Source organism: Rhizobium sp. BK176 (assembly GCF_024808055.1).
On sequence record NZ_JANUBV010000009.1, the window covers coordinates 55,447 to 111,573 of the forward strand.

Genomic DNA, 56,127 nt, shown 5'->3' on the forward strand with positions numbered 1-56,127 from the left:
TTAACCGTTGGGTTACTATAGTCATTTACCCTCGCGGCCACGTTTGTTCTTGGAGTACAAGCATGTCCGGCGTATCGGGTAATCAGGATGTGGACATCGATCTCGGGCAATTAGTCCGCGCCGTTTGGGCACGCCGGCTGAAGGTTCTGGCAATCACCGCGTTGGGGGCAGGGGTCGCCTTCACGGGCGCAAAGATGATCTCGCCGAAGTACCGAAGCGAAACGCGCATCCTGATCGAGCCGCGCGCACCGGCCTTCGCCAATGCCCAAGCAGCCGATGCCAACGCCGGTCCATTGCTGGACGAACTCAACATTGCGAGCCAGGTGCAGCTACTCCAGTCGGCGGACCTCATCAAGCAGGTTATCAATAGCCAGAAGCTATATGATCTGCCGGAATTCGATGCGGCCGCGAACGGCTCGGCGCTGACAGATATTCTGGTGGCTCTCCACCTCAAGAAAAATCCCTATGAAAATCCCCCCGAAGAGCGCGTGATCGACGCGTTCACGGAGAGGCTGCAGGTCTATCAGGTTCCGGGGTCGCGTGTAATCGGCATCACCTTCACCTCGAAGGATCCGAAGCTTGCGGCAGTGATCCCGAACGCGATGGCGGCGGTCTATCTTGCTACCCAGAGCGGCGCGAAACTAGCCTCGAACTCCGAGGCGACACGCTGGCTGGAACCAGAGATCCAAAACCTCCGCCAGAAGGTAAATGACGCCGAGCAAAAGGTCGCCGAATATCGTGCCGAGCACGGCCTGTTGCCGACCAACGGTGGGGCGAATTTTCCAACGCAACAATTGAACGATATTTCGGCGGAGCTGACTCGCGTCCGCGGAGATCGTGCCAATGCCGAGGCGCGCGCCCAGTCGGTGCGCAATGCTCTCTCGGCCGGCGAGGCATCCGATACGTTGCAGGACATCATGTCGTCTCAGTCCATGCAGCGGTTGAAGAGCACGGAGTCAGGACTGCAGTCCCAGATCTCAGACCTGCAGACATCGTTGCTCAACAACCACCCGCGTCTGAAGAGCCTTCGCGCCCAGCTTTCGGATATCAAGGCGCAGATCCGGCAGGAGACGCAGAAAATCCTGGCGAGTATTGAGAACGAAGCGAAGGTCTCCGCTGTCCGCCAAAAGGAACTGGAACAGCAGGCCGACAAGCTCAAGGCCAACAGCGCGCAGGCCGGCGAAGACGAAGTCGGTCTGAACGCCTTGACGCGGGAAGCCGCGGCTCAGCGCCAGCTTTTGGAGACCTACCTGTCTCGCTATCGCGAGGCGGCTTCGCGTGCCGACAAGAATTCGAGCCCGGCCGACGCTCGCGTTGTGTCGAAGGCCATCCAACCTGTCGACCCTTATTTCCCCAAACTTGTGCCGATCGTCATTGTCGCTGCCTTGGCAACTCTTATCATGACCTCGATCACGGTCATGCTCGCCGAACTCTTCAGCGGACGGGCACTCCGTCCGGTAGGGTCTCCTGAGGAGGACGCGCGCGAGGAAGCCGACGAACCGACAGCGACGAGTGTTCTCCCGAAGCGGATCGCTACGCCGAGCCTGCTGGCAACGCCCGCAGACGATGAGCCGCCGGCCGAAACGCAAGAGGATGAACCGGTTGTCGAGGCGAGCGAGTTCTCGATCGCATCCGTGTCCGACTACCTTCGCGGCAGCAGGGCGCCTCTGGCAATTGCCATTTCACCGACCGGTGACGACGGATCCGCGGCGACCGTATCACTTGCCCGCAAGTTGGCGGAGGATGGCTCGCGTGTCATTCTGGTCGACATGACAGGCTCTGGCCTGCCGACCGACCTAATGGCCGAAGATCGCAGCATGCTTGGCATAACCGACTTGCTATGCGGGGATGCGGCCTTTGGGGACACAATCCACGGCGATAGTCGCTCGGACGCACACTTCATTCCGCAGGGGATTAGCGATCCGCATCGGGCAATGCGCGGCGCCGCTCGTCTCTCGCTTCTGCTGGACGCTCTGGTCTCGGCCTACGATTTGGTGATCGTGGAATGCGGCGCCGCTGATGTCGCCGGCGTTTCGCGCCTGACGCAAAGCAAGGACGTCGAAATCATCCTGTCGATGCCCGAGATCGTCGAACAGGAGTTCGTCACGGCCATGACCGAGTTCGAAGCGGCAGGCTACGAACGTGTGGTGCTGATGTCCGATGGCAGCGAGCCTATCGAAAGTGCGCTGTCGCAGCGTGCCGCCTGATCAAACACGGATTGCCCGGCGTATGCGTTGCGCAACGCGGTAAATCTTCGCGCGAGACTTGATGAAGGCTTTGCCTCTCGTGATCGCGCGATGCACCACACCACCGACACTACCCCTTAGGGAAAGCGGCAGAACGAGGTCATAGTGCTCGGTCTCCACAGGCGCCCAGGAGCGCTTGTAGCCCTGGTCGCCAAGGCCGAAGTCGAACAGGCTGACACCCTTGCCGTGCTGACCGGCGATCATCTGCCAGAATAGGAACTCGCCGGGGCTTGCCTCTGCCGCCACACTCTCATCGATCGCGCTGAGCTGGCAGATGACGTGGTCTCCCTTGCGCGAAATACCGGCGATCGCGGCGATATGGCCATCATGCTCGCCCTTCAAGCGGATCGCGTGCATCTCCAATCCCACCATGGAGTTCTCGCGTTCGCGGATGTCGATTGCGCCATGCAGGAAGGTTTTCGTTGCCTGATCTGCAAACACGTCCGGCAGGCCGAGTGCCTGAAACCGCTCGCTCTTCTGTGTGAAGAAACGATCGAGCAACTTATGTTGTTCATCCGCCGTGCCGCCGGCGACATAGTCGAATCCGCCGAGCGCCTCCAGGCGTCTCAGTTGGGTTCGGAACTTCTTGCGCCGTCCCTTCGCATTCAACTGTTGGACTGTTGCTTCCATGTTCTCGAAAAGGGGAAGCTGGTAGGCATGGTTCTGGTTTTGCACCATCGGCAACAACGCCAAGGGATTACGGCGGCCCCGCCATTCCAACGGGATGTTCTGCAGCAAGAGAAGGTCGGCACGCCCAATCAGCGCCCGACGCAGCAGCCCTGCGAACTTTTCCGGCTCGAGATCCTTGGCCAGTTCGATGAAGCGCGTTGTGAAGAGACCAGTGTTGATATTGCTGTGATCGGCAGCGATGAATCTCGCGGTGCGGAACCCATGAAACCTGTTGATTTCCACTGGCAGAATGAATGCTGTTTCCGCGCCAAGCCTGCCCCAGACAATTGACAACGGGTTCACATGGGCTTTGGCCCAGGACATGCACCAGTCGATGCCCTGATGCAGCGAATTCAGATTGTCGCGATCAAGCTCCCGCCAACGCACTTCCAGTGGTGCCAGACTGTCCAAGACGGTGATTTCGAGTTCGCAACCGTCGGACTCTGCTGAATGATGCGGTCTATCTGGAACAGGAAGCGTTTGCGCCTGCACGGTCTCTCTCCGGTCTGACTTGCCGGAGCGGAGAATAGGGCGGCGGGGCATCCAATTCGTTTATGAGAGACGTGGCACCGTCCTTTCCATCGATCAGGGTTATCCCGGCGTTAACGGCTCACTGCTGCTTCGGTCCGGCCATCCATTTGATGATGACCATGGCGGGGAGCACCCATAACAGGCCGGTCAGGAAAAAGTAGAGGAGTTGCCCCCACCATGGCGCGTTGCCGAGCGTTGCAACGGCAATCGTGTTTGCGAGCACCGCATAGGCGAGTACGAGCACGACAATCAGGATCGTACCGATGAATTTGCGGAGGCGGACTGGCATCAAATATCTTTCGCAGTGGTGTTCGGATTGCCGCGACGGCATGCCGCAAAGGTTCAGGGCTTGTTTTGCATGAGCTGCTCAGGCAAATCAACTGCCGGAAGTAAGGAGCAGCCATGGCCATCGCGAACTTGAGCACTGAACAGCAGATCCTGCGCGAGATCCGCCGGCAGGACGGCAATCGCCGCGCTGTCCGCATCTGGCTGGGCTTCGTGCTCCTGGCATTGTTCTGTCTGGTAATCGTCGGGGGTGCCACTAGGCTAACGAATTCGGGCCTGTCGATCACCGAGTGGAAGCCCATCCACGGCGTCATTCCGCCTCTGAACGCCGCCGAATGGGAAGAGGAATTCAAGCTCTACCAGCGCATTCCCGAGTATCAGCAGATGAACAGCGGCATGACCGTTGACGAATTCAAGGGCATCTTTTGGTGGGAGTGGGCACACCGGCTGCTCGCGCGCGGCATTGGTGTCATCTTCGCACTGCCGTTATTGTATTTCTGGATCACGGGTAGGGTGGAGAGACGGCTGCGCTGGCCTCTTTTCGGGATCCTGATGCTGGGCGGTCTGCAGGGCGCGATCGGCTGGTGGATGGTATCGTCGGGGCTTTCGGTCCGAACCGACGTCAGCCAATACAGGCTGGCCACGCACCTTGTGATGGCCTGTCTGATCTTCGCCTCCTGCATGTGGATCATGCGGGGTCTCGCACCGCACTCCGACGACCCGGCGCCTACGCGGAGCTCGTATGTCTGGGCGGGCGCAATTGCGGCGTTTGCGCTATTCCAGATCTACCTCGGCGCACTCGTAGCGGGCCTCGATGCCGGCTTTACCTACAATACTTGGCCGTTGATGGATGGTGCCCTCGTGCCCTCCGACCTGTTGATACAGCAACCGGCCTGGATCAATTTCTTCGAGAACCCAAAGACGGTGCAGTTCGTTCATCGACTGGGGGCCTATACCCTTTTCGCGCTGACGCTTGTCAACATGATCATTGCTCTGACCGCTGCGCCGTCCACGACCCATGCTCGGCGCGCCGTCGTCCTGTTTGCACTGGTGACGATACAGGCGGCGATTGGAATCGCTACCTTGTTGCTGGAGGTCCCGCTTCATTGGGGGCTGCTGCATCAAGCAGGAGCGCTTGTGGTTTTTGGTTTCACGATCGCCAACTGGCGGGGTTTCTGCGGAGAGTATCCGCGAGAGACCATGATTTCCGAGCGCGAGTGAAACGCGCTGCCAGGATCTGCGACGACCTCACCCTAACGCTGGAAGCGGGATGGACGTGCCGCCTGCCTCGTGAGGAAGAGACAGGCGGTCGACGTGTCATTTACTAACTTTATTACTAATAGTTGCGGGCAGTAGTTGGCTGGTTGATGCTGGGCGCCGGTCTATCACGAGAGACTGGAGCTATGAATGCCCGAGCGCCGTACGCCGCGACTTGCCGTGCTTATTGATGCTGATAACACTTCTGCAAAAATCGCCGCCGGCTTGTTCGAAGCGATCGCTAAGCTTGGCGAGGCAAGCGTGCGCCGCATCTATGGCGACTTCGCCAGTTCCTGCTCAAAAGCGTGGAACGACGTGCTGGTGCGACACGCGATAATCCCTCAACAGCAATTCGCATACACCACGGGCAAGAACGCTTCCGATATTGCGCTTGTCATTGACGCCATGGATCTCCTGCATACCGGCCGCTTCGATGGGTTTTGTCTTGTTTCCTCGGACAGCGATTTCACCCGATTAGCCTTGCGGATCCGTGAGCAAGGCCTCGATGTTTTCGGGTTTGGTGCGCAGAAGGCCCCTGAGAGTTTCCGTCAGGCTTGCCGTAGATTTATCTATACTGAGAACCTAGTGCCCACGGCATCATCAAACGGCACTGAGGCGACGCAAGCGCCCTCGCTCCGCCAGCCGAGTGCAGCGACGCCCGTTATCAAGAAGGTCATTGCGCAGATGGAGAGTGAAGATGGATGGGTATCGCTCAGTGCAGTCGGAGCGCAACTCGCAAATCTGGCGTCGGACTTCGATCCGCGGACATATGGCTTCCGGAAGCTAAGCGATCTGGTCAAGAAGACGAATTCATTCGACATAGATCATGTGGATGGGAAGCCGCTCCGCATGCGGACGAAAGCAGCAGTTGCCGACAAAAAGAACGGACACTTGGGCGCAACTGTGCCGTCAAAAGGCCATGTCGCATCTCGCGATGCTCCTCGCGATAACGCAAGCAATGCATCGAGCGCGCGGTTGACATAAAAAATCCGGCTGCGTCGCCGCAGCCGGACTGTATTACTTATCACCGAATATCCATCTTAGAAAAAACCGCGGCGCTGCCACCAGCCAGCTTTCTTCGGCTTGTCGCCTTCGCCCTCCGCAGCATCGCCGCGGGTCGACTTAACCGTCGGTTCGGACGAGGAGATGTTCGACTCTCTGTTGGCGCGGACAGGCTTTGCTTCCTCTGCGGCCGGCGTTGCGAGGTCTGCGGCCGCGGCCTCGACTTCAACATCAGCCTCGACAGCCGGTGTCGTCTCCTCTGCAACTTCCACAACAGGCTCTTCGACCGGCGATGCCTTGCGGCTTCGACGTGCGCGCTTCGGCTTCACGTCCTCGGTAACCGACGCGCCCGTCTCGACGGCGGCCATCGCCGGCTGAGCCTCGACGGCTTCTTCGGCGGTAACCTCGATGACTTCGGCAGCGGTCACTTCTGTCTCGCCCTCTCCAGCATCATCACTTGCCAGCTCGGCCTCAGAGCCCGCCTGCTCGCCGCCTTCCTCGCGGTTGCGGCGACCGCCGCGCTTGCCACGACGACGGCGCTTGCGGCGCTGGGTCTCATCACCTTCTTCACGCGCCTCAGAGGTGGCAGCAATGCTCTCGTCGCCTTCATCCTCGTCATCACCGTCGGTCAGGTCGCCTTCTTCCTCAGCGTCGGCCGACGTGTTGTCAGCGGCTACCGCTTCGCCATTGCCGTTGCGGCCCCGACGCCGACGCCGACGCTTGCGCTTGCGGCCTTCGCCATCGCCTTCGGTGCGCTGTGCCGGACGTTCCGCAGCAGCCGGCTTTGCTTCCAGTTCTTCTTCTTCCTCCTCGTCGACTTCGACAACTATATCGTCGTCCTCGTCATCGGGGATGGCGGCAAAGTTGAACAGGCTCTCGATCTTGACCGGGTTCTCGACCGGCTCGCCACGGTCGATTGCAAAGTGCTGCGACCCAACCGAGCCGTCTGCATCGACGATGATCGCGACACCGAAGCGGGCTTCGTAGTCAACGATCGTCTGGCGCTTATGGTTGAGCAAATAGAGCGCGATATCAGGCGTCGTGCGAACCGTGATGTCATGCGTGGTGTTCTTCAGCAGGTATTCCTCGATACCGCGCAGGACATGCAGGGCAACGGAAGACTGCGAACGCACGTGGCCGGTACCGCCGCAATGCGAGCAGACCTGCGTCGTTGATTCGAGAACGGAAGCGCGGATGCGCTGGCGCGACATTTCCAGAAGGCCGAAGTGAGAGATGCGACCGACCTGAATGCGGGCGCGATCGTTCTTCAGGCATTCCTTCAGCTTCTTCTCGACGGCGCGGTTGTTGCGCTTTTCTTCCATGTCGATGAAGTCGATGACGATCAGACCGGCAAGGTCGCGCAGGCGAAGTTGACGGGCGATTTCTTCCGCCGCTTCGAGGTTCGTCTGCAGCGCGGTATCTTCGATCGAGTGCTCGCGCGTCGAACGGCCGGAGTTGACGTCGATCGAAACCAGCGCTTCTGTCTGGTTCATGATCAGATAGCCGCCCGACTTCAGCGTCACCTGTGGCTGCAGCATGCGATCGAGCTGCGCCTCGATGCCGGAGCGCGAGAAGATCGGATGGATGTCGCGGTACGGCTGAACCACCTTGGCGTGGCTCGGCATCAGCATCTTCATGAAGTCTTTCGCTTCACGATAACCTTCTTCGCCGGCAACGATGATCTCGCTGATATCCTTGTTGTAGAGATCGCGGATCGAACGCTTGATGAGCGATCCTTCCTCGTAGACGAGGCAGGGAGCGGTCGACTGCAGCGTCAGCGTGCGGACGTTTTCCCACAGACGCATCAGATATTCGAAGTCGCGCTTGACCTCGACCTTGGTGCGGTTTGCACCTGCGGTGCGCAGGATGACGCCCATGCCCTGCGGCACTTCGAGCATCCGAGCGATTTCCTTCAGGCGCTTGCGATCCTGCGGATTGGTGATCTTGCGGGAGATGCCGCCGCCACGCGCCGTATTCGGCATGAGGACGGAGTAACGGCCGGCCAGCGAAAGATAGGTCGTCAGGGCGGCACCCTTGTTGCCACGCTCTTCCTTTGCCACCTGTACTAGCAGGATTTGGCGGCGCTTGATGACTTCCTGGATGCGATACTGCTTGCGCGGCTTGCGCTGGACGCGATCGGGAACTTCTTCCATCGCGTCTTCGGCGCCGACGGATTCGATCACTTCCTCTTCATGGTCGTGATCGTCGTCATCGTCATCGTCGCTGCGACGGCGGGCGTCGACCTCTTCGGAGATCGAGTCGGTTTCGACCATCGCGGCCATCTGGCTACCAGAGGAGCCTTCGTCGTCGTTGTCGGCGGCCGCTTCGCTGGCAGGCTCGTCGCTTGCAGGCGCTTCAACAGCAGGCGCTGCCTTCTTGCGGCTGCGGCGGGGCTTTGCCTTCTTGGCTGGCGCTTCCTCGGCAACTTCCGCAACGGCCTCGACCGTCTCGGTTGCTGCGGCAGGGTCTACTTCAGGAGCTGCTTCGGCTGCCGGCGCTTCGGCGACCGCCGCTGCGACGCCAACGTCAGGCTGTTCCTGAGTGGAGAGATCGACCGGCGCCGTCTCGACGTGTTCTACGTCGTCGTCGCGGCGATGCTCTTCGGCTTCGGCGCGAAGCAGGGCCTGACGATCGGCAAGCGGGATTTGGTAGTAGTCGGGGTGGATTTCGGCAAAGGCCAGGAAGCCGTGCCGGTTGCCGCCGTAATCAACGAAGGCTGCCTGCAACGAGGGTTCGACCCTCGTTACCTTTGCGAGATAGATGTTGCCGCGGATCTGCTTCTTGTGCTGTGACTCGAAGTCAAATTCTTCTATGCGGTTTCCGCGAACGACAACAACGCGCGTCTCTTCCTCGTGAGACGCGTCGATAAGCATCTTGTCTGCCATGTAAGGTGTGCTCCTCGGCGCGGTCGAACGTCGGCATCCCCTCGGGTCGATGAGACAGGAGGGGTGCGGCTCGTCAATGCGGCGCCGGATAATGAAAGTCGCGATTGGTGCGGTGTGGAAAGCAGCAGCCAGACAGCAGCGGGGGAGACGTTCTCCCGGGGCCTGTAGACTTCAGATAAAACCTGCTGCGACACCATCAAAGACCAAGCGAGATCAACAAAACTAAGACCTTGTTCAGGTCCGATGAGTTTGCTCTCTCTGTAAAGAGCGGTTGGTGGCTATCCCACCGATGAAGTTCCCGCATACGCAGGAAAATTCAGGATCCAATTTCGAGTGGAAACACATAAGACGGCGGACGATTGCCGGTTGTGGCGCCAGTTCCCTTGCGGTTTGGCTGCCGTGCAGGCGACTCTATCCCGTCAGCACTTCTACCCTAAAAATCCTTGTATGTTTTCTCTGTCACAATAGCAAGGGAAAAGCCAAATGTGCCATAATATTGATGGATTTTGGAAGGCATACAAAATCGGGGATTAAGGGCGCCGATTCGGCTCCATGGCCGCGAACGGCGCCGGTACCGGCGAATTCGCGTTTACCGGGAGAACTTGATCGGAATGATATTTAAGGTGTGGCGGTCGATTGTTTAAGAGGGTACGACCCGCGTCGGTGATATCCGGATGGCGGAAAACGAGTTTTGCCGGCGCGGTGGCCGTTGCTGCGGCCGCAATGGCCTTTGCGTTTCCTCCACCGGCACGAGCAAACGAGATGACAAAGGTCGATCCGCTGCTCGCCTATGGCGCCCGCATCATCGGCGATGACGCCCGGACTCGCATCGTTATCGACTTCGATCGCGCCCCGGATTTTTCGATTCATTACATCGCCAATCCCGAACGCGTGGTGATCGATCTTCCGGCGACAGCTTTCGGCTTCCCGGCGGGCGATCTCGAGGCGAGGGGCCTTTTCAAGGACATCCGTTACGGAAAGATGGATGAGGACAGCGCCCGCATCGTGCTGACCGCCAAAAAACCGGTGAAGCTGGAAGTGGCCAAGGTTCAGGCGGATGACGACGGCAAGGGTCATCGCCTAGTCCTCGACGCCGCGATGACCGACAAGGATAAGTTCGCCGACCTCGTCAAGGCTCAATCATGGAGCGATCCTTCACCCCAACCGACCACCGGGGCAATTCCGGCGCCTGAGAAGCCGGTCAACGGCGATTTCATTATCGCTGTCGATGCCGGCCACGGAGGGATCGATACCGGCGCAATTGGCGTCGATACCAAGACGCAAGAGAAGGACGTAACGCTCGCTTTTGCCAAGGCACTGGCCGATAGACTGAATCGGGAGACTGGCATCAAGGCGTTTCTGACCAGAAGTGACGACTCGTTCCTGTCGCTATCCGAGCGCGTGGAGATTGCCCGCCAAAACCACGCAGGGCTATTCATTTCGATGCACGCTGATACCTTGAAGCAGAAGGACATTCGCGGCGCGACGGTCTACACGATTTCCGACAAGGCCTCGGACAAGCTCGCAGCCGATCTCGCCGACCGCGAAAATCTTTCAGACCAGATTGCCGGCAAGGAGACCGTGGCCGAACCTCCTGAGGTCGCGGATATTCTGCTGGATCTGACGCGCCGCGAAACGCAGGCTTTTTCGATTTCCTTGGCGGAGAGTGTACTCACGTCGTTCAAGGATCAGGTGGGGACAATCAACAATCCTCATCGCCATGCCGGTTTCCGCGTTCTGCAGGCGCCGGATGTCCCGTCTATCCTGTTGGAATTGGGCTTCCTTTCGAACAAGGACGACGAAAAGCTCCTGCTTGATGATGCATGGCGGGGAAGGATGGCAGATCTGCTGACGGAGGCAGTCAAACACTACCGCACGGCGATGGTTGCAAATGGTGGCTGATTGCGGCCGTGGCGCAGATGTGACACTTGCTGGGGTAACGCGATTTCAATGTGGGAATAGCGCTTCAAGGCCCTATTTTACTCACATTCACGCCGTTACTCAGCCTTGTGTTTCCATCGATGAAACTGAATTGGCTTGTGGCGAAAACGCTCATGGAGTAAGTCGCCCAACGTGCAAGATGCCCGATCCCTGCGATTGTTACGCTCGCGCCGATCGATGATTGAGATACCGGTAGCTTAAATATGATTAGACTTCTTGGATATTTCTTCGGAGTGGCTTGCGTCCTGTTCCTGGGCGTAGCGGCTATTGTTGCCGTTTATTTGGCAACCGTCACGAAGGATCTTCCGGACTACGCAGTGCTGAGTAGCTACGAGCCACCGGTAACGACCCGCGTCCATGCAGGCAACGGCGCGCTGATGGCGGAGTATGCCAAGGAGCGCAGACTGTTCCTGCCGATCCAGGCAGTCCCGGATCGCGTCAAGGCTGCCTTCCTGTCTGCTGAAGACAAGAATTTCTATCAGCATCCCGGCATCGACGTGACTGGCTTCGCTCGCGCAGTGGTCGCCTATCTGACCGGCGGCCCGACCCAGGGCGGCTCGACCATCACCCAACAGGTCGCCAAGAACTTTCTGCTTTCCAGCGAGCAGACGATGGAGCGCAAGGCGAAGGAAGCGATCCTCTCCTTCCGTATCGAGCAGGCCTACAGCAAGGACAAGATCCTCGAGCTGTACCTGAACGAGATCTTCTTCGGTCTGAACTCCTACGGCATCGCCAGCGCGTCGCTCACCTATTTCAATAAGTCGGTGAACGAACTGACGATCGCTGATGCGGCCTATCTTGCGTCGCTGCCAAAGGGGCCGGCCAATTATCATCCCTTCCGTCATCCCGAAGCAGCGGTCACCCGCCGCAACTGGGTCATCGATCGCATGGTCGAGAATGGCTATGTCAGCCAGTCCGATGGCGCCGAAGCCAAGAAGCAGCCCCTTGGCGTGACCGGTCGCAGCAGCGGTCCCTCGCTCTTCGCATCCGGCTATTTTGCCGAGGCAGTCCGTCGCCAGCTGATCGAGCAGTACGGCGAGAAGATGCTGTACGAAGGCGGTCTGTCAGTCCGCACGTCGTTTGATCCCGAGCTACAGGTCTTCGCCCGCAAAGCCCTTCAGGATGGTCTGACGAATTATGACGAGCGCCGTGGCTTCCATGGTCCGATCAAGCAGATCGACACTGCGGCCGATTGGGGCAAGGCGCTTGCCGATATTCCGGCACTGACGGATGTCCCCGAATGGCAATTGGCTGTTGTGCTGGCTGTCTCGGACGACAGCGTCGACATCGGCCTGCAGCCGCCCAAGGACGGCGCGGGCAAGATTCCGTCCGAGCGCGAGCGCGGGATCATCGAGGCCAAGAACCTGCAGTGGGCATATCGCTCCGCTACTGGCCGGAAGACGGCGAAGTCGCCCGAAGGGGTCCTCTCCGCCGGTGACGTCGTCTATGTAGAGCGGCTGGGTGCTGAGGGCTCCAATTCTTACCGGCTTCGCCAGCCGCCAAAGGTCGAGGGCGGCCTGGTGGCGATGGATCCGAAAACGGGTCGCGTGCTTGCCATGGTCGGCGGCTTCTCCTATGCGCAATCGGAATTCAACCGTGCCACCCAGGCGATGCGCCAGCCGGGATCGTCCTTCAAGCCGTTCGTATACGCGGCGGCCATGGACAACGGCTACACACCGGCCTCGGTCGTTAGCGACGATCCGCTCTCGATCCAGACGGGCAATGGCCAGGTTTGGGCGCCAGATAACTACGAAGGCGAGGGTGGTGGCGCCAACACGCTTCGCTTCGCTATCGAGCACTCGCGCAACCGCATGACCGTTCGCCTCGCCAACGACCTCGGCATGAATGTCGTTGCTGAATATGCCGAGCGCTTTGGCATCTACGATCACATGATGCCGGTTCTCGCCATGTCCTTGGGTTCCGGCGAGACGACGGTGTTGCGCATGGTGTCGGCCTATTCCGTCATCGCCAATGGCGGCAAGCAGATCAAGCCGACACTGGTTGACCGCATCCAGGACCGCTACGGACGCACGATCTTTAAGCACGAAGAGCGCGTTTGCGAGGGCTGCAACGCCAGCGACTGGCAAAACCAGGACGAACCGAACGTCGTCGACAATCGCGAAACCGTTCTCGATCCGATGACCTCGTACCAGATCACCTCGATGCTGCAGGGCGTCATCCAGCGTGGCACTGCAGCCGGCAAGATTGATCTCGGCGGTCGTGATGTCGCGGGCAAGACCGGGACGACCAACGACGAGAAGGATGCGTGGTTCGTCGGGTTCACGCCGGACCTCGTCGCCGGTCTCTACATCGGGTTCGACTCGCCCTCGACCCTTGGCCGTGGCGGCACCGGCGGCTCGCTGTCGGCGCCGATCTTCAATGAATTCATGCAGACGGCCGTCAAGGACATGCCCGAGTCGAAATTCGTTATTCCTGCCGGGATGAACCTCATCCCGATCGACCGCAAGACCGGTATGGCAGCCGCGCAGGGTGATCCGAACACGATTATCGAAGCCTTCAAGCCCGGCACCGGTCCTGCCGACAGTCTGTCGGTCATCGGGATGGACAACGCTATGGCACCTGAGGAGATTCTGCGGACCTCTCCCCAGGCCAATCAGGCAGTTCAGTCCGGCGCCGGCGGCCTTTACTAAGTCTTCCCCGAACTCTTGTGGCGGCTGCGGCTCTTTACATCCGCAGCCGCCACAATTATCTGACGGGCAATCTTCGTAGCAACGCAAAGAAGCAGGAAAATGCGAGCGGAAATCCAGAACGTGGTCGATGAAACCAAGCAGGCTATCACCCTGCTGAGGAGGCATCTTTGACTGGGACCAGGCGGTAAGGCGACTGGACTGGTTGAACAACAAGGCAGAGGATCCGACCCTCTGGAACGATGCGCAGGAAGCACAGAAGCTGATGCGCGAACGCCAGCAGCTGGACGACGGCATCAATGGCGTGAAGCAGCTCGAGCAGGAGCTGACCGACAATATCGAGCTCATCGAAATGGGCGAGGAAGAGGGTGACGAAAGCGTCGTCAAGGACGCCGAAGATGCCCTCAAGGGATTGAAGGCCGAGGCTGCCCGGCGTCAGGTCGAAGCGATGCTTTCGGGCGAAGCCGACAGCAACGACAGCTATCTGGAAGTTCACTCCGGCGCAGGCGGCACGGAAAGCCAGGACTGGGCCAACATGCTTCTGCGCATGTACACGCGCTGGGCCGAGCGTTCGAAGTTCAAGGTCGAGCTTCTCGAAGTCCACGACGGCGAAGAAGCGGGCATCAAGTCCGCGACGCTGCTGGTGAAGGGTCACAACGCTTATGGTTGGCTGAAGACCGAGTCGGGCGTTCACCGCCTCGTGCGCATCTCGCCCTATGACAGCAATGCACGTCGCCACACCTCCTTCTCGTCGATCTGGGTTTATCCCGTGGTCGACGACTCGATCAACATCGAGATCAATGAAAGCGATTGCCGCATCGATACCTACCGTTCATCGGGAGCGGGTGGTCAGCACGTTAACACGACCGACTCGGCCGTGCGTATCACGCACATTCCGACCGGTATCGTCGTCGCCTGCCAGCAGGAGCGCTCGCAGCACAAGAACCGCGCCAAGGCCTGGGATATGCTGCGTGCCCGCATGTACGAGGCGGAGTTGAAGAAGCGCGAAGAAGCGGCAAACGCAGAAGCGGCGTCCAAAACCGACATTGGCTGGGGACACCAGATCCGTTCGTACGTCTTGCAACCATATCAGTTGGTCAAGGACCTGCGGACCGGCGTGGCGAGCACAGCACCAGGCGACGTGTTGGACGGTGAACTCGACGAGTTCATGGAAGCAGCTCTTGCGCACCGCATCAGCGGCAAGCCGGACGCGGTCGTCGACGACGTTGACTGACTACTGTCAACCGGATTTGAGAAGGCCTCGAAAGAGGCCTTTTTCATCGGCAAAGCCAGTTGGCTTAGGGGTGCGCGACGTTCAGCGGCAAAGTGTTAGTTGCTTGCCTTCCCGACAGTGACCTCACCAAATTCGTCGATGACGACCGTCCAGGTCTCCGATTCCGCATCCGGATCGGTCTTCAGATAAACCATAGCGAAAAGGCCGGGCTCCTTGAGCATTCCGGAGGAGTTTTCTGGCCGGATGTCGGTGACATATGGCTTTAGCTCGTTGAGTTCTTGCAATTCAACCGTCGAGGCGATCGCCGGCCCGCCGTCCCCCTGCTCGATCTGTTGTAGGTAGATCTTGGCCGTGCGGTCGGATTGCCGGACCGCAAACAGTTGTAGTAACCATGGCGCGGCTTGGCTGTCGCGGGACTCGATGCCGTCGGCTGAGGTGCCGATGGTGCCCGTTGAACGGCAGGTGCGGTGCCGTCGTCTTCCCAGTAACCCGTGCTGGTCGCAAATATGATCGAAGCCGGCAGGATCGGATCATCCGCCGCCGCGGTTTGAGCGTAGAGCGAGGATGCTGTGAGCAGCATTGCACAAAGCGCCGTTGGTCGCAGCCCCATTTCTCAGTCCTCAAACTGTTCGGCAAGAATACGATCGGACCATGAGCGATCAGGATCGGAAAGAATGCGTGCCGTGGTATGTTCCGACTGAGCGATGCGAATGTGAAGCACCGATTTCACTTCGGTATTGTCGGCAACGGCGTTCACCGGGCGCTTCTCCGCCTCGAGAATATGGATATCGACGGTCACCTTATTCGGCAAAAGCGCACCGCGCCAACGCCGCGGCCGAAACGCGCTGACGGGTGTCATCGCCAGCAGCGGCGCGTCAAGCGGCAGGATTGGGCCATGGGCGGAGAGGTTGTACGCCGTCGAACCCGCTGGCGTTGCCACCATCAGGCCGTCACAGATGAGCTCGTCAAGGCGAACGACGCCATCGACCTCAACCCGAAGCTTGGCGGCCTGGTAAGACTGACGGAACAACGACACTTCGTTGATGGCAAGTGCTGTCGAATTCGAGCCGTCCGAATTCGCGGTCGTCATCTGTAAGGGGTGAAATGCGTTTTCGACGGCCGCACAGATCCGATCCTGAAGTTTCTCCGTTCGGTATTCGTTCATCAGGAAGCCGATCGAACCGCGATTCATGCCGTAGACAAGCTTGCCCGAGTTCATCGTACCGTGCAGCGTCTGCAGCATGAAGCCGTCGCCACCAAGGGCGACGATGACATCGGACTCGTCGGGGGGCACGTCGCCATAAATGCGAATCAGCTCTTCCCGCGCCGCCAGCGCCTCGGTCGCCGAGGAGGCAAGGAAGGAAAGCGTCTGAAATGAACGGCCCATGGAGTTCCCTTTTCTGATCTCGGCCTAGCTAAATGATTGCAAGCCCGACCGACAAGGCGTTTTATGCCAATAACCGTTCGCCGGAGCGCCCGAGCACGTTCGGACGTCAACACCCATGGTGACACCGCGCCGATGAAATGAGGATGGCGCCGATTTCTTCTTTACAGGACCGCAGAATCTGGTACTTGGCAGGCATCGCCCTTGTAGCTCAGTTGGTAGAGCACCTGATTTGTAATCAGGGGGTCGCGGGTTCGAACCCTGCCGGGGGCACCATCCTTCTCCAATTGAGCATAGTTGTTGCCCGTTGACGTAGACGGTGGCGCTTTCGCAGCTTTAGTTTTGAGCTGTCTGTCGCACGCTGGCCTGCAACTTCGCGCCGGGGCGTTCTCCAGCTCGTGAGGGCGTGACGACGATGTTCAGAACGGAGGCAATCATCAAAACAATGACGGCGATCATCACTCGCACGTGTTTCTCCTTGAAAATCGTGCGTGGCAAACGCCTCAGATTGATCTCAGTTCCGCGGGCGATCGATCCAGCCGTTATTCCGCGGGCGGAGGAATAGGGCGTTCGGGCGCCGGTGCAAGCGGAGCGGGTTGGTGGATTGGTTGCGACTTGTCGATCCAAGCAATGCTGAGGATGAGGGCTACGAATGCAGCGACGAAGAGAGTGCCGACAATGAGGGAGCGGACAGCCATATGGGATACGTTCCTCCTGTTCGAGTGCGGGAAGCTATAGAGGATGACAGAGCTAAATCCGAGGCGTGCGGAAGTTTTTTCTGACCACGAGCAACGGTTTACCGGCTCCTTCCCTGCGTTGCCGAGGCTGCCGTCTTCCCGTAAGTCGAATGAAATGGTCGGTCGTTCGTGCTTATCAGTACGAGAAGCGCTCGTCGGGCCGTTGCGCGGTCTCCGGAGGGTGACATGGCGAAAGTCGTTCGCACTTGCAGTCACTCCCGGGGCAAGGTGGGTCGATTGAGGCAGGAGCGGCATACCTTCGCCGCTCCGCCGCTATCGCATCATGCTTTCAGATGCAGCCGCGCCGCATAGAGCGCGATCGCCGCTGCATTCGAGACATTTAAAGATTTGATAGCGCCTGGCATGTCTAGCCGCGCAAGTGCGCTCACGGTTTCGCGCGTCTTTTGCCTTAGCCCCTTGCCTTCGGAGCCCAATACCAACGCCACCTTGTCACCCGAGAATGTACCCTCGAGCGGAGCCGGGCCCTCCGAATCAAGGCCGATCGTGAAGAAGCCGAGCTTGTGTAGTTCGCCGAGCGCGTCTGCAAGGTTGGTGATTTGGATATAGGGGATGAGTTCCAGCGCGCCTGAAGCTGACTTCGCCAATACGCCCGATTCGGTCGGGCTGTGGCGCTGCGTGGTGATGACGGCACCGGCATTGAAGGCCACTGCGGAGCGCATGATGGCGCCGACATTGTGCGGATCGGTCACCTGGTCGAGCACGAGCAGTAGCGGGCTGTCCTTCAGCGCTTCCAGCCGGCGAACGGGCAGAGGCCGGGTTTCCAGCATGACGCCCTGGTGGATCGCGTCCGGGCCAAGGAACTTGTCGATATCATGCGGGGCGACGATCTCAACAGGGATACCGAGTGAATCGGCATCGACCTCAAGACGGGCGAGCGCGTTCTGGGTCACCGAGAGCCTGACGTTTTTGCGCTCCTTGTTGTCGAGCGCGGCACGAACCGTATGAAGACCGTAAAGGTAGACCTGTTCAGGTGCGAGTGCCGGTGGCTTCCAGTCCTCGGCGCCGCGCCGGCGCTTCTGCGGCGGCGGTGTCGGGATCTCGCCGCGTTCACGCTTGCTGTCGCGATGCGCGCGGCGCAGGGTTGCGTAATGTGTGTCCTTGGCGGACTTCTCGTTTGTGGGCTTGCCACCGCTTTTGTTGTCTTTGCTCATGCGGCTTTATATCCGGGGCGCTTCTTTCCGCATAGGATTTCTTTCAGGAGCCCACCTTTCCCCGGGCGATGAAATTTTTCACATTTTTTCCACCGTCATCGTGTTGACATGCGGAAATCGTCCGGTCATATACGCGGCGCAGACCGAGGGGCGGCAACGCTTCGAAAGTCTGACGAGCTTGGTCTCACGATCCGGACGAAAAAAACTGGAGAGATGCCCGAGTGGTTAAAGGGGACGGACTGTAAATCCGTTGGCTCAGCCTACGTTGGTTCAAATCCAACTCTCTCCACCATTCGTCATTGGATCGGATACCACCCCGCGGGTATAGCTCAATGGTAGAGCAGCAGCCTTCCAAGCTGAATACGCGGGTTCGATTCCCGCTACCCGCTCCAAGTTTTTCCGGCCACTCAGCAATACCGCGTGTCGCTCCGTGTCACCTCATTTCACTTGCGCTCTTCGGCGCGCGAGGGCTGCCGAACCTTGCCCTGCTTAAGGCGAAAGCTATTCCGCTATCTCCGACGCATTCCGAGGCGCGAGGATGCCGGCTCAGTCTTGCTTTCGACTGAAGTACCACCAAAGACGAACTTGGCGTGCGGAGCGGAAACCGCGAACAATGAACCTGGATGAAGTGCTTCGCACGCATCGTGGGGATCGCGAGTGGCAGAGATTTTTAATTGGCAACCCAGCATCGGCGACCCCACGATCGGTGGCTGGATTACCGTCGCCTTATACTTGCTTGCTGGCATAAGCTGCTGGAAAACAAAGGGCGTCGTCTTTCGACAAGATCCGAACCAGCAATCCGACGGCTCCATCTGGCGTGCGATCTCCGTGGTATTTTTCCTTCTCGGGATAAATAAGCAACTCGATCTTCAGTCAGCAATGACCGAACTCGGCCGTGTGGTAGCCCATTCCGGCGGGTGGTATGAGATGCGTCGGACTGTGCAGGTTTACTTTATCATCGGCATCGTGGCCGCATGCGCAGCCGCGGTACCTGCTTTACTTTTTTGGGCAAGAAAATCACCACGTGAGACTTGGCTGGCGCTTGTCGGTTCAACGTTCGTGCTGGGCTACGTACTAATTCGCGCTGCATCTTTTCATCATTTCGACCACTTCCTCAGTAGCCGCCTCTTTGGCTTCAAGTGGCTCTGGTTCTTCGAAATGACGGGGATCACGATCGTGTTGCTTGCTAGCGAGTGGCGTCGAGCAAGCCTTGTTTATCGAATGGCACGACCTATTGCCCGTTGACGCCTGCGACCGCATCGGATGATTAGTAATTCACCCAAAGCCTTCCCAGCTGAATACGCGGGTTCGAATCCCGCTACCCACCAAGCTGCGCTGTCGCAAATGCGTACCTCTAGCCCCACAGCAGCACAAACGGCGAAGCCAGCGCGATGATTCCGGCAATCGTCCAGCGCCTCTGTCCGCTGGCGCTCAGGTCTTCCCTTGAAAGCCACATGCGGACGGCAATGAAGCCGATGGCGATGATCGCGCTGTAGATGACCGCGCGCAGCAGGATCGACCAGCCGCCGCCGAAAAGGCCGATGGCGATGCCGAAGCCGGCCAGGGCGCCGAGGATGCCATATCCCACGTCGAACATCAGGGCTGTGGTGGCCGAAAGCGGCGTCAGCATTTTTGGGAAGGCGATCGCGAATGCGGCGGTGAGCAGCCATATGGCAACGATTGCCTGCAGTGTTGATGAGTTGACGATAGAGGTTGCCAGAGCCGGAAGACGCTCAGGCGAGGACAGGCGCAATACCTGTGCGACCCAGTCAATCGAAGCCGCAAGAATCCACAAGATGAATGCACAGCCTGCAAAGATCAGAAAGTTGCCTGCGGATCGTTTTGCAATTTCCTTAGGTTCCATGCCCAATCTCCAGATAGTGCTTCCCCGCCAGGACGGCAAATGAAGTAGTATCATATCCTTGGCTGCACTGCGCCCGCTCTTCGCGAATATCTCCTCACTGCCATCTGCAGTAGATATTGCCGAATGCATGCCCGCTTCCCATATGCGCCGGCATACGGGGAATCGGGCTAGGAATACGGTCCGCAATTAGGTCTTGCGCAATTTCCCCGAAAGCCTTAAACGGCGGCACTAAACCGGTTCGCCGGGGTCATCCATTTCGTTCACAGGAAGCATTCAAATGGCAAAGAGTAAGTTTGAGCGCAACAAGCCGCACGTTAACATCGGCACGATCGGCCACGTTGACCACGGCAAGACGTCTCTGACGGCAGCGATCACGAAGTACTTCGGCGAGTTCAAGGCGTACGACCAGATCGACGCTGCTCCGGAAGAAAAGGCGCGCGGCATCACCATTTCGACGGCACACGTCGAGTACGAGACCCCGAACCGTCACTATGCTCACGTTGACTGCCCCGGCCACGCCGACTACGTCAAGAACATGATCACCGGTGCCGCTCAGATGGACGGCGCGATCCTGGTTTGCTCGGCTGCTGACGGCCCGATGCCGCAGACCCGCGAGCACATCCTGCTCGCTCGTCAGGTTGGCGTTCCGGCGATCGTCGTGTTCCTCAACAAGGTTGACCAGGTTGACGACGCCGAGCTCCTCGAGCTCGTCGAACTGGAAGTTCGCGAACTGCTGTCGTCCTACGACTTCCCGGGCGACGACATTCCGGTCATCAAGGGCTCGGCTCTTGCTGCTCTGGAAGACTCTGACAAGAAGATCGGCGAAGACGCGATCCGCGAGCTGATGGCTGCTGTTGACGCCTACATCCCGACGCCTGAGCGTCCGATCGACCAGCCGTTCCTGATGCCGATCGAAGACGTGTTCTCGATCTCGGGCCGTGGTACGGTTGTGACCGGCCGCGTCGAGCGTGGCATCGTCAAGGTTGGCGAAGAAGTCGAAATCGTCGGCATCCGCCCGACCTCGAAGACGACGGTTACCGGCGTTGAAATGTTCCGCAAGCTGCTCGACCAGGGCCAGGCTGGCGACAACATCGGCGCTCTGGTTCGCGGTGTGAACCGTGACGGCGTTGAGCGTGGTCAGATCCTGTGCAAGCCGGGCTCTGTCAAGCCGCACAAGAAGTTCATGGCAGAAGCCTACATCCTGACGAAGGAAGAAGGCGGCCGTCATACGCCGTTTTTCACGAACTACCGTCCGCAGTTCTACTTCCGTACGACTGACGTGACCGGCATTGTTTCGCTTCCGGAAGGCACGGAAATGGTTATGCCTGGCGACAACGTCACGGTTGCCGTCGAGCTGATCGTTCCGATCGCGATGGAAGAGAAGCTGCGCTTCGCGATCCGCGAAGGCGGCCGTACCGTCGGCGCCGGCATCGTCGCTTCGATCGTCGAGTAAGCTTCGGATTATCCGGATCTAGAAGCTCCGCCGGAAGCAGCGGGGCCTATGCGTTGGGGCTGGGACATTGTCATGATGTTCCAGCCCCCTTGCGTTTGTGGGACGGCTCAAACTAAGTGATGGAAGGCATGGCTGGCTGCTTAGGGCCGCGCCGTGCGCTGACTTGGGGTATTCAGGTAAGTGATTATTGCATGCGCTATTGATCGCCGCTTCGCCGAGTTGGCTGGCGTGATGCTTTATTCCCTGGAGGTAAATGGTGACGTTCCAGATGCAGAGCTATGGGTCATCGGGGATGGCCTGAGGCAATCCGACAAGAACAAGATCCAGGCGTGCGCCTCGCGTCAGATCAATTTCTACGATCTAGACGACAGCACTGTTCAGCATATCGATGGGCTAAAGACAACGTCGAATTGGAGCAGGGTCGTCTATGCGCGCCTCTTCCTGCCGGCGCTGCTGCCATCGGATCGGGGCAATCTTCTCTATCTCGACGCTGACACTATGATTAAGGGTAGCCTGCGACCGCTGCAGGATATGGATATGTCGAGTGCGGTCGCTGCGGCTCTCGGTGGGCCATCCCGGCACAATCGGCAACTCGGTCGCCCGGAAACTGCCTTCTATCTTAATTCCGGCGTGGTTCTGCTGAACGTCGGTGAATGGCAGAAGCAAAACCTTACAAGGCGGGCCGTCGAACTCCTTCGCGGCGGTACTTTCGGCTTTCCGGACCAAGACGTGCTCAATCTTCTGGCTGAGGGCCAAACCATTGCCTTGGAGCCGAAGTGGAATCATCAGCACGCCAAGAGTATTCCGAGTGATGTCCGCATCATTCACTTCACCCACGCGAAACCGAACACGACCTATTGCATTCATCCTGAGAAGGCAACGTTCCTGGAATATCGCTCCAAGACACCTTGGGCCAATGCTCGGCTGCGGACCAGAATGGATCGACGCCTCAACCGCATCGCCCATTCGGTCAAGAGAAAATGGGATCGTCTGAACAAGGCGCTTCGAAGCTAGGCTGCAATATCGACTTGAACCTGTGTGAGAACGCGACACCAGCGATGGCCTTGCGCTTGATTGCAAAGGCTTTATCTATCCTTCCGATTTCGTATGGGAGGACATGATGAAAAAGCGCATTCTCTTCACTGGCGGTTCGGGCAAGGCAGGGCGTCATGCAGTGCCGTGGTTGGTCAACGCAGGTTATGAGGTTCACAACGTCGACCTGGTGCCGCTTGATAGCCCCGGCGTGACCAATCTGATCGCCGACATCACCGACAGCGGCCAGGTCTTCAATGCGCTTTCTATGCATCGGGACTTTCCTGATCTCGATGCGGGCAGGGGCGTCCAGCCATTTGATGCCGTCGTGCATTTCGCGGCGATCCCGCGCATCCTCATCAAGCCCGACAACGAGACCTTCCGCATCAACACGATGGGCACCTATAATGTCATCGAGGCGGCGGTGAAGCTCGGCGTCCGGAAGATCATCGTCGCTTCCAGCGAGACGACCTACGGCGTCTGTTTTGCCGAAGGTCATCGTGACTTCCACCAGTTTCCATTGGAGGAGGACTACGACGTCAACCCGATGGATTCCTACGGCCTCTCCAAAGTGGTGAATGAGAAGACGGCCCGTGCCTTTGCGGAGCGCTCTGGCTTCGACATTTACGCCTTGCGCATTGGCAACGTTATCGAGCCACACGAGTACGAACGGTTTCCGACCTACTTTGCCAATCCGGAGATGCGCAAGCGAATCGCCTGGAGCTATATCGATGCCCGCGATCTGGGGCAGATTTGCCATCTCTGCATCGAGAAGGACGGGCTCGGCTATCAGGTGTTCAACGCGGCGAACGACACCGTTTCGGCCAATACCCCGTCGAAGGAACTCGCCAGGCGATTCTATCCTGATGTGCCGTTCACGCGGGAGATCGGCGAATATGAAGGCCTGCTCTCCAACCGAAAGATCCGCGAAGTACTTGGCTTCAAGGAAGAGCACGACTGGCGCAAATACGTGAAGGCCTGATCGGAAGCCTTGCCGGTGATGCAGGATTGGAAAAATCGAAAAACGCACTTGCCAATCCTGCGCTCTCGCCTTAAAGGGAGCGCCATGCTTGCAATTGTGCTTCGCGGCCGGTCGGCCAAGAAGCTGAATGTAAAGCGTAAAGGGGTATAGCTCAGTTGGTAGAGCGGCGGTCTCCAAAACCGCAGGTCGTGGGTTCGAGCCCCTCTGCCCCTGCCATCTTTCTTGAACGAGTAGCGCGGATATTGCGCAGCCGCTCGGACGGAAAGGCGACGTATGGCTAAGTTCGCTAAACTTCGGTTTCCCTCTTGTGCAATTGGGAATCGATGTTTATGTAGGGTTCAACAGACACGCGGTGCGTGGGGCTGATATGTTCAGCTTTACGCGCCGTAATTGCGTGGGCAGTCGATGGCATCCAAATCTAATCCGTTTGCGTTTCTACAGCAGGTTCGCTCCGAGACGTCGAAAGTTACCTGGCCGTCGCGCCGCGAGACGATGATCTCGACGGTCATGGTGCTTGTAATGGTGATCTTTGCCGCGCTGTTCTTTTTTGCCGCTGACCAGCTGATTGGCTGGCTGTTGAGCTTCGTGCTTAACGTCGGCAATTGATCGGGTGGAGTAGTAACATGGCGGCACGTTGGTACATCGTCCACGCGTATTCGAATTTTGAGAAGAAGGTCGCGGAAGACATCGAGAATAAGGCTCGCCAGAAGGGCCTCGAGCATTTGTTCGAACGGATTCTCGTCCCGACTGAGAAGGTGGTTGAAGTGCGTCGCGGTCGCAAGGTCGATTCCGAACGCAAGTTCTTCCCGGGTTACGTTCTTGTTCGTGCCAATCTCACGGATGAAGCCTATCACCTGATCAAGAACACGCCGAAGGTCACTGGTTTCCTGGGCTCCGATAACAAGCCCGTTCCGATTCCGGATCATGAGGCCGAGCGCATTCTCGGTCAGGTTCAGGAAGGCGTCGAGCGGCCGAAGGCATCCGTTACCTTCGAGATCGGCGAGCAGGTTCGCGTTTCCGATGGCCCGTTCGCTTCGTTCAATGGCACGGTTCAGGATGTGGACGAAGAGCGTTCGCGCCTGAAGGTTGAAGTGTCTATCTTCGGCCGCGCTACGCCGGTCGAACTGGAATACGCTCAGGTCGAGAAGGTCTGAGCTCGGAAGTAAGTCACTAGTGACTTATTTCCTTGCGGCGGAAGCCGCAAACCGCGTGGAAGGTGAGGGGTCTTAGCCGGGCCTGTGATCCGCACCACGCAACCGCAGCCGCCGGAGAAATCCGGCATCACTGGCCGGGCAACCGGTCACCAATGAAAGGCAGAGAGATATGGCTAAGAAAGTTGCAGGCCAGCTCAAGCTTCAGGTCAAGGCAGGATCGGCAAACCCGTCCCCGCCGATCGGCCCGGCGCTTGGTCAGCGTGGCATTAACATCATGGAATTCTGCAAGGCGTTCAACGCCGCTACGCAGGAAATGGAAAAGGGTATGCCGATCCCGGTCGTCATCACCTATTACCAGGACAAGTCCTTCACCTTCGCGATGAAGCAGCCTCCGGTCAGCTACTGGCTGAAGAAGGAAGCGAAGATCACGTCTGGTTCGAAGACGCCTGGCAAGGGCGCTACCGTCGGCAAGCTCACCAAGGCTCAGATCAAGACGATCGCAGAAGCCAAGATGAAGGATCTGAACGCAGCGGATATCGAAGGTGCAATGGCGATGATCGAGGGCTCTGCCCGCGCCATGGGCCTGGAAGTGGTAGGATAAGACCATGGCTGGCAAGCGCACCAAGAAGATCAACGAAGGTGTTGATCCCACAAAGCTCTACGCTCTGAACCTTGCTATCGGCATGGTCAAGGAACGTGCTGTCGCGAAGTTCGATGAAACCATCGAAGTCGCCATGAACCTCGGCGTTGACCCGCGTCACGCAGACCAGATGGTCCGCGGCGTTGTCAACCTGCCGAACGGCACCGGCCGTGACGTTCGCGTCGCTGTCTTCGCTCGTGGCGCCAAGGCTGATGAAGCCAAGGCAGCTGGCGCAGATATCGTCGGCGCTGAAGAGCTCGTCGAAATCGTCCAGGGCGGCAAGATCGATTTCGATCGTTGCATCGCGACCCCGGACATGATGCCGCTCGTCGGCCGCCTCGGTAAGGTTCTCGGCCCGCGTGGCATGATGCCGAACCCGAAGGTTGGTACGGTTACGATGGACGTTGCTGGTGCCGTTAAGGCTTCCAAGGGCGGCGCTGTCGAGTTCCGCGTCGAAAAGGCTGGTATCGTCCACGCTGGTATCGGCAAGGCATCCTTCGATGCAAAGGCTCTGGAAGAAAACATCCGCGCCTTCGCTGACGCCGTCATCAAGGCAAAGCCGACTGGCGCCAAGGGCAACTACGTCAAGCGCGTAGCGATTTCTTCGACCATGGGCCCGGGCGTCAAGATCGACCCATCGTCCGTTACGGCCCCGGCCGCTTAATAAATTCGCCGGGCTTCGGCCCGGTTCAAGAATTCCGGCCTCGCAAGGGGCCGGAATATTCCGGAGAAATCCGGAATCCTGTCCGAGATTGCAGGTGGTTTTCCCTTAATCACTTGGCCTGCATGAGACGGGTAAGACCCGAATTGCATGAAGTTTTGCTTCTAGGAATTTGGTTCGAGCCTTGGATGCCTTGTGCCTTCGGCCTTTCTTTGGCGCGAAGCGCGAGGGGACAGGATCCTCAAGCGTCGCTTGGGATCGCTTCTGATCCCAGGAGGCAAAAGGCAACCCGGTAGGGCCCGTGAAAAGGTCCTGCCAACTGGAGATAGGCAGTGGAAAGAGCGGAAAAACGCGAATTCGTCACGGAACTGAACGAAGTCTTCAAGGCTTCGGGCTCGGTTGTCGTGGCCCACTATGCTGGTGCTACAGTCGCGCAGATGAACGACTTCCGTTCCAAGATGCGCGCAGCTGGCGGTACCGTCAAAGTCGCGAAGAACCGCCTGGCCAAAATCGCCCTTCAGGGTACGGAAGCGGAAGGGATCTCTGGTCTCTTCACCGGTCAGACGCTCATTGCATACAGCAATGACCCGATCACCGCTCCGAAAGTCGTCGTGGATTTCGCCAAGACCAACGATAAGATCGTTGTTTTGGGCGGCGCCATGGGAACAACGACGCTCAACGCTGACGCAGTCAAGTCGCTTGCGACCCTGCCTTCGTTGGACGAACTGCGCGCGAAGCTGCTGGGCATGATCCAGACACCGGCTACCCGCATCGCAGGCGTTGTTGCAGCACCGGCAAGCCAGCTTGCTCGCGTGTTTTCGGCTTACGCCAAGAAGGACGAAGCCGCATAAGGCGGTTTTTTGCTGTTTATAAACAACCGGTTCGAACCGAACAAAAGGAACTGATAACATGGCTGATCTCGCAAAGATCGTAGACGACCTCTCCTCGCTGACCGTTCTGGAAGCAGCAGAGCTTTCCAAGCTTCTCGAAGAAAAGTGGGGCGTTTCCGCTGCTGCTCCGGTAGCTGTTGCTGCCGTTGCTGGCGGTGCAGGCGCTGCTGCTGCTGCTGAAGAAGAAAAGACCGAGTTTGACGTTATCCTGGCTGACGCCGGCGCTAACAAGATCAACGTCATCAAGGAAGTCCGCGCCATCACCGGTCTCGGCCTGAAGGAAGCTAAGGACCTCGTTGAGGCCGCTCCGAAGGCTGTCAAGGAAGGCGTTTCCAAGGCTGAAGCCGCTGACATCAAGAAGAAGCTTGAAGACGCTGGCGCTAAGGCCGACGTTAAGTAATCTTCGACTGCATCTGGGAGGTGGGGTTTCCCGCCTCCCATTTGCCGTTTTGTAGAACAAATTACCCAAAAGCCGCGTGAAAACGGCTTTTGGGTAATGGGTTCTTCAAGAGGATGGTCTCGAACCGAGACGCGAAGGCAATCCGGCCTCGTGATTTTGGGAAGTGAGACGAGATTGAATTACTCATGATTGACGGGGTCGACTGGCCATCGGTTCCCGTCCGTTGCAGGCCCGGATGCAATTTTGAAGGAGCGACGATGGCTCAGACCCTTTCGTTCAATGGTCGTAGGCGCGTACGCAAGTTTTTCGGTAAGATCCCAGAAGTCGCAGAAATGCCGAACCTCATCGAGGTTCAGAAGGCATCGTATGATCAATTCCTGATGGTTGAAGAGCCCAAGGGCGGTCGCCCTGACGAGGGCCTTCAGGCTGTCTTCAAGTCCGTTTTCCCGATCACGGATTTCTCCGGCGCTTCTATGCTGGAATTCGTGTCCTACGAATTCGAGCCGCCGAAGTTCGACGTCGACGAATGCCGCCAGCGCGACCTGACCTACGCCGCGCCGCTGAAGGTTACTCTCCGTCTGATCGTGTTCGATATCGACGAGGATACGGGCGCGAAGTCCATCAAGGACATCAAGGAACAGTCCGTCTACATGGGCGACATGCCGCTCATGACCAACAACGGTACGTTCATCGTCAACGGCACCGAGCGCGTTATCGTGTCCCAGATGCACCGTTCGCCGGGCGTGTTCTTCGATCACGACAAGGGCAAGAGCCACTCGTCCGGCAAGCTTCTGTTTGCCGCTCGTGTTATCCCGTATCGCGGTTCCTGGCTCGACATCGAGTTCGACGCCAAGGACATCGTCTATGCCCGTATCGACCGTCGCCGCAAGATCCCTGTGACCTCGCTGCTGATGGCGCTCGGCATGGACGGCGAAGAGATTCTGTCGACCTTCTACACGAAGTCCGACTATAAGCGCGACGGCAAGGGCTGGCGTATTCCGTTTACGCCTGAGACCCTCAAGGGTGCCAAGGCGATTACCGAAATGGTCGACGCCGACACCGGCGAAGTCGTTGTCGAAGCCGGCAAGAAGCTGACCCCGCGTCTGCTCCGCCAGCTCGCCGACAAGGGCCTCAAGGCTCTGAAGGCAGCCGACGAAGACCTGTACGGCAACTACCTTGCCGAAGACATCGTCAACTACTCGACGGGTGAAATCTACCTCGAGGCCGGCGATGAAATCGACGAGAAGACGCTCGCTGTCATCCTGTCGCACGGCTTCGAAGAGATCCCGGTTCTCGGCATCGACCACATCAATGTCGGCGCCTACATCCGCAACACGCTGAACGCCGACAAGAACGAGAACCGTCAGGACGCTCTGTTCGACATCTACCGCGTCATGCGTCCGGGTGAACCGCCGACCATGGACTCGGCCGAAGCCATGTTCAACTCGCTGTTCTTCGATGCGGAGCGTTACGATCTCTCCGCCGTTGGCCGCGTCAAGATGAACATGCGTCTCGACCTCAGCGTCGAAGACACTGTCCGCATCCTGCGCAAGGACGACATCCTGGCCGTGGTCAAGATGCTGGTCGAACTGCGCGACGGCAAGGGCGAGATCGACGACATCGACAACCTCGGCAACCGCCGCGTTCGCTCCGTCGGCGAGCTGATGGAAAACCAGTACCGTCTCGGCCTGCTCCGCATGGAGCGCGCGATCAAGGAACGTATGTCCTCGATCGAAATCGACACGGTCATGCCGCAGGATCTGATCAACGCGAAGCCGGCAGCAGCTGCCGTCCGTGAATTCTTCGGCTCGTCGCAGCTGTCGCAGTTCATGGACCAGGTAAACCCGCTTTCGGAAATCACCCACAAGCGCCGTCTCTCGGCTCTTGGCCCGGGCGGTCTTACCCGCGAGCGCGCAGGCTTCGAAGTCCGCGACGTTCACCCGACCCACTACGGCCGTATTTGCCCGATCGAAACGCCGGAAGGCCCGAACATCGGTCTGATCAACTCTCTTGCGACCTTCGCGCGCGTCAACAAGTACGGTTTCATCGAAAGCCCGTACCGCCGCATCGTCGATGGCAAGGTAACGAACGACGTTCTTTATCTCTCCGCCATGGAGGAAGCGAAGTACTACGTCGCACAGGCGAACGCCGAGCTCGGCGCCGACGGTTCCTTCACCGACGAATTCGTCGTTTGCCGTCACGCTGGCGAAGTTATGCTCGCTCCGCGCGACAGCATGAACCTGATGGACGTTTCGCCGAAGCAGGTCGTTTCGGTCGCTGCGGCGCTCATCCCGTTCCTGGAAAACGACGACGCCAACCGCGCTCTCATGGGCTCGAACATGCAGCGTCAGGCCGTTCCGTTGCTACGCGCTGAAGCTCCGTTCGTCGGCACCGGCATGGAGCCGGTCGTCGCTCGCGACTCCGGTGCTGCTATCGGCGCCCGCCGCGGCGGCGTAGTCGACCAGGTCGACGCGACGCGTATCGTTATCCGTGCGACGGAAGACCTCGAAGCTGGCAAGTCCGGCGTCGATATCTACCGCCTGCAGAAGTTCCAGCGTTCGAACCAGAACACCTGCGTCAACCAGCGTCCGCTGGTCACCGTCGGTGACGTTGTCAACCGCGGCGACATCCTCGCCGACGGCCCGTCGACGGATCTGGGCGATCTCGCACTCGGCCGCAACGCGCTCGTCGCGTTCATGCCGTGGAACGGTTATAACTACGAAGACTCGATCCTGCTCTCCGAGCGTATCGTTGCTGACGACGTGTTCACCTCCATCCACATCGAAGAGTTCGAAGTGATGGCCCGTGACACCAAGCTTGGTCCGGAAGAAATCACGCGCGACATTCCGAACGTTTCGGAAGAAGCGCTGAAGAACCTCGACGAAGCAGGTATCGTCTACATCGGTGCCGAAGTTCAGCCGGGCGATATCCTCGTCGGCAAGATCACGCCGAAGGGCGAAAGCCCGATGACGCCGGAAGAAAAGCTCCTGCGCGCCATCTTCGGTGAAAAGGCTTCCGACGTCCGCGACACGTCGATGCGCATGCCGCCCGGCACCTACGGCACGATCGTCGAAGTCCGCGTCTTCAATCGCCACGGCGTTGAGAAGGACGAGCGCGCGATGGCTATCGAGCGCGAAGAGATCGAGCGTCTTGCAAAGGACCGCGACGACGAGCAGGCGATCCTCGACCGTAACGTCTACGGTCGTCTGGTCGACATGCTGCGCGGTCAGGTCGCGATTGCCGGCCCGAAGGGCTTCAAGAAGGGCACGGAACTGGCGAACAACGTCGTTTCCGAATATCCCCGCTCGCAGTGGTGGATGTTTGCCGTCGAAGACGAAAAGGTCCAGGGCGAACTCGAAGCGCTCCGCGGCCAGTACGACGAATCCAAGTCGCGCCTTGAACAGCGCTTCATGGACAAGGTCGAGAAGGTCCAGCGCGGCGACGAAATGCCTCCGGGCGTCATGAAGATGGTCAAGGTCTTCGTTGCTGTTAAGCGCAAGATCCAGCCAGGCGACAAGATGGCCGGCCGTCACGGCAACAAGGGTGTCGTGTCGCGCATTGTTCCGGTCGAAGATATGCCGTTCCTGGAAGATGGCACGCATGTTGACGTCGTTCTGAACCCGCTGGGCGTGCCTTCGCGCATGAACGTCGGTCAGATCCTCGAGACGCATCTCGGCTGGGCTTGCGCCGGCATGGGCCGCCAGATCGGCGACATGCTGGAAGCCTACAGGGCGAGCGGCAACATCGAGCCTCTGCGCAAGACGATCGGCGACGTTGTCGGCGACGGTCCGAAGGCGGAACAGGTCAAGGACTTCGACGATGACTCGGTCCTGCGTCTGGCTGACCAGTGGAAGCGCGGCGTTTCGATTGCAACGCCGGTCTTCGACGGTGCGCATGAAGGTGACGTCAACGCTATGCTGGCTCTGGCTGGGCTCAAGGAAAGCGGTCAGTCGACCCTGTACGATGGCCGTACCGGCGAGCAGTTCGACCGCCAGGTCACGGTTGGCTACATCTACATGCTGAAGCTGAACCACCTGGTTGACGACAAGATCCACGCTCGTTCGATCGGTCCTTACTCGCTCGTTACCCAGCAACCGCTGGGCGGCAAGGCGCAGTTCGGCGGTCAGCGCTTCGGCGAAATGGAAGTCTGGGCTCTGGAAGCATACGGTGCGGCCTACACGCTGCAGGAAATGCTTACGGTCAAGTCGGACGACGTCGCCGGCCGTACCAAGGTCTACGAAGCCATCGTCCGTGGCGACGATACGTTCGAAGCCGGTATTCCGGAAAGCTTCAACGTTCTCGTCAAGGAAATGCGCTCGCTGGGTCTCTCCGTCGAACTCGAGAATTCGAAGGTCGAGGAGCAGCAGGCCAGCCAGTTGCCGGACGCTGCCGAGTAACCACCAATAGGGTGTGCGCTGTCATGCAGCGCACACCGTTCCCGCTCTGGCCCCGTATGTGTCGGCCGGGCAGGGACGATTTCGCCGCATTCTGCGGTTATTGTCGTTTTGAGCGTTGGCGCGGCTCCCGGGATTTGCCGCCGTCCATGCAAGATAAGGGCGCATTCGCCCATGAAGGAGACAGGCATGAACCAAGAGGTCATGAATCTTTTCAATCCGCAGGTGCCTGCACAGAACTTCGATTCCATCCGGATTTCGATTGCTTCTCCGGAGAAGATTCTTTCCTGGTCTTACGGTGAGATCAAGAAGCCGGAAACCATCAACTACCGTACGTTCAAGCCGGAACGCGACGGTCTCTTCTGCGCGCGTATCTTCGGACCGATCAAGGACTACGAGTGCCTGTGCGGTAAGTACAAGCGCATGAAGTACAAGGGCATCATCTGCGAAAAGTGCGGCGTCGAAGTCACGCTGTCGCGCGTTCGCCGTGAGCGCATGGGCCACATCGAGCTCGCAGCTCCCGTTGCCCACATCTGGTTCCTGAAGTCGCTGCCGAGCCGTATTTCGACGCTGCTCGACATGACGCTGAAGGATGTCGAGCGCGTTCTCTACTTCGAAAACTACATCGTCACCGAGCCGGGCTTGACTGCTCTCAAGGAGCACCAGCTCCTCTCGGAAGAAGAGTACATGCTCGCCGTCGACGAATACGGCGAAGACCAATTCACGGCCATGATCGGTGCTGAAGCGATCTACGAGATGCTGGCCTCGATGAACCTCGAAAAGATCGCTGGCGATCTGCGCTCCGAGCTTGCCGACACCACGTCGGATCTCAAGCAGAAGAAGCTGATGAAGCGCCTGAAGATCGTCGAGAACTTCATGGAGTCCGGCAACCGTCCGGAATGGATGATCATGAAGGTCGTTCCGGTCATCCCGCCGGACCTGCGTCCGCTGGTTCCGCTCGATGGCGGCCGTTTCGCAACGTCGGACCTCAACGATCTGTATCGTCGCGTCATCAACCGTAACAACCGTCTGAAGCGCCTGATCGAACTGCGCGCTCCGGGTATCATCATCCGCAACGAAAAGCGCATGCTGCAGGAATCTGTAGATGCGCTGTTCGATAACGGCCGTCGCGGCCGCGTCATCACCGGCGCCAACAAGCGTCCGCTGAAGTCGCTGTCCGACATGCTGAAGGGCAAGCAGGGCCGCTTCCGTCAGAACCTGCTCGGCAAGCGCGTCGACTATTCCGGTCGTTCGGTCATCGTGACAGGTCCGGAACTGAAGCTGCACCAGTGCGGTCTTCCGAAGAAGATGGCGCTCGAACTCTTCAAGCCGTTCATCTACGCCCGCCTCGACGCCAAGGGTTACTCCTCGACCGTCAAGCAGGCCAAGAAGCTGGTTGAAAAGGAAAAGCCGGAAGTTTGGGATATCCTCGACGAGGTCATTCGCGAGCATCCGGTTCTCCTGAACCGCGCACCGACGTTGCACCGCCTGGGCATCCAGGCCTTCGAACCGATCCTGGTCGAAGGCAAGGCGATCCAGTTGCATCCGCTCGTCTGCACGGCCTTCAATGCCGACTTCGACGGTGACCAGATGGCCGTTCACGTGCCACTGTCGCTCGAAGCCCAGCTTGAAGCCCGCGTTCTGATGATGTCGACGAACAACATCCTGCACCCTGCAAACGGTGCACCGATCATCGTTCCGTCGCAGGACATGGTTCTCGGCCTGTACTACCTCGCGATCATGAATCAGAACGAGCCGGGCGAAGGCATGGCCTTCTCCGACCTCGGCGAACTGCATCATGCGCTAGAAACCAAAACCGTTACGCTGCACACCAAGATCCGCGGTCGCTTCAAGTCGATCGACGAGGACGGCAAGCCGTACTCTAAGATTTACGAAACGACGCCGGGCCGCTTGCTCATCGGCGAGCTCCTGCCGAAGAACGGCAAGGTGACCTTCGACGTCTGCAACCAGGAAATGACCAAGAAGAACATCTCCAAGATGATCGACACGGTCTACCGCCATTGCGGCCAGAAGGACACGGTCATTTTCTGCGACCGCATCATGCAGCTCGGCTTCAGCCATGCCTGCCGCGCCGGTATTTCGTTCGGCAAGGACGACATGGTCATTCCGGAAACCAAGGCAAAGATCGTTGGCGACACCGAAAACCTGGTCAAGGAATACGAGCAGCAGTACAACGACGGCCTGATCACTCAGGGCGAGAAGTACAACAAGGTCGTTGACGCCTGGGGCAAGGCAACCGAAAAGGTCGCTGAAGACATGATGGCCCGCATTAAGGCTGTCGAGTTCGATCCGAACACCGGTCGTCAGAAGCCGATGAACGCCATCTACATGATGTCGCACTCGGGTGCCCGTGGTTCACCGAACCAGATGCGTCAGCTGGGCGGCATGCGCGGCCTCATGGCCAAGCCGTCGGGTGAAATTATCGAAACGCCGATCACGTCGAACTTCAAGGAAGGTCTGACAGTCAACGAGTACTTCAACTCGACGCACGGTGCCCGTAAGGGTCTGGCAGACACCGCGCTGAAGACGGCTAACTCCGGTTACCTGACCCGTCGTCTCGTCGACGTCGCACAGGATTGCATCGTCAACCTCGTGGATTGCGGTACCGACAAGGGCCTCACGATGACCGCCATCGTCGATGCCGGTCAGGTCGTTGCCTCGCTCGGCGCGCGTATCCTCGGTCGTACGGCCCTGGATGATATCGATCATCCGGTTACCGGCGAGCGTCTTGTCGACGCCGGCAAGATGATCCTCGAGCCCGATGTCATCGAGATCGAAAAGGCTGGTATCCAGTCGATCCGCATCCGTTCGGCCCTGACCTGCGAAGTGCAGACCGGTGTTTGCTCGGTTTGCTACGGTCGCGACCTTGCACGCGGTACGCCCGTCAACATGGGCGAAGCAGTTGGCGTTATCGCGGCTCAGTCGATCGGCGAGCCAGGCACGCAGCTCACCATGCGTACGTTCCACCTTGGTGGCACGGCAAATGTGGTCGACCAGTCGTTCCTGGAAGCCTCGTACGAAGGTACGATCCAGCTCAAGAACCGCAACGTTCTGCGCAACTCGGAGAACGTCCTGGTCGCGATGGGCCGCAACATGACCGTCCAGATCCTGGATGAGCGTGGTGTCGAGCGCTCCTCTCAGCGCGTTGCTTATGGTTCGAAGCTGCACGTCGACGAAGGCGACAAGGTCAAGCGCGGTCAGCGTCTGGCAGAGTGGGACCCCTACACCCGTCCGATGATGACGGAAGTGGCCGGTACCGTTCAGTTCGAAGACGTTGTCGACGGTCTCTCGGTTCTCGAAGCGACCGACGAATCCACGGGCATCACCAAGCGTCAGGTCATCGACTGGCGTTCGACCCCGCGCGGTTCGGACCTCAAGCCGGCGATCGTCATCCTTGATGCAAGCGGCAACGTCGTTAAGCTGCCGCGCGGTGCAGATGCACGCTTCCAGCTGTCGGTCGATGCGATCCTGTCGGTCGAGCCCGGTCAGAAGGTGTCCCAGGGTGACGTGCTTGCGCGTTCGCCGCTGGAAAGCGCCAAGACCAAGGACATCACCGGTGGTCTGCCGCGTGTTGCCGAACTGTTCGAAGCTCGTCGTCCGAAGGACCACGCGATCATCGCTGAGATCGATGGTACGATCCGCCTCGGCCGCGACTACAAGAACAAGCGTCGCATTATCATCGAGCCGGCGGAAGACGGTGTCGAGCCTGTCGAATACCTGATCCCGAAGGGCAAGCCCTTCCACCTTCAGGAAGGCGACTATATCGAAAAGGGTGATTACATCCTCGACGGTAACCCGGCTCCGCACGACATCCTGGCGATCAAGGGCGTCGAAGCACTCGCTTCTTACCTGGTCAACGAAATCCAGGAAGTCTATCGCTTGCAGGGCGTTGTCATCAACGACAAGCACATCGAAGTGATTGTTCGTCAGATGCTGCAGAAGGTGGAAATCACCGATGCAGGCGACTCGACCTATATCGTCGGCGACAACGTCGACCGTATCGAGCTCGAAGATGTCAACGATGCACTGATCGAGCAGGGCAAGAAGCCTGCTTACGGCGATCCGGTTCTGCTCGGTATCACCAAGGCGTCGCTGCAGACACCGTCGTTCATCTCGGCTGCGTCGTTCCAGGAGACCACCAAGGTTCTCACGGAAGCTGCGATCGCCGGCAAGACCGACGGCTTGCAGGGTCTGAAGGAAAACGTCATCGTCGGTCGCCTGATCCCGGCGGGTACTGGTGGCACGATGACCCAGATCCGCCGCATCGCCACGTCGCGCGACGAGATGATCCTCGAAGAGCGCCGCAAGGGCACGGGTGCGGATGTCGCAACCCCGATGCTGCAGGATCTCGCAGGCGAGAGCGCACCTGCTGCCGAATAATCGGCAGTCTGGTTCTCAGAATTAAGAAAGCCGCCCGGAGCGATCCGGGCGGCTTTTGTTTTGGGTTCGTGCGACGTTTCAGCTAAGCAGGGGCAGTCCATGCTGCATGCCATAGCCCAGCCACGTTCGGGCGTCGTCGAAATTTGAGCCAGAAGAAACGGAAGAGGATTGGACCACCGCCGCGAGCGGCGTCATTTCCTGACGCAGCCAGGTGGCGGATTGTTCGCCCTTGAGGGGAGTGTGGAAGTAGTGCCGTCGGTGCCGAACCTCGGTTCCGCTTTGGCAAAGCAATAGTCGTGAACGGTAAGAGGGGTGAGGGGCGTTTCCGGTCAGATACCGGTCTCTTCATAGAATTCGCGAAGTGCTGCGGTGGCTATATCTTCGTCGGTCTCCACTGTGCCGCCTGGAGCCTGAAGCTCGCGCTCCGGAACGTCGGGGCATGTCGAAAACCGGGAGCCGGTTGCGCCAGGTGGCATAGTTCAGCACCTTGAGCGCATCCGGCTTCATCGGAGTCTCAGCTGAAACGGATGATCGCGACTTCGCCGTCGACCGCGCCCTGATAGGCGGAAGCGTGTGGCTCCTCTTCCGGCACTTCGGTCAGCATGCCGATCTGGTCGAGGTCGGCCTCGATGAAGCCTTCCTCGGCGAGGGCATTCAGGGCCTCACGCACGGCGCTGTCGTCATCGGCGGCCTTGAGCATTATGTGGAGGTCGACGCCGTCGCTGTCATCGGACTGATAGCCCTTGCCGATGATGATGAAGACCATCGGTCCTTCGGAATTGTTGTCGTTGTCGGGGGCGGTAATCATCGGATGTCCTTCGATTCGAGATTTGAATCTGATTTCATGCGCTTAGCGGCTGCAGTCAGTGATTCCATAGCTGCTTTTTGATCCAATGCTCAAGTTTATCTTGGCGACCGGTGGCGAATTCCCTTAGAAGCCGCAAAAGAGCGCGCAATGGCCGGGTTTCAAGGCGTTCCGCCGAAGTTTATTTCTTAACGGCCTTGACGAGACGACGGGAAACCAGTAGTACCCGCGCCATCCGGACCCATGTGAGGCATGGCCATTCGAGGCGACGCGCCCCGGAGATCACCTCAAACAAGGTTCGAAACGCACGTTGAAGATATGTTGCCTGCACGCATGACGCATTTCTTTTGCGTCCTCTGCTCTCTGTGGTCCATCTGCGAAAGCGGATCGGGCCACGTTTTGCGCATTGAGACAAGCGTGTGGTCTTGCCGGAGACGGCGCGAGTTACGCCCGTAAGGGATTGAGATATAAACGTAAGGGATGGTTGAATGCCTACCGTAAACCAGCTTATCCGCAAGCCGCGTCAGGCGAACGTAAAGCGTAATAAGGTTCCTGCGCTGCAGGAAAACCCACAGAAGCGCGGCGTTTGCACCCGCGTTTACACGACGACCCCGAAGAAGCCGAACTCGGCTCTCCGTAAGGTCGCCAAGATCCGTCTGACCAATGGCTTTGAAGTCATCGGCTACATTCCGGGCGAAGGTCACAACCTGCAGGAACACTCTGTCGTCATGATCCGTGGCGGCCGCGTAAAGGACTTGCCGGGCGTTCGTTACCATATCATTCGCGGCGTTCTCGATACCCAGGGTGTCAAGAACCGCAAGCAGCGCCGTTCGAAGTACGGTGCGAAGCGTCCGAAGTAATTCGGTTTTGAAATCCCGGCGCTGCGCGAGGTCCTCCGCGTGGTAGAGCGCCTTTAACAATTGAAGAGACGAGAAGTATGTCCAGACGTCACAGAGCAGAAAAGCGCGAGATCAACCCGGACCCGAAGTTCGGCGATCTGGTTGTTACCAAGTTCATGAATGCAATCATGCTTGACGGCAAGAAGTCCGTCGCTGAAAGCATTGTCTACGGCGCATTTGACTCCGTACAGGGCAAGTCCAAGCAGGAGCCGCTCGGTGTGTTCCATCAGGCTCTGGACAACATTGCTCCGCACGTAGAAGTCCGTTCGCGCCGCGTGGGTGGTGCTACGTACCAGGTTCCGGTTGATGTCCGTCCGGAGCGCCGTCAGGCCCTGGCGATCCGCTGGCTGATTGCTGCCGCGCGCAAGCGCAACGAAACGACCATGGTCGACCGACTGTCGGGCGAGCTTCTCGATGCATCCAACAACCGTGGTTCCGCGGTCAAGAAGCGCGAAGACACGCACAAGATGGCTGACGCCAACCGTGCGTTCTCGCATTATCGCTGGTAATCCCGAACGGGTTCGAAAGGCAGTCCACAATGGCTCGCGAATATAAAATCGAAGACTACCGAAATTTCGGTATCATGGCGCACATCGACGCCGGCAAGACCACGACCACCGAGCGTATCCTTTATTACACCGGCAAGTCGCACAAGATCGGTGAAGTCCACGATGGCGCAGCCACGATGGACTGGATGGAGCAGGAGCAGGAGCGTGGCATCACGATCACCTCCGCCGCCACCACGACCTTCTGGAAGGGCCGTGACGGCAAGATGCGCCGCTTCAACATCATCGACACCCCCGGCCACGTCGACTTCACCATCGAAGTCGAGCGTTCGTTGCGCGTTCTCGACGGTGCGATTGCTCTTCTCGACGCCAACGCAGGCGTAGAGCCGCAGACGGAAACCGTCTGGCGTCAGGCTGAGAAGTACAACGTTCCGCGCATGATCTTCTGCAACAAGATGGACAAGACCGGCGCAGACTTCTACCGCTCCGTCGAGATGATCAAGACCCGTCTCGGCGCAACGGCTGTCGTCATGCAGCTGCCGATCGGCGCCGAAACCGAGTTCAAGGGCGTTATCGACCTGATCGAGATGAATGCTCTCGTCTGGCGCGACGAATCGCTCGGCGCCCAGTGGGACGTCGTCGAAATCCCCGATGACATGAAGGCGAAGGCTGAAGAGTATCGCGAAAAGCTGATCGAGACCGTTGTCGAGATCGACGAAGCCGCGACCGAAGCCTACCTGGAAGGCAACCTTCCCGACAACGATCAGATCCGCGCGCTCGTTCGCCGCGGCACGATCGACGTGAAGTTCCATCCGATGTTCTGCGGCACCGCCTTCAAGAACAAGGGCGTTCAGCCGCTTCTCGACGCGGTTGTCGACTACCTGCCGTCGCCGCTCGACATTCCGGCGATCAAGGGCATCGACTTCAAGACCGAAGCCGAGATCGAGCGTCATGCCGATGACAACGAGCCGCTTTCGATGCTCGCTTTCAAGATCATGAACGACCCCTTCGTCGGCTCGCTGACCTTCGCCCGTATCTACTCGGGCAAGCTCGAAAAGGGCGCGTCGGTCATGAACACGGTCAAGGACAAGCGCGAGCGCGTCGGCCGCATGCTGCAGATGCACTCGAACTCGCGTGAAGACATCGAAGAAGCCTTCGCGGGCGACATCGTTGCTCTCGCCGGTCTCAAGGAAACCACCACGGGCGATACGCTCTGCGATCCGCTGAAGCCGGTCGTTCTCGAGCGCATGGAATTCCCGGAGCCGGTTATCCAGATCGCTATCGAGCCGAAGACCAAGGGCGACCAAGAAAAGATGGGCCTCGCGCTCAACCGGCTGGCTGCTGAAGATCCGTCCTTCCGCGTGAAGACTGACCAGGAATCTGGCCAGACGATCATCGCCGGCATGGGCGAACTTCACCTCGATATCATCGTCGACCGCATGCGTCGCGAGTTCAAGGTTGAAGCAACTGTCGGCGCGCCGCAGGTTGCCTACCGCGAAACCATCACGCGTCAGCACGAAGAAGACTACACGCACAAGAAGCAGTCCGGTGGTACCGGTCAGTTCGCTCGCGTCAAGATCGTCTTCGAACCGAACCCGGATGGCGAAGACTTCAAGTTCGAATCCAAGATCGTCGGTGGTGCTGTTCCGAAGGAATACATCCCGGGCGTTCAGAAGGGTATCGAAAGCGTTCTGTCTTCCGGTCCGCTCGCAGGCTTCCCGATGCTCGGCGTCAAGGCGACGCTCGTTGACGGTGCTTTCCACGACGTTGACTCGTCGGTACTGGCGTTCGAAATCGCTTCACGTGCCTGCTTCCGTGAAGCAGCCAAGAAGGCCGGCGCTCAGCTCCTCGAGCCGATGATGAAGGTCGAAGTGGTAACGCCGGAAGATTACGTCGGCGACGTCATCGGCGACCTGAACTCCCGCCGTGGTCAGATCCAGGGCCAGGAAAGCCGCGGCGTGGCCGTTGTCATCAACGCCAACGTTCCGCTGGCGAACATGTTCAAGTACGTCGATAACCTGCGCTCCATGTCGCAGGGCCGTGCTCAGTACACGATGACCTTCGATCACTACGCGCCGGTTCCGTCGAACGTCGCAACTGAAATCCAGGCAAAGTATTCCGGTCAGAAGTGACCGGAATACCAATTGACCGATAACAAGAATTAGATCCCTCAGGGGACCTTAAAAAGAGTGGAGAGCCCACATGGCAAAGAGTAAGTTTGAGCGCAACAAGCCGCACGTTAACATCGGCACGATCGGCCACGTTGACCACGGCAAGACGTCTCTGACGGCAGCGATCACGAAGTACTTCGGCGAGTTCAAGGCGTACGACCAGATCGACGCTGCTCCGGAAGAAAAGGCGCGCGGCATCACCATTTCGACGGCACACGTCGAGTACGAGACCCCGAACCGTCACTATGCTCACGTTGACTGCCCCGGCCACGCCGACTACGTCAAGAACATGATCACCGGTGCCGCTCAGATGGACGGCGCGATCCTGGTTTGCTCGGCTGCTGACGGCCCGATGCCGCAGACCCGCGAGCACATCCTGCTCGCTCGTCAGGTTGGCGTTCCGGCGATCGTCGTGTTCCTCAACAAGGTTGACCAGGTTGACGACGCCGAGCTCCTCGAGCTCGTCGAACTGGAAGTTCGCGAACTGCTGTCGTCCTACGACTTCCCGGGCGACGACATTCCGGTCATCAAGGGCTCGGCTCTTGCTGCTCTGGAAGACTCTGACAAGAAGATCGGCGAAGACGCGATCCGCGAGCTGATGGCTGCTGTTGACGCCTACATCCCGACGCCTGAGCGTCCGATCGACCAGCCGTTCCTGATGCCGATCGAAGACGTGTTCTCGATCTCGGGCCGTGGTACGGTTGTGACCGGCCGCGTCGAGCGTGGCATCGTCAAGGTTGGCGAAGAAGTCGAAATCGTCGGCATCCGCCCGACCTCGAAGACGACGGTTACCGGCGTTGAAATGTTCCGCAAGCTGCTCGACCAGGGCCAGGCTGGCGACAACATCGGCGCTCTGGTTCGCGGTGTGAACCGTGACGGCGTTGAGCGTGGTCAGATCCTGTGCAAGCCGGGCTCTGTCAAGCCGCACAAGAAGTTCATGGCAGAAGCCTACATCCTGACGAAGGAAGAAGGCGGCCGTCATACGCCGTTTTTCACGAACTACCGTCCGCAGTTCTACTTCCGTACGACTGACGTGACCGGCATTGTTTCGCTTCCGGAAGGCACGGAAATGGTTATGCCTGGCGACAACGTCACGGTTGCCGTCGAGCTGATCGTTCCGATCGCGATGGAAGAGAAGCTGCGCTTCGCGATCCGCGAAGGCGGCCGTACCGTCGGCGCCGGCATCGTCGCTTCGATCGTCGAGTAAGCTTCGCTGCGGCCACCTCAACCGGGTGGCCGCTTCGATGACAATATTATGAAGCAAGTGGCTTTGGCCGCTTGCTTATTACAAGAAAATGTTGCACATGGCGCGCGAGCGCTATTTGCGCCCTGCTTCGCTCGTTGAAGCGGGTGACTACAGCAAACAATAAGGTGGGCCGAAAGGCCTGAAGACTGGATAGGGGCACGGTAACCCGGAGCCTCTCTCGATCTTTGAAACCGGTGGTCCGCCTTAGGAATAAGAACAGCCCGTGCCTACCCAAAAGGCGCACGGGATAACAAACACAAGGATAACGTCGAATGAACGGCCAAAATATCCGCATTCGCCTGAAGGCGTTCGATCACCGCATTCTCGACGCTTCGACGCGCGAGATCGTGTCGACGGCGAAGCGCACCGGCGCAAGCGTCCGGGGCCCCGTTCCGCTTCCGACTCGCATCGAGAAGTTTACGGTCAACCGGTCCCCACACATCGACAAGAAGAGCCGCGAGCAGTTCGAGATGCGCACTCATAAGCGCCTCCTCGACATCGTAGATCCGACCCCGCAGACGGTAGACGCGCTGATGAAGCTCGATCTCGCCGCCGGTGTCGATGTTGAGATCAAGCTCTGAGCCTTGCTCGAGCGGATTTGGAAGGATTGAACCGATGCGTTCAGGTGTGATTGCACAGAAGGTGGGCATGACCCGCGTCTACAACGACGCTGGCGAACATGTCCCGGTAACAGTACTGCGTCTGGATGGCTGCCAGGTTGTGGCCCAGCGCACTGTCGAAAAGAACGGCTACGCCGCAGTCCAGCTCGGTGCTGGCACGGTAAAGGTCAAGAATACGTCGAAGGCAATGCGTGGTAACTTTGCTGTTGCCAACGTTGAGCCGAAGGCCAAGCTGACGGAATTCCGCGTCACGGAAGACAATCTCCTCGAGGTTGGCACCGAGCTTAAGGCTGGTCACTTCGCCGCTGGTCAGCTCGTCGATGTGACGGGTACGACGATCGGTAAGGGCTTTGCCGGCGTTATGAAGCGTCACAATTTCGCCGGTGGCCGCGCCACTCACGGTAACTCGGTTTCGCACCGCTCGCACGGTTCTACCGGTCAGCGCCAGGACCCGGGCAGGGTTTTCAAGAACAAGAAGATGGCTGGTCACATGGGCCAGACGCGCGTAACGACTCAGAACCTTGAAGTGGTTTCGACCGACGAAGATCGTGGTCTAATCCTGATCAAGGGTGCAGTACCCGGTTCCAAGGGTGCCTGGATCATCGTGCGCGATGCCGTCAAGTCGGCAGCGAAGTAAGGGAGCCGGACCAATGGAATTCAACGTCAAGACCCTCGAGGGAAAAGACGCAGGGAAGGTTTCTCTTTCTGACGCGATTTTCGGCCTTGAGCCCCGCGAAGACATTCTCGCCCGCGTTATTCGCTGGCAGCTTGCCAAGAAGCAGCAGGGCACGCACCAGGCAAAGGGCCGCGCGGACGTTTCGCGCACCGGCGCCAAGATGTACAAGCAGAAGGGTACGGGCCGCGCTCGTCACCATTCGGCACGCGCTCCGCAGTTCCGCGGCGGTGGTAAGGCTCACGGCCCGGTCGCTCGCAGCCACGAACACGACCTTCCGAAGAAGGTTCGCGCTCTCGGCCTGCGTCACGCCCTCTCGGCCAAGCTGAAGTCCGACGATGTCATCATCATCGACAGCCTGGTTGCTGCAGAAGCAAAGACCAAGGCACTGGCATCGACTTTCGAGACGCTCGGCCTGACCAACGCGCTCTTCATCGGCGGCGCTGAACTTGATGGCAACTTCAAGCTCGCAGCACAGAACATCCCGAACATCGATGTTCTGCCGATCCAGGGCATCAACGTTTATGACATCGTGCGCCGCGGCAAGCTCGTGCTTTCCAAGGCTGCCGTTGAAGCTCTAGAGGAGCGTTTCAAGTGACCGACCTTCGCCACTATGATGTGATCGTCTCGCCGGCGATCACCGAAAAGTCCACGCTGGTATCGGAAAACAACCAGGTTGTTTTCAATGTCGCCAAGAAGGCGTCGAAGCCGGAAATCAAGGCTGCAGTCGAGGCGCTCTTCGGCGTCAAGGTCACGGCCGTCAACACGCTGCTCCGCAAGGGCAAGACCAAGCGTTTTAAGGGTTTTGTCGGCAAGCAGCAGGACGTGAAGAAGGCTGTCGTGACGCTGGCTGAAGGCCAGACGATCGACGTCTCCACCGGTCTCTGAGGAATTAAACAATGGCATTGAAAACATTCAATCCTACGACCCCGAGCCAGCGTCAGCTGGTCATCGTCGACCGTTCCGGCCTCTATAAGGGCAAGCCGGTCAAGGCGCTGACGGAAGGTCTGACCAAGAGCGGCGGTCGTAACAACCTCGGCCGTATCACTGCCCGCTTCATCGGCGGCGGTCACAAGCGTACCTATCGTCTGATCGACTTCAAGCGTCGCAAGTTCGACGTCGAAGGCACGGTCGAGCGTATCGAATACGATCCGAACCGCACCGCGTTCATCGCGCTCGTATCCTACGCCGACGGCGAACAGGCCTACATCCTCGCTCCGCAGCGCCTTGCTGCCGGCGACAAGGTCATCTCCTCGGAGAAGGCTGTCGACGTGAAGCCCGGCAACACCATGCCGCTGCAGTACATCCCGGTCGGCTCCATCATCCACAACGTGGAAATGAAGCCGGGCAAGGGTGGTCAGATCGCACGTTCGGCTGGCGGTTACGCACAGCTCGTCGGTCGCGACGCGGGTCTGGCGATCCTTCGCCTGAACTCCGGCGAACAGCGCCTCGTTCCTGGCTCCTGCCTTGCTTCGATCGGTGCGGTTTCGAACCCTGACCATGCCAACATCAACGACGGCAAGGCCGGTCGTACGGTTTGGCGCGGCAAGCGTCCGCATAACCGCGGTGTTGTCATGAACCCTGTTGACCATCCGCACGGCGGTGGTGAAGGCCGTACCTCTGGTGGTCGTCACCCGGTTACTCCGTGGGGCAAGCCGACCAAGGGCAAGCGCACGCGGTCGAACAAGTCGACCGACAAGATGATCATGCGCTCGCGTCATCAGCGTAAGAAGTAAGAGAGGAAGTCTCCAATGGCTCGTTCAGTATGGAAAGGTCCGTTCGTTGACGGCTATCTTCTCAAGAAGGCTGAGAAGGTTCGTGAAGGCGGACGTGCAGAAGTAATCAAGATCTGGAGCCGTCGCTCCACGATCCTGCCGCAGTTCGTCGGTCTCACCTTCGGCGTCTACAACGGCAGCAAGCATGTTCCGGTCAGCGTCAATGAAGACATGGTCGGTCACAAATTCGGTGAATTCTCTCCGACCCGGACCTACTACGGTCACGGTGCGGACAAGAAGGCAAAGAGGAAGTAACAATGGGCAAGGCAAAAGCCGAACGCCGGCTGAAGGACAACGAGGCGCAAGCAGTCGCCCGCACGCTCCGCGTCAGCCCACAGAAGCTCAACCTCGTTGCCGCGGTTATCCGTGGCAAGAAGGTCGATCGTGCACTCGCTGAGCTGGAATTCTCCCGCAAGCGCATCGCAGGCGCCGTCAAGAAGACGCTTGAATCTGCGATCGCCAACGCCGAGAACAACCACGACCTCGACGTCGACTCCCTGGTCGTCGCCGAAGCCTATGTCGGCAAGTCGATCGTCATGAAGCGTTTCCACGCTCGTGGCCGCGGCCGCGCTTCTCGCATCGAGAGGCCGTTTGCGCACCTGACGATCGTTGTCCGCGAAGTGCAGGCACAAGAGGAGGCCGCATAATGGGTCAGAAAATTAATCCAATCGGTTTCCGTCTTGGCATCAACCGTACCTGGGATAGCCGCTGGTTCGCGGACAATGCCGAGTACGGTCAGCTGCTGCACGAAGACCTGAAGATGCGCAAGTTCGTCATGAGCGAACTGAAGCAGGCTGGTATCGCCAAGGTGGTCATCGAGCGTCCGCACAAGAAGTGCCGCGTTACGATCCACTCGGCTCGTCCGGGCCTGATCATCGGCAAGAAGGGCGCAGACATCGACAAGCTCCGCAAGAAGCTGTCGGAGATGACGAATTCCGAGACGCACCTCAACATCGTTGAAGTTCGCAAGCCGGAAGTCGACGCTACGCTCGTCGCACAGTCGATCGCTCAGCAGCTTGAGCGTCGTGTTGCTTTCCGTCGCGCCATGAAGCGTGCCGTTCAGTCTGCAATGCGTCTTGGCGCCGAAGGCATCAAGATCACCTGCGCAGGCCGTCTCGGCGGTGCTGAAATCGCTCGTACGGAATGGTACCGCGAAGGTCGCGTTCCGCTGCACACGCTGCGCGCTGACATCGACTACGGCACAGCTGAAGCGGAAACCGCTTTTGGCATCTGCGGCATCAAGGTTTGGATCTTCAAGGGCGAAATCCTTGAGCACGATCCGATGGCCTCCGAGCGCCGCGCACTCGAGGGTGACGCTCAGGGTCCGGCAAGCCGTGATCGCGATCGTCGCCGCGACAACGCTTAATAGCGTTGGTGGCAGATAAGTTCGGAGAATAAGAAAATGTTGCAGCCAAAGCGTACCAAGTACCGCAAGCAATTCAAGGGCCGCATCAAGGGCGTCGCCAAGGGTGGTTCTGACCTGGCCTTCGGTGAATTCGGCCTTAAGGCTCAAGAGCCGAACCGCGTCAATGCACGCGAGATCGAAGCGGCCCGCCGCGCGATCACGCGCTACATGAAGCGCGCCGGCCGTGTATGGATCCGCGTGTTCCCGGATGTTCCGGTAACCGCAAAGCCGACCGAAGTCCGTATGGGTAAGGGCAAGGGCTCTGTCGAATACTGGGCATGCAAGGTCAAGCCAGGCCGTATGATGTTCGAAATCGACGGCGTCAGCGAAGAAATCGCTCGTGAAGCGCTTCGCCTCGGCTCTGCCAAGCTCTCGGTCAAGACGCGCTTCGTTCAGCGCATTGCAGAGTAAGGAGCAAGGCAGATGAAAGCCGAAGAAGTACGCGGCCTCACGGCCGACCAGCTCAAGGACAAGCTCGCCGACCTGAAGAAGGAGCAGTTCAACCTGCGCTTCCAGAAGGCAACCGGTCAGCTGGAAAAGTCCTCGCGCATCAACGAAGTCCGCAAGGACATCGCCCGCGTGAAAACCATTGCCCGCCAGAAGGCGGCAGAAGCAAAGGCGTAAAGGAAAACATCATGCCGAAGCGCATTCTGCAGGGCGTTGTCGTTGGCGACAAGAACGAGAAGACTGTCGTAGTTCGCGTTGAGCGTCGTTTCGCTCACCCGCTGCTCCAGAAGACCGTTCGTCGTTCCAAGAAGTACAAGGCCCACGACGAAAACAATCAGTACAAGATCGGCGATACCGTATCCATCGAGGAATGCGCGCCGATCTCCAAGGACAAGCGTTGGACGGTCGTTTCCGCCCAGGCCAAGTAAGATTTTTGCGCGAGGCCTTGCGTCTCGCGGAAATATCTGTATGAAGCAGCGTCAGAACGCTCGTTCGTCGAGCGTTCTTTTGCTTTGAGCGCACGGAAGGTCCCATTGGGGAAACCACCCTGGCACGATCGATCCCGCGCTATTCAAGCTATGCCGTGTTTTCGCCTGCCCTCGTGGCAAGCGGCCGGCTGACAATTTTCATAAGCCGGGGAAGGGGGCTCTGAGCCCAACCATTCCGGTAAACCAAAAAGGCGACCTGATATGATTCAGATGCAAACAAACCTCGACGTGGCGGATAATTCCGGCGCACGTCGTGTCATGTGCATCAAGGTGCTGGGCGGCTCGAAGCGCAAGTATGCCGGGATCGGCGACGTTATCGTCGTTTCGATCAAGGAAGCGATCCCGCGCGGCCGCGTGAAGAAGGGTGACGTGATGAAGGCGGTGGTCGTTCGTACCGCCAAGGAAATCCGTCGCGTTGATGGTTCCATCATCCGCTTCGACACGAATGCAGCAGTCCTCATCGACAACAAGAAAGAGCCGATCGGCACCCGTATCTTCGGACCGGTTCCGCGCGAACTTCGCGCCAAGAACCACATGAAGATCATCTCGCTGGCTCCCGAAGTACTGTAAGGAGCGCGAACGATGCAAAAGATTCGTAAGGGCGACAAGGTCGTCATGCTCGCAGGCAAGGACAAGGGCCGCACTGGCGAAGTCCTCCAGGTTCTGCCCAAGGAAGATCGTGCCGTTGTTCGTGGCATCAACGTCGTAAAGCGCCATCAGCGCCAGACGCAGAGCCAGGAAGCCGGCATCATCAGCAAGGAAGCTGCTGTTCACCTGTCCAACGTTGCGATCGTCGACAAGGACGGCAAGCCGACCCGCGTCGGTTTCAAGGTTGTTGACGGCAAAAAGGTCCGTGTGGCCAAGCGTTCCGGTGAGGTGATCTGATGGCTGACGCAAAGTACGAGCCGCGGCTCAAGAAGGAATATGTCGAGCGCATTCGTGCGGCGATGCAGGAGAAGTTCTCCTACGCCAACGAAATGATGATCCCGAAGCTCGACAAGATCGTAATCAACATGGGTGTTGGTGAAGCAACGGCTGATTCGAAGAAGCCGACTGTTGCTGCAGCTGACCTGGCCGCTATCGCTGGTCAGAAGCCGGTCATCACCCGTGCACGCAACTCCATCGCGGGCTTCAAGGTCCGTGAGCAGATGCCGATCGGCGCAAAGGTTACCCTGCGCGGCGCTCGCATGTACGAGTTCCTGGACCGTCTCGTGAACATCGCGCTTCCGCGCGTTCGCGACTTCCGCGGCCTGAACCCGAAAAGCTTTGACGGCCGTGGCAACTTCGCCATGGGCATCAAGGAGCACATTGTGTTCCCTGAGATCAACTACGACAAGGTTGATCAGATGTGGGGCATGGACATCATCGTTTGCACGACGGCAACGAAGGACGACGAAGCGCGGGCTCTCTTGACAGAGTTCAACTTCCCGTTCCGTCAGTAACCGTAACGACGAGCGTAGAAAAGGAACCGCACATGGCGAAGACAAGCGCAGTTGAAAAGAACAAGCGCCGCCGTACCACGGTCGCTAACCAGGCTGCCAAGCGCGCAGCTCTGAAGGCGATCATCATGAACCAGGCTCTTCCGATCGAAGACCGGTTCAAGGCCTCGATCAAGCTGGCATCCCTGCCGCGCGATGGATCCAAGACCCGCATTCGCAACCGTTGCGAAGTATCGGGCCGTCCGCGCGCATACTACCGCAAACTGCGCATGTCGCGTATCGCGCTGCGTGAACTCGGCAATCTCGGCAAGGTGCCGGGCATCGTCAAGTCGAGCTGGTAAGGAGCAGGTTAGATGACAATGACTGATCCGTTGGGCGATATGCTCACTCGCATCCGCAACGGTGCTTCTCGCCGCAAGTCGTCGGTTTCGACGCCTGCTTCGAAGCTCCGTGCACGCGTTCTCGATGTTCTGCAGTCCGAAGGCTACATCCGTGGCTATTCCCTTGTCGATTTCGGCAATGGCAAGTCGGAGCTCAACATCGAGCTGAAGTACTATGAAGGCGCATCGGTGATCCGTGAGATCGGCCGTGTGTCCAAGCCGGGCCGCCGGGTTTATGTCTCGGTCAAGTCCATTCCGCAGGTCGCGAACGGCCTCGGCATCACCATCCTTTCGACCCCGAAGGGCGTGATGGCCGATCACCAGGCTCGCGAACAGAACGTTGGTGGCGAGGTTCTTTGCTCGGTCTTCTAAGGCTGAGCAAGGATCTCCATAGCGAACAGACAGGATTGAAACATGTCTCGTATCGGTAAAAAGCCCGTTCAGGTGCCTGCTGGGATCACGGCTACGGTCGATGGCCAGAAGGTTACCGCTAAGGGCCCGAAGGGCGAGCTGTTCTTCGTCGCAAATGACGAAGTCGGCGTGAAGCTCGAAAACAATGCGGTTGTCGTAACGCCGCTCACCCAGACGAAGAATGCTCGTGCAAAGTGGGGCATGTCCCGCACGATGATCGAGAACATCTTCAAGGGCGTTAAGGACGGCTTTGAGCGCAAGCTCGAAATCAACGGCGTCGGTTACCGCGCGTCGCTCCAGGGCAAGAACCTGCAGCTGGCACTCGGCTTCAGCCATGACGTTGTTTACGAGCCGCCGCAGGGCATTACGATCGCTGTGCCGAAGCCGACGGAAATCGTCGTCACCGGCATCAACAAGCAGCAGGTCGGCCAGGTTGCCGCTGAAATCCGCGAATACCGCGGTCCTGAGCCTTACAAGGGCAAGGGCGTCAAGTATGCCGAAGAGCGGATTGTCCGCAAAGAAGGCAAGAAGAAGTAAGGATCACGCGAAATGGCTAGCAGGAAAGAAGCACTTGCACGTCGTGCCAACCGCGTGCGCCGTCACCTCAAGTCGGTGGCCAATGGCCGTCCGCGCCTGTCGGTTCATCGCTCCTCGAAGAACATTTATGTTCAGGTCATCGACGATGTCGCTGGTAAGACGCTTGCGTCCGCCTCGACTCTCGACAAGGACCTGCGCGGTTCTCTGAAGACCGGTGCTGACACCGCAGCAGCTGCCCTCGTAGGCAAGCTCGTTGCAGAGCGCGCAAAGAAGGCAGGCGTCAACGAGGTCGTATTCGACCGCGGCGCCTTCATCTACCATGGCCGCATCAAGGCTCTGGCCGATGCGGCTCGCGAAGGCGGTCTGTCCTTCTGATTAAGATTTCCGGCCGGGGCTTCAGGCTTCCGGCCGGATGTTCACCGGACCGCAAACACTCTTCCTAAGGAGAGGTTGATGCGGTCTTCGTTTTGTTTGCCGTTCCACCCGCAAAAGAAAAAGGAAAAGGACAATGGCACAGGAAAGAAGAGGTTCTCGCGACGATCGCCAGAACCGTGAGGAACGCGATAGCGAGTTCGTCGACAAGCTGGTCGCGATCAACCGCGTTGCTAAGGTTGTTAAGGGTGGCCGCCGTTTCGGTTTCGCCGCTCTCGTCGTCGTTGGTGACCAGAAGGGCCGCGTTGGCTTCGGTCACGGCAAGGCACGTGAAGTGCCGGAAGCAATCCGTAAGGCGACTGAAGCTGCCAAGCGCGAACTGATCTTCGTACCGCTGCGTGACGGCCGTACGCTGCATCACGACGTTCATGGCCGCCATGGCGCCGGCAAGGTTCTGCTTCGTTCGGCCAAGGTCGGTACCGGTATCATCGCCGGTGGTCCGATGCGCGCCGTTTTCGAAACGCTCGGCGTTCACGACGTTGTCGCCAAGTCGACCGGTTCCTCGAACCCATACAACATGGTTCGCGCTACCTTCGACGCTCTGAAGCACCAGGTTCACCCGAAGGACATCGCAGCTCAGCGCGGCATCAAGTATGCAACGCTCCAGGCTCGCCGTGCCGCTTCTGGCAATGCCTCTGAAGAATAAGAGGAGTCTGACAGATGGCTAAGGCTACCAAGAAGACTGAAGCGAAGACGGTTACTGTCGAACAGATCGGCAGCCCGATTCGTCGTCCGGATGTCCAGCAGCGCACGCTGATCGGCCTCGGACTCAACAAGATGCACCGTCGCCGCACGCTGGAAGATACCCCTTCCGTTCGTGGCATGATCCGTGCCGTCCAGCATCTCGTTCGCGTCGTCGACGAGAAGTAAGCCGGGAGATTCGCTATGAAACTCAATGAAATCAAAGACAACGAAGGTTCGACCCACAGCCGCAAGCGCCTCGGCCGCGGTATTGGTTCGGGCTCGGGCAAGACCGGTGGTCGCGGTGTCAAGGGTCAGAAGTCCCGTTCCGGCGTCGCCATCAACGGTTTCGAAGGCGGCCAGATGCCAATCTACCGTCGCCTGCCGAAGCGCGGCTTCAACAACATCTTCAAGGCCGACTTCGTCGTCGTGTCGCTGGAGCGTGTTCAGGCTGCGATCGACGCTGGCAAGCTCGACGGCAAGTCCACGGTTGATGCGGCAGCTCTCAAGGCTGCCGGCGTTATCCGTCGCGTCAAGGACGGCGTTCGCGTTCTCGCCGACGGCGAGCTGAAGGCAAAGGTCAAGTTTGAAGTTGCTGGCGCTTCCAAGCCGGCGATCGAAAAGATCGAAAAGGCTGGCGGCTCCGTCACGCTTCTTTCTGCCGCAGCAACGGCTGAATAATTAATGCTATGATAAGTCGCCCGGGGTGCTTCACACCGGGCGATTTTGCTCCCATATGTGAGCCTCACAAAAACCGGCTGGACGCACGTGCGTCATAAACGGTAGGAACGAACACAAGGGTGAGGCATAGGTTGCGTTCGCAATCCGTCCGAAGCCCGCTTTTGAATAATTCAGAATGCTGATTCCGGGTCCTGCACCTCGCTTGGCTAGAGCCCGAAATCGGTAGCGCGGAGAATCGCATGGCGTCTGCAGCGGAACAGTTGGCTTCCAACCTCAATTTCTCGACCTTCGCCAAAGCCGAGGATCTCAAGAAGCGCCTGTGGTTCACACTGGCAGCTCTCCTCGTCTACCGGCTCGGTACCCACATTCCGCTCCCCGGGCTCAATCCAGAAGCTTATGCCCAGGCCTTCCGTGGCCAGGCAGGCGGCATTCTCGGCCTCTTCAACATGTTCTCGGGCGGCGCCGTGCAGCGCATGGCAATCTTTGCGCTCGGCATCATGCCTTACATTTCCGCTTCGATCATCGTGCAGCTGATGACGTCGGTCGTCCCGGCGCTCGAGAACCTGAAGAAGGAAGGCGAGCAGGGTCGCAAGATCATCAACCAGTACACCCGCTACGGCACGGTGCTGCTCGGTGCTCTGCAGGCCTACGGCATTTCCGTCGGCCTTGAGAGCGGCAACGGCCTCGTCGTTGATCCGGGCATCTTCTTCCGCATTTCGACGGTTGTCACGCTGCTCGGCGGCACGATGTTCCTGATGTGGCTCGGCGAGCAGATCACCTCGCGCGGTATCGGCAACGGTATTTCGCTGATCATCTTCGCCGGTATCGCTGCAGGCCTTCCGCAGGCTCTCGCCGGTACACTGGAACTTGGCCGCACCGGCGCTCTGTCGACGACACTGATTCTCGCTGTGATCATCATTGCGATTGCTGTCATCGCCATCATCGTTTTTGTCGAGCGTGCACAGCGGCGCCTGCTGATCCAGTATCCGAAGCGCCAGGTCGGCAATCGGATGTTCCAGGGCGATACCTCGCATCTGCCGCTGAAGCTCAACACCTCGGGCGTCATCCCGGCGATCTTCTCGTCCTCGTTGCTGCTGCTGCCGGCGACGCTCGCGGGCTTCGCCAACACCACATCATTGCCTGCATGGGCAACCTCGATCGTGGCCGCGCTCGGCCATGGCCAGCCGCTCTACATGCTGCTCTACGGCCTGTTGATCGCGTTTTTCGCCTTCTTCTACACGGCTATCGTCTTCAATCCGAAGGACACCGCCGACAATCTGAAGAAGCATGGGGGCTTCATTCCGGGCATCCGTCCGGGCGAGCGGACTGCCGAATACATCGATTACGTGCTGACCCGCATTACGGTGATTGGCGCGATTTACCTCGTCTTCGTGTGCATCCTGCCGGAAATTCTTGTGTCGCAAACGGGCATTCCGTTGTCCCTGGGTGGCACTTCTCTCTTGATCGTGGTTAGCGTAACTCTCGATACGGTGGCACAGATTCAGGGTCATCTGATCGCACAGCAGTACGAAGGTCTGATCAAGAAATCGAAGTTGCGCGGAGGAAAGAGGGGGCGATGAGACTCATACTGTTAGGGCCGCCGGGCGCGGGTAAGGGGACCCAGGCTCAGCGGATCGTGGAGAAGTACGGAATTCCGCAACTTTCCACGGGCGACATGCTCCGCGCAGCCGTTGCGGCAGGCACGGAAGTAGGCAAGCGTGCGAAGGCCGTCATGGACGCTGGCAAGCTTGTCTCGGATGAGATCGTCAATGCCATCGTTTCCGAGCGTCTCGACGCTCCAGACTGCGCCAAGGGCTTTATTCTTGACGGCTATCCGCGCACGTTGGTTCAGGCCGACGCGACGGAAAGCATGCTGAAGGGCAAGGGGCTCGAGCTCTCGACAGTGATCGAGATCCAGGTCGACGACAAGGTGCTGGCCGATCGGGTATCCGGCCGCTACACCTGCGCCAATTGCGGCACCGGCTATCACGATACCAATGTGAAGCCGAAGGTAGACGGTGTCTGTGATCGCTGTGGTTCGACGCATTTCAAGCGCCGCCCGGATGACAACCGCGAAACGGTCGTCACGCGCCTCCAGGCATACTACAAGGAAACCTCGCCGCTGATCGGCTACTACTATGCCAAGGGCAAGTTGAAGTCGGTGGACGGCATGGCGGACATCGATCACGTCACGAACGAGATCGAAGCCATTCTTTCGAAGCTTTAGGGCTTTGGAAATAAACTTGGCGGAAGCGGTTGCTTTTAAGCGCTGATTCCGCTAAACACCGCGCCAACTCGCGATATCTCATGCGATCGGCGCGGACTTCCCAAGGGAATTCCGGGTTCGATCGTTTTGACTTGTTGAGAACCTGAATTGTAATTGCGACCTCTTTGGGTCGTGTAACGAGACACCACTTGCCGGATGGCAACTGGAACGCAAGGAGAATAGGCGTGGCACGTATCGCTGGCGTCAACATCCCGACTGCAAAGCGCGTTGTAATCGCGCTGACGTATATCCACGGGATCGGTCCGAAATTCGCGCAGGAAATCATGGAAAAGGTTGGCCTGCCGGCTGACAAGCGCGTCCATCAGCTGACGGACTCCGAAGTCCTGCAGATTCGCGAAACCATCGACCGTGACTATCAGGTCGAAGGTGACCTGCGTCGCGAGACCTCGATGAACATCAAGCGCCTGATGGACCTCGGTTGCTACCGCGGCCTGCGTCATCGCCGTGGCCTTCCGGTCCGCGGTCAGCGCACGCATACCAATGCTCGTACCCGCAAGGGCCCGGCAAAGGCTATCGCTGGTAAGAAGAAGTAATTTCCGGGAAACCGGAGGTGAGGGGGCTGGCGGTCTGCGCCGGCCTCTTTTGAGTTTCGGGCAGGGCCGCAAGGTCTCGTTCCGGTGTAGCCGCTGGCATTACGGCGGTGAAGAGATCCAAGAAAGGGATTTTAAATGGCCAAGGAAGCCGTACGCGTTCGCCGTCGCGAACGTAAAAACATTTCGTCTGGCGTAGCTCACGTCAACTCGACCTTCAACAACACGATGATCACGATCACCGACGCACAGGGCAATGCGATTGCTTGGTCGTCTGCTGGCGCCAAGGGCTTCAAGGGCTCGCGCAAGTCGACCCCGTTCGCTGCTCAGATCGCTGCTGAAGACTGCGCCAAGAAGGCTCAGGAACATGGCATGAAGTCGCTGGAAGTTGAAGTTTGCGGTCCGGGTTCGGGTCGTGAATCCGCTCTGCGCGCGCTCCAGGCTGCCGGTTTCATGATCACGTCCATCCGCGACGTGACGCCGATCCCGCACAATGGTTGCCGCCCGCGCAAGAAGCGCCGCGTCTGATCATCGCCATTCACAACACCGGTGAGCGGCTTTTCGCTCCCGGTGCTTCTCAAGCTCGGTTGCCACGATTGGATGGTGGTAACGAACGGAAGGCAAAAATATGATTCAGAAAAACTGGCAGGAATTGATCAAGCCGAACAAGGTCGAGTTCTCTTCGAGCTCGCGCACCAAGGCGACGCTCGTAGCAGAGCCGCTGGAGCGCGGTTTCGGCCTCACCCTCGGCAACGCGCTGCGCCGCGTTCTGCTGTCCTCGCTGCGCGGTGCCGCAGTGACGGCCGTGCAGATCGATGGCGTGCTGCATGAGTTCTCGTCGATCCCGGGCGTCCGCGAAGACGTCACGGACATCGTCCTCAACATCAAGGAAATCGCCATCAAGATGGATGGCGATGACGCAAAGCGCATGGTCGTGCGCAAGCAGGGCCCGGGCGTTGTAACGGCTGGCGACATCCAGACCGTCGGTGATATCGAAATCCTCAACCCCGAGCATGTCATCTGCACGCTCGACGAGGGCGCCGAAATCCGTATGGAATTCACCGTCAACAACGGCAAGGGCTACGTTCCGGCCGACCGCAATCGCGCGGAAGATGCTCCGATCGGTCTCATCCCGGTCGACAGCCTTTATTCGCCGGTCAAGAAGGTGTCCTACAAGGTTGAAAATACCCGCGAAGGACAGGTTCTCGACTACGACAAGCTGAACATGACGATCGAAACCGACGGTTCGATCTCCGGCGAAGATGCCGTCGCTTTCGCGGCTCGCATCCTGCAGGATCAGCTTGGCGTGTTCGTCAACTTCGACGAGCCGCAGAAGGAAACCGAAGAGGAAGCAGTCACCGAACTCGCTTTCAACCCGGCGCTCCTCAAGAAGGTGGACGAACTCGAACTGTCTGTTCGCTCGGCAAACTGCCTGAAGAACGACAACATCGTCTACATCGGCGACCTCATTCAGAAGACCGAAGCAGAAATGCTCCGCACACCGAATTTTGGTCGCAAGTCGCTGAACGAAATCAAGGAAGTTCTCGCTTCCATGGGCCTGCACCTCGGCATGGAAGTGCCGGCATGGCCGCCCGAGAACATCGAAGATCTCGCCAAGCGTTACGAAGACCAGTACTAACATTCAAACGGCAGGCGGATGCCTGCAAGTGAAGGAGAATAGCAATGCGCCACGGTAAAGCCGGCCGCAAGCTGAACAGAACCGCTAGCCACCGTAAGGCAATGTTTGCCAACATGGCGGCTTCGCTCATCACGCATGAGCAGATCGTGACGACCCTGCCGAAGGCAAAGGAAATCCGCCCGATCGTTGAAAAGCTCGTCACCCTCGGCAAGC

57 protein-coding genes, 4 tRNA genes and 1 pseudogene (1 of these 62 only partly in view) are annotated in these 56,127 nt (G+C 58.8%); 53 read left to right on the forward strand and 9 right to left on the reverse strand.

Annotation, left to right across the window (positions count from 1 at the left end; genetic code table 11):
• Positions 1–62: 62 nt before the first annotated feature.
• Positions 63–2,207 (forward strand): GumC family protein, encoded by a 2,145-nt coding sequence (locus FHT76_RS24215; protein ID WP_183859293.1) that lies wholly within the window; start codon positions 63–65, stop codon positions 2,205–2,207.
• Here FHT76_RS24215 and FHT76_RS24220 read toward each other — a convergent pair whose 3' ends face one another.
• Together FHT76_RS24220 and FHT76_RS24225 are read right to left on the reverse strand one after the other, a co-directional pair.
• Entirely contained in the window at positions 2,208–3,407 is a 1,200-nt protein-coding gene (locus tag FHT76_RS24220) for a GNAT family N-acetyltransferase (RefSeq protein ID WP_259129370.1), read from the reverse strand.
• Positions 3,408–3,525: 118 nt separating this feature from the next.
• On the reverse strand, positions 3,526–3,735 hold the full coding sequence (locus FHT76_RS24225) for a DUF2842 domain-containing protein (RefSeq protein ID WP_007801121.1): 210 nt from the start codon (positions 3,733–3,735) through the stop codon (positions 3,526–3,528).
• Between the two features lie 113 nt (positions 3,736–3,848).
• On the opposite strand from FHT76_RS24225, the gene FHT76_RS24230 reads away from it, so the two are divergent.
• The gene (locus FHT76_RS24230) at positions 3,849–4,952 is read left to right on the forward strand and encodes a COX15/CtaA family protein (RefSeq protein WP_183859289.1); all 1,104 of its coding nucleotides are present in this window, start codon (positions 3,849–3,851) and stop codon (positions 4,950–4,952) included.
• Positions 4,953–5,138: 186 nt separating this feature from the next.
• Positions 5,139–5,972: an NYN domain-containing protein gene (locus tag FHT76_RS24235; RefSeq protein WP_183859287.1), complete on the forward strand. Its 834-nt coding sequence runs from the start codon at positions 5,139–5,141 to the stop codon at positions 5,970–5,972.
• Positions 5,973–6,028: 56 nt separating this feature from the next.
• Here FHT76_RS24235 and FHT76_RS24240 read toward each other — a convergent pair whose 3' ends face one another.
• Positions 6,029–8,875 (reverse strand): ribonuclease E/G, encoded by a 2,847-nt coding sequence (locus FHT76_RS24240; protein WP_183859285.1) that lies wholly within the window; start codon positions 8,873–8,875, stop codon positions 6,029–6,031.
• Positions 8,876–9,511: 636 nt separating this feature from the next.
• Between FHT76_RS24240 and FHT76_RS24245 the strand changes: the two genes are divergently transcribed.
• The 3 genes from FHT76_RS24245 to prfB all read left to right on the forward strand — a co-directional run bounded on the left by FHT76_RS24245 (position 9,512) and on the right by prfB (position 14,698).
• The gene (locus FHT76_RS24245) at positions 9,512–10,777 is read left to right on the forward strand and encodes an N-acetylmuramoyl-L-alanine amidase (RefSeq protein ID WP_183859283.1); all 1,266 of its coding nucleotides are present in this window, start codon (positions 9,512–9,514) and stop codon (positions 10,775–10,777) included.
• 242 nt (positions 10,778–11,019) lie between these two features.
• Positions 11,020–13,467 carry a penicillin-binding protein 1A gene (locus FHT76_RS24250; protein ID WP_114712272.1) on the forward strand — a complete coding sequence of 816 codons (2,448 nt, stop codon included), beginning with the start codon at positions 11,020–11,022 and terminating at the stop codon, positions 13,465–13,467.
• A 99-nt stretch (positions 13,468–13,566) separates the two neighbouring features.
• Positions 13,567–14,698, forward strand: a protein-coding gene (gene prfB, locus FHT76_RS24255) for a peptide chain release factor 2 (RefSeq protein ID WP_141652299.1) whose coding sequence is annotated in 2 segments (ribosomal slippage) — positions 13,567–13,635 and positions 13,637–14,698 — 1,131 coding nt in all. Because the reading frame shifts where the segments join, the coding sequence is not laid out codon by codon here.
• A gap of 95 nt (positions 14,699–14,793) precedes the next feature.
• On the opposite strand, the pseudogene FHT76_RS24260 reads toward prfB, so the two are convergent.
• Together FHT76_RS24260 and FHT76_RS24265 are read right to left on the reverse strand one after the other, a co-directional pair.
• A pseudogene (locus FHT76_RS24260) lies at positions 14,794–15,308 on the reverse strand (hypothetical protein).
• A 3-nt stretch (positions 15,309–15,311) separates the two neighbouring features.
• The gene (locus tag FHT76_RS24265; RefSeq protein ID WP_183859280.1) at positions 15,312–16,085 is read right to left on the reverse strand and encodes an NAD kinase; all 774 of its coding nucleotides are present in this window, start codon (positions 16,083–16,085) and stop codon (positions 15,312–15,314) included.
• Between the two features lie 197 nt (positions 16,086–16,282).
• Here FHT76_RS24265 and FHT76_RS24270 point away from each other — a divergent pair.
• Positions 16,283–16,358 (forward strand) — tRNA-Thr (locus FHT76_RS24270).
• 742 nt (positions 16,359–17,100) lie between these two features.
• Here FHT76_RS24270 and rlmB read toward each other — a convergent pair.
• A complete protein-coding gene (rlmB, locus tag FHT76_RS24275) occupies positions 17,101–17,991 on the reverse strand; it encodes a 23S rRNA (guanosine(2251)-2'-O)-methyltransferase RlmB (RefSeq protein ID WP_183751399.1) in 891 nt (296 codons plus the stop codon).
• A 207-nt stretch (positions 17,992–18,198) separates the two neighbouring features.
• Here rlmB and FHT76_RS24280 point away from each other — a divergent pair.
• From FHT76_RS24280 to FHT76_RS24290, 3 genes are all read left to right on the forward strand, one after another.
• Positions 18,199–18,283: transfer RNA gene (locus FHT76_RS24280), tRNA-Tyr, on the forward strand.
• A 26-nt stretch (positions 18,284–18,309) separates the two neighbouring features.
• Positions 18,310–18,383 (forward strand) — tRNA-Gly (locus FHT76_RS24285).
• Positions 18,384–18,648: 265 nt separating this feature from the next.
• Complete coding sequence (locus FHT76_RS24290) at positions 18,649–19,236, forward strand: hypothetical protein (protein ID WP_183859278.1); 588 nt, start codon at positions 18,649–18,651, stop codon at positions 19,234–19,236.
• A 109-nt stretch (positions 19,237–19,345) separates the two neighbouring features.
• Here the strand turns inward: FHT76_RS24290 and FHT76_RS24295 are convergent, their stop codons facing one another.
• Positions 19,346–19,855, reverse strand: coding sequence for a hypothetical protein (locus tag FHT76_RS24295; protein ID WP_183751395.1), 510 nt, complete (start codon positions 19,853–19,855; stop codon positions 19,346–19,348).
• Between the two features lie 277 nt (positions 19,856–20,132).
• On the opposite strand from FHT76_RS24295, the gene tuf (FHT76_RS24300) reads away from it, so the two are divergent.
• The 12 genes from tuf (FHT76_RS24300) to rpoC all read left to right on the forward strand — a co-directional run bounded on the left by tuf (FHT76_RS24300) (position 20,133) and on the right by rpoC (position 35,862).
• Positions 20,133–21,308, forward strand: coding sequence for an elongation factor Tu (tuf, locus tag FHT76_RS24300; protein WP_016558834.1), 1,176 nt, complete (start codon positions 20,133–20,135; stop codon positions 21,306–21,308).
• Positions 21,309–21,488: 180 nt separating this feature from the next.
• On the forward strand, positions 21,489–22,322 hold the full coding sequence (locus FHT76_RS24305; protein ID WP_183859276.1) for a glycosyltransferase family 8 protein: 834 nt from the start codon (positions 21,489–21,491) through the stop codon (positions 22,320–22,322).
• Between the two features lie 106 nt (positions 22,323–22,428).
• Positions 22,429–23,322, forward strand: coding sequence for an NAD(P)-dependent oxidoreductase (locus FHT76_RS24310; RefSeq protein ID WP_183859274.1), 894 nt, complete (start codon positions 22,429–22,431; stop codon positions 23,320–23,322).
• Between the two features lie 140 nt (positions 23,323–23,462).
• Positions 23,463–23,538 (forward strand) — tRNA-Trp (locus FHT76_RS24315).
• A gap of 189 nt (positions 23,539–23,727) precedes the next feature.
• Entirely contained in the window at positions 23,728–23,928 is a 201-nt protein-coding gene (gene secE / locus FHT76_RS24320) for a preprotein translocase subunit SecE (RefSeq protein ID WP_132592284.1), read from the forward strand.
• Positions 23,929–23,945: 17 nt separating this feature from the next.
• Positions 23,946–24,476 carry a transcription termination/antitermination protein NusG gene (gene nusG, locus FHT76_RS24325; RefSeq protein ID WP_016553540.1) on the forward strand — a complete coding sequence of 177 codons (531 nt, stop codon included), beginning with the start codon at positions 23,946–23,948 and terminating at the stop codon, positions 24,474–24,476.
• Between the two features lie 169 nt (positions 24,477–24,645).
• Positions 24,646–25,077, forward strand: coding sequence for a 50S ribosomal protein L11 (gene rplK, locus FHT76_RS24330; RefSeq protein ID WP_183859272.1), 432 nt, complete (start codon positions 24,646–24,648; stop codon positions 25,075–25,077).
• 4 nt (positions 25,078–25,081) lie between these two features.
• On the forward strand, positions 25,082–25,780 hold the full coding sequence (rplA, locus tag FHT76_RS24335; protein ID WP_113363768.1) for a 50S ribosomal protein L1: 699 nt from the start codon (positions 25,082–25,084) through the stop codon (positions 25,778–25,780).
• A gap of 329 nt (positions 25,781–26,109) precedes the next feature.
• On the forward strand, positions 26,110–26,628 hold the full coding sequence (gene rplJ / locus FHT76_RS24340) for a 50S ribosomal protein L10 (protein ID WP_016553543.1): 519 nt from the start codon (positions 26,110–26,112) through the stop codon (positions 26,626–26,628).
• Positions 26,629–26,686: 58 nt separating this feature from the next.
• The gene (gene rplL, locus FHT76_RS24345) at positions 26,687–27,067 is read left to right on the forward strand and encodes a 50S ribosomal protein L7/L12 (RefSeq protein WP_183759279.1); all 381 of its coding nucleotides are present in this window, start codon (positions 26,687–26,689) and stop codon (positions 27,065–27,067) included.
• A gap of 257 nt (positions 27,068–27,324) precedes the next feature.
• Positions 27,325–31,464 carry a DNA-directed RNA polymerase subunit beta gene (gene rpoB / locus FHT76_RS24350; RefSeq protein WP_183859270.1) on the forward strand — a complete coding sequence of 1,380 codons (4,140 nt, stop codon included), beginning with the start codon at positions 27,325–27,327 and terminating at the stop codon, positions 31,462–31,464.
• A 186-nt stretch (positions 31,465–31,650) separates the two neighbouring features.
• Positions 31,651–35,862, forward strand: coding sequence for a DNA-directed RNA polymerase subunit beta' (gene rpoC, locus FHT76_RS24355; RefSeq protein ID WP_016553545.1), 4,212 nt, complete (start codon positions 31,651–31,653; stop codon positions 35,860–35,862).
• 329 nt (positions 35,863–36,191) lie between these two features.
• On the opposite strand, the gene FHT76_RS41420 is transcribed toward rpoC, so the two are convergent.
• Together FHT76_RS41420 and FHT76_RS24365 are read right to left on the reverse strand one after the other, a co-directional pair.
• Complete coding sequence (locus FHT76_RS41420) at positions 36,192–36,338, reverse strand: NUDIX domain-containing protein (protein ID WP_405049286.1); 147 nt, start codon at positions 36,336–36,338, stop codon at positions 36,192–36,194.
• Positions 36,339–36,376: 38 nt separating this feature from the next.
• Positions 36,377–36,670, reverse strand: coding sequence for a hypothetical protein (locus FHT76_RS24365; protein ID WP_007792012.1), 294 nt, complete (start codon positions 36,668–36,670; stop codon positions 36,377–36,379).
• Positions 36,671–37,155: 485 nt separating this feature from the next.
• On the opposite strand from FHT76_RS24365, the gene rpsL reads away from it, so the two are divergent.
• From rpsL to rplQ, 31 genes are all read left to right on the forward strand, one after another.
• Complete coding sequence (gene rpsL / locus FHT76_RS24370) at positions 37,156–37,527, forward strand: 30S ribosomal protein S12 (protein WP_003547537.1); 372 nt, start codon at positions 37,156–37,158, stop codon at positions 37,525–37,527.
• A gap of 77 nt (positions 37,528–37,604) precedes the next feature.
• A complete protein-coding gene (gene rpsG / locus FHT76_RS24375; protein ID WP_016553547.1) occupies positions 37,605–38,075 on the forward strand; it encodes a 30S ribosomal protein S7 in 471 nt (156 codons plus the stop codon).
• A gap of 29 nt (positions 38,076–38,104) precedes the next feature.
• Positions 38,105–40,204 carry an elongation factor G gene (gene fusA, locus FHT76_RS24380; RefSeq protein ID WP_114712282.1) on the forward strand — a complete coding sequence of 700 codons (2,100 nt, stop codon included), beginning with the start codon at positions 38,105–38,107 and terminating at the stop codon, positions 40,202–40,204.
• Positions 40,205–40,274: 70 nt separating this feature from the next.
• Entirely contained in the window at positions 40,275–41,450 is a 1,176-nt protein-coding gene (tuf, locus tag FHT76_RS24385) for an elongation factor Tu (RefSeq protein ID WP_016558834.1), read from the forward strand.
• Between the two features lie 311 nt (positions 41,451–41,761).
• The gene (gene rpsJ, locus FHT76_RS24390) at positions 41,762–42,070 is read left to right on the forward strand and encodes a 30S ribosomal protein S10 (RefSeq protein ID WP_003547547.1); all 309 of its coding nucleotides are present in this window, start codon (positions 41,762–41,764) and stop codon (positions 42,068–42,070) included.
• Positions 42,071–42,104: 34 nt separating this feature from the next.
• Positions 42,105–42,746: a 50S ribosomal protein L3 gene (rplC, locus tag FHT76_RS24395; RefSeq protein ID WP_183756879.1), complete on the forward strand. Its 642-nt coding sequence runs from the start codon at positions 42,105–42,107 to the stop codon at positions 42,744–42,746.
• Positions 42,747–42,759: 13 nt separating this feature from the next.
• A complete protein-coding gene (gene rplD, locus FHT76_RS24400) occupies positions 42,760–43,380 on the forward strand; it encodes a 50S ribosomal protein L4 (RefSeq protein ID WP_016553550.1) in 621 nt (206 codons plus the stop codon).
• A complete protein-coding gene (locus FHT76_RS24405) occupies positions 43,377–43,670 on the forward strand; it encodes a 50S ribosomal protein L23 (protein WP_016553551.1) in 294 nt (97 codons plus the stop codon). The genes rplD and FHT76_RS24405 overlap by 4 nt, the downstream gene beginning before the upstream one ends.
• Positions 43,671–43,681: 11 nt before the next feature.
• Positions 43,682–44,518: a 50S ribosomal protein L2 gene (rplB, locus tag FHT76_RS24410; RefSeq protein ID WP_183756878.1), complete on the forward strand. Its 837-nt coding sequence runs from the start codon at positions 43,682–43,684 to the stop codon at positions 44,516–44,518.
• Between the two features lie 15 nt (positions 44,519–44,533).
• Entirely contained in the window at positions 44,534–44,812 is a 279-nt protein-coding gene (rpsS, locus tag FHT76_RS24415) for a 30S ribosomal protein S19 (RefSeq protein WP_007531666.1), read from the forward strand.
• Between the two features lie 2 nt (positions 44,813–44,814).
• The gene (gene rplV / locus FHT76_RS24420; RefSeq protein ID WP_018857110.1) at positions 44,815–45,204 is read left to right on the forward strand and encodes a 50S ribosomal protein L22; all 390 of its coding nucleotides are present in this window, start codon (positions 44,815–44,817) and stop codon (positions 45,202–45,204) included.
• Entirely contained in the window at positions 45,204–45,923 is a 720-nt protein-coding gene (rpsC, locus tag FHT76_RS24425; RefSeq protein WP_007531669.1) for a 30S ribosomal protein S3, read from the forward strand. Before rplV ends, rpsC begins: the two co-directional genes overlap by 1 nt.
• Positions 45,924–45,959: 36 nt before the next feature.
• Positions 45,960–46,373 carry a 50S ribosomal protein L16 gene (rplP, locus tag FHT76_RS24430; protein ID WP_003573792.1) on the forward strand — a complete coding sequence of 138 codons (414 nt, stop codon included), beginning with the start codon at positions 45,960–45,962 and terminating at the stop codon, positions 46,371–46,373.
• A 12-nt stretch (positions 46,374–46,385) separates the two neighbouring features.
• Positions 46,386–46,586 (forward strand): 50S ribosomal protein L29, encoded by a 201-nt coding sequence (rpmC, locus tag FHT76_RS24435; protein WP_007531673.1) that lies wholly within the window; start codon positions 46,386–46,388, stop codon positions 46,584–46,586.
• A gap of 11 nt (positions 46,587–46,597) precedes the next feature.
• The gene (gene rpsQ, locus FHT76_RS24440; protein WP_007787739.1) at positions 46,598–46,837 is read left to right on the forward strand and encodes a 30S ribosomal protein S17; all 240 of its coding nucleotides are present in this window, start codon (positions 46,598–46,600) and stop codon (positions 46,835–46,837) included.
• 261 nt (positions 46,838–47,098) lie between these two features.
• Entirely contained in the window at positions 47,099–47,467 is a 369-nt protein-coding gene (rplN, locus tag FHT76_RS24445; RefSeq protein ID WP_007787738.1) for a 50S ribosomal protein L14, read from the forward strand.
• A 12-nt stretch (positions 47,468–47,479) separates the two neighbouring features.
• The gene (rplX, locus tag FHT76_RS24450; RefSeq protein ID WP_037127218.1) at positions 47,480–47,782 is read left to right on the forward strand and encodes a 50S ribosomal protein L24; all 303 of its coding nucleotides are present in this window, start codon (positions 47,480–47,482) and stop codon (positions 47,780–47,782) included.
• The gene (rplE, locus tag FHT76_RS24455) at positions 47,782–48,339 is read left to right on the forward strand and encodes a 50S ribosomal protein L5 (RefSeq protein WP_016553557.1); all 558 of its coding nucleotides are present in this window, start codon (positions 47,782–47,784) and stop codon (positions 48,337–48,339) included. Before rplX ends, rplE begins: the two co-directional genes overlap by 1 nt.
• Positions 48,340–48,371: 32 nt before the next feature.
• A complete protein-coding gene (rpsN, locus tag FHT76_RS24460) occupies positions 48,372–48,677 on the forward strand; it encodes a 30S ribosomal protein S14 (RefSeq protein WP_016553558.1) in 306 nt (101 codons plus the stop codon).
• 12 nt (positions 48,678–48,689) lie between these two features.
• A complete protein-coding gene (rpsH, locus tag FHT76_RS24465; protein ID WP_183756877.1) occupies positions 48,690–49,088 on the forward strand; it encodes a 30S ribosomal protein S8 in 399 nt (132 codons plus the stop codon).
• Positions 49,089–49,130: 42 nt separating this feature from the next.
• Entirely contained in the window at positions 49,131–49,664 is a 534-nt protein-coding gene (gene rplF / locus FHT76_RS24470) for a 50S ribosomal protein L6 (protein ID WP_016553559.1), read from the forward strand.
• 12 nt (positions 49,665–49,676) lie between these two features.
• The gene (rplR, locus tag FHT76_RS24475) at positions 49,677–50,039 is read left to right on the forward strand and encodes a 50S ribosomal protein L18 (protein WP_037127225.1); all 363 of its coding nucleotides are present in this window, start codon (positions 49,677–49,679) and stop codon (positions 50,037–50,039) included.
• 133 nt (positions 50,040–50,172) lie between these two features.
• Positions 50,173–50,742, forward strand: a complete 570-nt coding sequence (rpsE, locus tag FHT76_RS24480; protein WP_016553561.1) for a 30S ribosomal protein S5 — start codon at positions 50,173–50,175, stop codon at positions 50,740–50,742.
• Between the two features lie 14 nt (positions 50,743–50,756).
• Entirely contained in the window at positions 50,757–50,966 is a 210-nt protein-coding gene (rpmD, locus tag FHT76_RS24485; RefSeq protein ID WP_007531681.1) for a 50S ribosomal protein L30, read from the forward strand.
• A gap of 15 nt (positions 50,967–50,981) precedes the next feature.
• Complete coding sequence (gene rplO, locus FHT76_RS24490) at positions 50,982–51,458, forward strand: 50S ribosomal protein L15 (RefSeq protein WP_114712283.1); 477 nt, start codon at positions 50,982–50,984, stop codon at positions 51,456–51,458.
• A gap of 239 nt (positions 51,459–51,697) precedes the next feature.
• A complete protein-coding gene (gene secY / locus FHT76_RS24495; protein WP_016553564.1) occupies positions 51,698–53,038 on the forward strand; it encodes a preprotein translocase subunit SecY in 1,341 nt (446 codons plus the stop codon).
• Complete coding sequence (locus FHT76_RS24500) at positions 53,035–53,685, forward strand: adenylate kinase (protein ID WP_183859268.1); 651 nt, start codon at positions 53,035–53,037, stop codon at positions 53,683–53,685. Before secY ends, FHT76_RS24500 begins: the two co-directional genes overlap by 4 nt.
• A 224-nt stretch (positions 53,686–53,909) precedes the next feature.
• Positions 53,910–54,278, forward strand: coding sequence for a 30S ribosomal protein S13 (rpsM, locus tag FHT76_RS24505; protein ID WP_007531685.1), 369 nt, complete (start codon positions 53,910–53,912; stop codon positions 54,276–54,278).
• Between the two features lie 135 nt (positions 54,279–54,413).
• Positions 54,414–54,803 carry a 30S ribosomal protein S11 gene (gene rpsK / locus FHT76_RS24510; RefSeq protein WP_003547577.1) on the forward strand — a complete coding sequence of 130 codons (390 nt, stop codon included), beginning with the start codon at positions 54,414–54,416 and terminating at the stop codon, positions 54,801–54,803.
• 100 nt (positions 54,804–54,903) lie between these two features.
• Positions 54,904–55,914, forward strand: coding sequence for a DNA-directed RNA polymerase subunit alpha (locus tag FHT76_RS24515; protein WP_007787729.1), 1,011 nt, complete (start codon positions 54,904–54,906; stop codon positions 55,912–55,914).
• A gap of 44 nt (positions 55,915–55,958) precedes the next feature.
• Positions 55,959–56,127: the 5' portion of a 50S ribosomal protein L17 gene (rplQ, locus tag FHT76_RS24520; RefSeq protein ID WP_183756874.1), read on the forward strand. The gene runs 257 nt beyond the window's last position; only the first 169 of its 426 coding nucleotides appear in the window; its start codon is at positions 55,959–55,961; the stop codon falls past the right edge of the window.

Excerpts from the sequence above, each read along its gene's own strand:
- FHT76_RS24215 (WP_183859293.1), top strand. The coding sequence starts at position 63 with ATGTCCGGCGTATCGGGTAATCAGGATGTGGACATCGATCTCGGGCAA.
- FHT76_RS24225 (WP_007801121.1), bottom strand. The coding sequence starts at position 3,735 with ATGCCAGTCCGCCTCCGCAAATTCATCGGTACGATCCTGATTGTCGTG.
- FHT76_RS24230 (WP_183859289.1), top strand. The coding sequence starts at position 3,849 with ATGGCCATCGCGAACTTGAGCACTGAACAGCAGATCCTGCGCGAGATC.
- FHT76_RS24235 (WP_183859287.1), top strand. The coding sequence starts at position 5,139 with ATGCCCGAGCGCCGTACGCCGCGACTTGCCGTGCTTATTGATGCTGAT.
- FHT76_RS24240 (WP_183859285.1), bottom strand. The coding sequence starts at position 8,875 with ATGGCAGACAAGATGCTTATCGACGCGTCTCACGAGGAAGAGACGCGC.
- FHT76_RS24250 (WP_114712272.1), top strand. The coding sequence starts at position 11,020 with ATGATTAGACTTCTTGGATATTTCTTCGGAGTGGCTTGCGTCCTGTTC.
- FHT76_RS24265 (WP_183859280.1), bottom strand. The coding sequence starts at position 16,085 with ATGGGCCGTTCATTTCAGACGCTTTCCTTCCTTGCCTCCTCGGCGACC.
- rlmB (WP_183751399.1), bottom strand. The coding sequence starts at position 17,991 with ATGAGCAAAGACAACAAAAGCGGTGGCAAGCCCACAAACGAGAAGTCC.
- FHT76_RS24295 (WP_183751395.1), bottom strand. The coding sequence starts at position 19,855 with ATGGAACCTAAGGAAATTGCAAAACGATCCGCAGGCAACTTTCTGATC.
- tuf (WP_016558834.1), top strand. The coding sequence starts at position 20,133 with ATGGCAAAGAGTAAGTTTGAGCGCAACAAGCCGCACGTTAACATCGGC.
- FHT76_RS24310 (WP_183859274.1), top strand. The coding sequence starts at position 22,429 with ATGAAAAAGCGCATTCTCTTCACTGGCGGTTCGGGCAAGGCAGGGCGT.
- secE (WP_132592284.1), top strand. The coding sequence starts at position 23,728 with ATGGCATCCAAATCTAATCCGTTTGCGTTTCTACAGCAGGTTCGCTCC.
- nusG (WP_016553540.1), top strand. The coding sequence starts at position 23,946 with ATGGCGGCACGTTGGTACATCGTCCACGCGTATTCGAATTTTGAGAAG.
- rplK (WP_183859272.1), top strand. The coding sequence starts at position 24,646 with ATGGCTAAGAAAGTTGCAGGCCAGCTCAAGCTTCAGGTCAAGGCAGGA.
- rplA (WP_113363768.1), top strand. The coding sequence starts at position 25,082 with ATGGCTGGCAAGCGCACCAAGAAGATCAACGAAGGTGTTGATCCCACA.
- rplL (WP_183759279.1), top strand. The coding sequence starts at position 26,687 with ATGGCTGATCTCGCAAAGATCGTAGACGACCTCTCCTCGCTGACCGTT.
- rpoB (WP_183859270.1), top strand. The coding sequence starts at position 27,325 with ATGGCTCAGACCCTTTCGTTCAATGGTCGTAGGCGCGTACGCAAGTTT.
- rpoC (WP_016553545.1), top strand. The coding sequence starts at position 31,651 with ATGAACCAAGAGGTCATGAATCTTTTCAATCCGCAGGTGCCTGCACAG.
- FHT76_RS41420 (WP_405049286.1), bottom strand. The coding sequence starts at position 36,338 with ATGCCACCTGGCGCAACCGGCTCCCGGTTTTCGACATGCCCCGACGTT.
- FHT76_RS24365 (WP_007792012.1), bottom strand. The coding sequence starts at position 36,670 with ATGATTACCGCCCCCGACAACGACAACAATTCCGAAGGACCGATGGTC.
- rpsL (WP_003547537.1), top strand. The coding sequence starts at position 37,156 with ATGCCTACCGTAAACCAGCTTATCCGCAAGCCGCGTCAGGCGAACGTA.
- rpsG (WP_016553547.1), top strand. The coding sequence starts at position 37,605 with ATGTCCAGACGTCACAGAGCAGAAAAGCGCGAGATCAACCCGGACCCG.
- fusA (WP_114712282.1), top strand. The coding sequence starts at position 38,105 with ATGGCTCGCGAATATAAAATCGAAGACTACCGAAATTTCGGTATCATG.
- tuf (WP_016558834.1), top strand. The coding sequence starts at position 40,275 with ATGGCAAAGAGTAAGTTTGAGCGCAACAAGCCGCACGTTAACATCGGC.
- rpsJ (WP_003547547.1), top strand. The coding sequence starts at position 41,762 with ATGAACGGCCAAAATATCCGCATTCGCCTGAAGGCGTTCGATCACCGC.
- rplC (WP_183756879.1), top strand. The coding sequence starts at position 42,105 with ATGCGTTCAGGTGTGATTGCACAGAAGGTGGGCATGACCCGCGTCTAC.
- rplD (WP_016553550.1), top strand. The coding sequence starts at position 42,760 with ATGGAATTCAACGTCAAGACCCTCGAGGGAAAAGACGCAGGGAAGGTT.
- rplB (WP_183756878.1), top strand. The coding sequence starts at position 43,682 with ATGGCATTGAAAACATTCAATCCTACGACCCCGAGCCAGCGTCAGCTG.
- rpsS (WP_007531666.1), top strand. The coding sequence starts at position 44,534 with ATGGCTCGTTCAGTATGGAAAGGTCCGTTCGTTGACGGCTATCTTCTC.
- rplV (WP_018857110.1), top strand. The coding sequence starts at position 44,815 with ATGGGCAAGGCAAAAGCCGAACGCCGGCTGAAGGACAACGAGGCGCAA.
- rpsC (WP_007531669.1), top strand. The coding sequence starts at position 45,204 with ATGGGTCAGAAAATTAATCCAATCGGTTTCCGTCTTGGCATCAACCGT.
- rplP (WP_003573792.1), top strand. The coding sequence starts at position 45,960 with ATGTTGCAGCCAAAGCGTACCAAGTACCGCAAGCAATTCAAGGGCCGC.
- rpmC (WP_007531673.1), top strand. The coding sequence starts at position 46,386 with ATGAAAGCCGAAGAAGTACGCGGCCTCACGGCCGACCAGCTCAAGGAC.
- rpsQ (WP_007787739.1), top strand. The coding sequence starts at position 46,598 with ATGCCGAAGCGCATTCTGCAGGGCGTTGTCGTTGGCGACAAGAACGAG.
- rplN (WP_007787738.1), top strand. The coding sequence starts at position 47,099 with ATGATTCAGATGCAAACAAACCTCGACGTGGCGGATAATTCCGGCGCA.
- rplX (WP_037127218.1), top strand. The coding sequence starts at position 47,480 with ATGCAAAAGATTCGTAAGGGCGACAAGGTCGTCATGCTCGCAGGCAAG.
- rplE (WP_016553557.1), top strand. The coding sequence starts at position 47,782 with ATGGCTGACGCAAAGTACGAGCCGCGGCTCAAGAAGGAATATGTCGAG.
- rpsN (WP_016553558.1), top strand. The coding sequence starts at position 48,372 with ATGGCGAAGACAAGCGCAGTTGAAAAGAACAAGCGCCGCCGTACCACG.
- rpsH (WP_183756877.1), top strand. The coding sequence starts at position 48,690 with ATGACAATGACTGATCCGTTGGGCGATATGCTCACTCGCATCCGCAAC.
- rplF (WP_016553559.1), top strand. The coding sequence starts at position 49,131 with ATGTCTCGTATCGGTAAAAAGCCCGTTCAGGTGCCTGCTGGGATCACG.
- rplR (WP_037127225.1), top strand. The coding sequence starts at position 49,677 with ATGGCTAGCAGGAAAGAAGCACTTGCACGTCGTGCCAACCGCGTGCGC.
- rpsE (WP_016553561.1), top strand. The coding sequence starts at position 50,173 with ATGGCACAGGAAAGAAGAGGTTCTCGCGACGATCGCCAGAACCGTGAG.
- rpmD (WP_007531681.1), top strand. The coding sequence starts at position 50,757 with ATGGCTAAGGCTACCAAGAAGACTGAAGCGAAGACGGTTACTGTCGAA.
- rplO (WP_114712283.1), top strand. The coding sequence starts at position 50,982 with ATGAAACTCAATGAAATCAAAGACAACGAAGGTTCGACCCACAGCCGC.
- secY (WP_016553564.1), top strand. The coding sequence starts at position 51,698 with ATGGCGTCTGCAGCGGAACAGTTGGCTTCCAACCTCAATTTCTCGACC.
- FHT76_RS24500 (WP_183859268.1), top strand. The coding sequence starts at position 53,035 with ATGAGACTCATACTGTTAGGGCCGCCGGGCGCGGGTAAGGGGACCCAG.
- rpsK (WP_003547577.1), top strand. The coding sequence starts at position 54,414 with ATGGCCAAGGAAGCCGTACGCGTTCGCCGTCGCGAACGTAAAAACATT.
- FHT76_RS24515 (WP_007787729.1), top strand. The coding sequence starts at position 54,904 with ATGATTCAGAAAAACTGGCAGGAATTGATCAAGCCGAACAAGGTCGAG.